This window comes from Pseudanabaena sp. CCNP1317 (assembly GCF_034931345.1).
GTDB classification, from domain to species: Bacteria; Cyanobacteriota; Cyanobacteriia; order Pseudanabaenales; family Pseudanabaenaceae; genus Pseudanabaena; species Pseudanabaena galeata.
The window spans coordinates 1-42,016 of record NZ_JAYGIF010000017.1 but is presented as its reverse complement, the minus strand read 5'-3'; the positions used below and the strand labels follow the sequence as shown (position 1 = coordinate 42,016).

46 protein-coding genes are annotated in these 42,016 nt (G+C 42.8%); 35 read left to right on the top strand and 11 right to left on the bottom strand.

The window, feature by feature from the left end:
- Positions 1 to 321: 321 nt before the first annotated feature.
- From VB775_RS07905 to VB775_RS07855, 11 genes are all read left to right on the top strand, one after another.
- Positions 322 to 774, top strand: a complete 453-nt coding sequence (locus tag VB775_RS07905; protein ID WP_281008395.1) for a hypothetical protein — start codon at positions 322 to 324, stop codon at positions 772 to 774.
- A gap of 289 nt (positions 775 to 1,063) precedes the next feature.
- Positions 1,064 to 1,309, top strand: coding sequence for a GlsB/YeaQ/YmgE family stress response membrane protein (locus VB775_RS07900; RefSeq protein WP_281008394.1), 246 nt, complete (start codon positions 1,064 to 1,066; stop codon positions 1,307 to 1,309).
- A gap of 102 nt (positions 1,310 to 1,411) precedes the next feature.
- The gene (locus VB775_RS07895) at positions 1,412 to 1,924 is read left to right on the top strand and encodes a hypothetical protein (RefSeq protein WP_281008393.1); all 513 of its coding nucleotides are present in this window, start codon (positions 1,412 to 1,414) and stop codon (positions 1,922 to 1,924) included.
- Positions 1,925 to 2,114: 190 nt separating this feature from the next.
- Positions 2,115 to 3,152, top strand: coding sequence for a hemerythrin domain-containing protein (locus tag VB775_RS07890; RefSeq protein ID WP_281008392.1), 1,038 nt, complete (start codon positions 2,115 to 2,117; stop codon positions 3,150 to 3,152).
- Positions 3,153 to 3,283: 131 nt separating this feature from the next.
- The gene (locus VB775_RS07885) at positions 3,284 to 4,009 is read left to right on the top strand and encodes a ferritin-like domain-containing protein (RefSeq protein ID WP_281008391.1); all 726 of its coding nucleotides are present in this window, start codon (positions 3,284 to 3,286) and stop codon (positions 4,007 to 4,009) included.
- 51 nt (positions 4,010 to 4,060) lie between these two features.
- Positions 4,061 to 4,960, top strand: coding sequence for a ferritin-like domain-containing protein (locus tag VB775_RS07880; protein WP_281008390.1), 900 nt, complete (start codon positions 4,061 to 4,063; stop codon positions 4,958 to 4,960).
- A 277-nt stretch (positions 4,961 to 5,237) separates the two neighbouring features.
- A complete protein-coding gene (locus VB775_RS07875) occupies positions 5,238 to 5,996 on the top strand; it encodes a hypothetical protein (RefSeq protein WP_281008389.1) in 759 nt (252 codons plus the stop codon).
- Between the two features lie 109 nt (positions 5,997 to 6,105).
- Positions 6,106 to 6,273, top strand: coding sequence for a YqaE/Pmp3 family membrane protein (locus VB775_RS07870; RefSeq protein ID WP_281008388.1), 168 nt, complete (start codon positions 6,106 to 6,108; stop codon positions 6,271 to 6,273).
- Between the two features lie 60 nt (positions 6,274 to 6,333).
- On the top strand, positions 6,334 to 6,690 hold the full coding sequence (locus tag VB775_RS07865) for a phage holin family protein (RefSeq protein ID WP_281008387.1): 357 nt from the start codon (positions 6,334 to 6,336) through the stop codon (positions 6,688 to 6,690).
- 294 nt (positions 6,691 to 6,984) lie between these two features.
- Positions 6,985 to 7,416, top strand: a complete 432-nt coding sequence (locus tag VB775_RS07860; protein ID WP_281008386.1) for a hypothetical protein — start codon at positions 6,985 to 6,987, stop codon at positions 7,414 to 7,416.
- Positions 7,417 to 7,453: 37 nt separating this feature from the next.
- Positions 7,454 to 7,744 carry a hypothetical protein gene (locus VB775_RS07855; protein ID WP_281008385.1) on the top strand — a complete coding sequence of 97 codons (291 nt, stop codon included), beginning with the start codon at positions 7,454 to 7,456 and terminating at the stop codon, positions 7,742 to 7,744.
- 207 nt (positions 7,745 to 7,951) lie between these two features.
- Here the strand turns inward: VB775_RS07855 and purE are convergent, their stop codons facing one another.
- The 3 genes from purE to VB775_RS07840 form a co-directional block, all read right to left on the bottom strand.
- Positions 7,952 to 8,473, bottom strand: a complete 522-nt coding sequence (purE, locus tag VB775_RS07850; RefSeq protein ID WP_281008384.1) for a 5-(carboxyamino)imidazole ribonucleotide mutase — start codon at positions 8,471 to 8,473, stop codon at positions 7,952 to 7,954.
- Between the two features lie 241 nt (positions 8,474 to 8,714).
- Positions 8,715 to 10,574, bottom strand: a complete 1,860-nt coding sequence (locus tag VB775_RS07845) for a serine/threonine protein kinase (RefSeq protein WP_281008383.1) — start codon at positions 10,572 to 10,574, stop codon at positions 8,715 to 8,717.
- Between the two features lie 92 nt (positions 10,575 to 10,666).
- The gene (locus tag VB775_RS07840; protein WP_281008382.1) at positions 10,667 to 11,743 is read right to left on the bottom strand and encodes a BLUF domain-containing protein; all 1,077 of its coding nucleotides are present in this window, start codon (positions 11,741 to 11,743) and stop codon (positions 10,667 to 10,669) included.
- A 424-nt stretch (positions 11,744 to 12,167) separates the two neighbouring features.
- Here VB775_RS07840 and rpiA point away from each other — a divergent pair, with 424 nt between their 5' ends.
- Positions 12,168 to 12,881: a ribose-5-phosphate isomerase RpiA gene (gene rpiA / locus VB775_RS07835; RefSeq protein ID WP_281008381.1), complete on the top strand. Its 714-nt coding sequence runs from the start codon at positions 12,168 to 12,170 to the stop codon at positions 12,879 to 12,881.
- Between the two features lie 199 nt (positions 12,882 to 13,080).
- On the opposite strand, the gene cbiT is transcribed toward rpiA, so the two are convergent.
- Positions 13,081 to 13,680, bottom strand: coding sequence for a precorrin-6Y C5,15-methyltransferase subunit CbiT (gene cbiT, locus VB775_RS07830; protein WP_281008380.1), 600 nt, complete (start codon positions 13,678 to 13,680; stop codon positions 13,081 to 13,083).
- 616 nt (positions 13,681 to 14,296) lie between these two features.
- Here cbiT and VB775_RS07825 point away from each other — a divergent pair.
- Positions 14,297 to 15,559, top strand: a complete 1,263-nt coding sequence (locus tag VB775_RS07825) for an OFA family MFS transporter (RefSeq protein ID WP_281008379.1) — start codon at positions 14,297 to 14,299, stop codon at positions 15,557 to 15,559.
- Between the two features lie 20 nt (positions 15,560 to 15,579).
- Here VB775_RS07825 and VB775_RS07820 read toward each other — a convergent pair whose 3' ends face one another.
- Positions 15,580 to 15,723, bottom strand: a complete 144-nt coding sequence (locus VB775_RS07820) for a hypothetical protein (RefSeq protein WP_281008378.1) — start codon at positions 15,721 to 15,723, stop codon at positions 15,580 to 15,582.
- Positions 15,724 to 16,022: 299 nt separating this feature from the next.
- On the opposite strand from VB775_RS07820, the gene VB775_RS07815 reads away from it, so the two are divergent.
- The 13 genes from VB775_RS07815 to VB775_RS07755 all read left to right on the top strand — a co-directional run bounded on the left by VB775_RS07815 (position 16,023) and on the right by VB775_RS07755 (position 27,795).
- A complete protein-coding gene (locus VB775_RS07815; protein WP_281008377.1) occupies positions 16,023 to 16,244 on the top strand; it encodes a DUF2892 domain-containing protein in 222 nt (73 codons plus the stop codon).
- Positions 16,234 to 16,770, top strand: coding sequence for a cytochrome b6-f complex iron-sulfur subunit (petC, locus tag VB775_RS07810; protein WP_281008376.1), 537 nt, complete (start codon positions 16,234 to 16,236; stop codon positions 16,768 to 16,770). The genes VB775_RS07815 and petC overlap by 11 nt, the downstream gene beginning before the upstream one ends.
- Before the next feature lie 101 nt (positions 16,771 to 16,871).
- Positions 16,872 to 17,945: a Photosystem Q(B) protein 1 gene (locus tag VB775_RS07805; protein ID WP_281008375.1), complete on the top strand. Its 1,074-nt coding sequence runs from the start codon at positions 16,872 to 16,874 to the stop codon at positions 17,943 to 17,945.
- Positions 17,946 to 18,202: 257 nt separating this feature from the next.
- Positions 18,203 to 18,535: a NifB/NifX family molybdenum-iron cluster-binding protein gene (locus tag VB775_RS07800; protein WP_281008374.1), complete on the top strand. Its 333-nt coding sequence runs from the start codon at positions 18,203 to 18,205 to the stop codon at positions 18,533 to 18,535.
- Positions 18,536 to 18,737: 202 nt separating this feature from the next.
- Positions 18,738 to 19,340: a cation transporter gene (locus VB775_RS07795; protein WP_281008373.1), complete on the top strand. Its 603-nt coding sequence runs from the start codon at positions 18,738 to 18,740 to the stop codon at positions 19,338 to 19,340.
- Between the two features lie 117 nt (positions 19,341 to 19,457).
- A complete protein-coding gene (locus VB775_RS07790; RefSeq protein WP_281008372.1) occupies positions 19,458 to 19,664 on the top strand; it encodes a DUF2892 domain-containing protein in 207 nt (68 codons plus the stop codon).
- An 88-nt stretch (positions 19,665 to 19,752) separates the two neighbouring features.
- Positions 19,753 to 21,057, top strand: coding sequence for an NAD(P)/FAD-dependent oxidoreductase (locus VB775_RS07785; protein ID WP_281008371.1), 1,305 nt, complete (start codon positions 19,753 to 19,755; stop codon positions 21,055 to 21,057).
- Between the two features lie 40 nt (positions 21,058 to 21,097).
- Complete coding sequence (locus VB775_RS07780; RefSeq protein ID WP_281008370.1) at positions 21,098 to 21,433, top strand: ArsR/SmtB family transcription factor; 336 nt, start codon at positions 21,098 to 21,100, stop codon at positions 21,431 to 21,433.
- Positions 21,434 to 21,470: 37 nt separating this feature from the next.
- Positions 21,471 to 21,998: a DUF3122 domain-containing protein gene (locus VB775_RS07775; RefSeq protein ID WP_281008369.1), complete on the top strand. Its 528-nt coding sequence runs from the start codon at positions 21,471 to 21,473 to the stop codon at positions 21,996 to 21,998.
- A gap of 209 nt (positions 21,999 to 22,207) precedes the next feature.
- Complete coding sequence (locus VB775_RS07770; protein ID WP_281008368.1) at positions 22,208 to 22,603, top strand: SCP-2 sterol transfer family protein; 396 nt, start codon at positions 22,208 to 22,210, stop codon at positions 22,601 to 22,603.
- Between the two features lie 187 nt (positions 22,604 to 22,790).
- Positions 22,791 to 23,147 (top strand): rhodanese-like domain-containing protein, encoded by a 357-nt coding sequence (locus VB775_RS07765; protein ID WP_281008367.1) that lies wholly within the window; start codon positions 22,791 to 22,793, stop codon positions 23,145 to 23,147.
- A 43-nt stretch (positions 23,148 to 23,190) separates the two neighbouring features.
- Positions 23,191 to 24,495, top strand: coding sequence for an efflux RND transporter periplasmic adaptor subunit (locus VB775_RS07760; RefSeq protein WP_281008366.1), 1,305 nt, complete (start codon positions 23,191 to 23,193; stop codon positions 24,493 to 24,495).
- A gap of 15 nt (positions 24,496 to 24,510) precedes the next feature.
- Complete coding sequence (locus VB775_RS07755) at positions 24,511 to 27,795, top strand: efflux RND transporter permease subunit (protein WP_281008365.1); 3,285 nt, start codon at positions 24,511 to 24,513, stop codon at positions 27,793 to 27,795.
- A gap of 257 nt (positions 27,796 to 28,052) precedes the next feature.
- On the opposite strand, the gene VB775_RS07750 is transcribed toward VB775_RS07755, so the two are convergent.
- The 5 genes from VB775_RS07750 to VB775_RS07730 form a co-directional block, all read right to left on the bottom strand.
- Positions 28,053 to 28,265 carry a FeoC-like transcriptional regulator gene (locus VB775_RS07750; protein WP_281008364.1) on the bottom strand — a complete coding sequence of 71 codons (213 nt, stop codon included), beginning with the start codon at positions 28,263 to 28,265 and terminating at the stop codon, positions 28,053 to 28,055.
- A gap of 36 nt (positions 28,266 to 28,301) precedes the next feature.
- Positions 28,302 to 30,647 carry a Fe(2+) transporter permease subunit FeoB gene (gene feoB / locus VB775_RS07745; protein ID WP_281008363.1) on the bottom strand — a complete coding sequence of 782 codons (2,346 nt, stop codon included), beginning with the start codon at positions 30,645 to 30,647 and terminating at the stop codon, positions 28,302 to 28,304.
- 2 nt (positions 30,648 to 30,649) lie between these two features.
- Positions 30,650 to 31,267 (bottom strand): FeoA family protein, encoded by a 618-nt coding sequence (locus tag VB775_RS07740; RefSeq protein WP_281008362.1) that lies wholly within the window; start codon positions 31,265 to 31,267, stop codon positions 30,650 to 30,652.
- A 363-nt stretch (positions 31,268 to 31,630) separates the two neighbouring features.
- Positions 31,631 to 32,215, bottom strand: coding sequence for an SAM-dependent methyltransferase (locus tag VB775_RS07735; protein ID WP_281008361.1), 585 nt, complete (start codon positions 32,213 to 32,215; stop codon positions 31,631 to 31,633).
- Between the two features lie 12 nt (positions 32,216 to 32,227).
- Positions 32,228 to 32,740, bottom strand: a complete 513-nt coding sequence (locus VB775_RS07730) for a methyltransferase family protein (RefSeq protein ID WP_281008360.1) — start codon at positions 32,738 to 32,740, stop codon at positions 32,228 to 32,230.
- A 356-nt stretch (positions 32,741 to 33,096) separates the two neighbouring features.
- Between VB775_RS07730 and VB775_RS07725 the strand changes: the two genes are divergently transcribed.
- The 6 genes from VB775_RS07725 to VB775_RS07700 are packed head-to-tail and all read left to right on the top strand — an operon-like array spanning position 33,097 to position 38,788.
- Positions 33,097 to 33,492 carry a hypothetical protein gene (locus VB775_RS07725; protein ID WP_281008359.1) on the top strand — a complete coding sequence of 132 codons (396 nt, stop codon included), beginning with the start codon at positions 33,097 to 33,099 and terminating at the stop codon, positions 33,490 to 33,492.
- 42 nt (positions 33,493 to 33,534) lie between these two features.
- Positions 33,535 to 33,855 carry a DUF433 domain-containing protein gene (locus tag VB775_RS07720; protein WP_281008358.1) on the top strand — a complete coding sequence of 107 codons (321 nt, stop codon included), beginning with the start codon at positions 33,535 to 33,537 and terminating at the stop codon, positions 33,853 to 33,855.
- Positions 33,839 to 34,057, top strand: a complete 219-nt coding sequence (locus VB775_RS07715) for a hypothetical protein (protein WP_281008357.1) — start codon at positions 33,839 to 33,841, stop codon at positions 34,055 to 34,057. Before VB775_RS07720 ends, VB775_RS07715 begins: the two co-directional genes overlap by 17 nt.
- Before the next feature lie 16 nt (positions 34,058 to 34,073).
- The gene (locus VB775_RS07710; protein ID WP_323216721.1) at positions 34,074 to 36,806 is read left to right on the top strand and encodes a COR domain-containing protein; all 2,733 of its coding nucleotides are present in this window, start codon (positions 34,074 to 34,076) and stop codon (positions 36,804 to 36,806) included.
- 5 nt (positions 36,807 to 36,811) lie between these two features.
- Positions 36,812 to 38,659, top strand: coding sequence for a COR domain-containing protein (locus VB775_RS07705; RefSeq protein WP_281008355.1), 1,848 nt, complete (start codon positions 36,812 to 36,814; stop codon positions 38,657 to 38,659).
- A gap of 3 nt (positions 38,660 to 38,662) precedes the next feature.
- On the top strand, positions 38,663 to 38,788 hold the full coding sequence (locus VB775_RS07700) for a hypothetical protein (RefSeq protein WP_281008354.1): 126 nt from the start codon (positions 38,663 to 38,665) through the stop codon (positions 38,786 to 38,788).
- A 177-nt stretch (positions 38,789 to 38,965) separates the two neighbouring features.
- Here VB775_RS07700 and VB775_RS07695 read toward each other — a convergent pair whose 3' ends face one another.
- Complete coding sequence (locus tag VB775_RS07695; protein WP_281008353.1) at positions 38,966 to 39,094, bottom strand: hypothetical protein; 129 nt, start codon at positions 39,092 to 39,094, stop codon at positions 38,966 to 38,968.
- 65 nt (positions 39,095 to 39,159) lie between these two features.
- Here VB775_RS07695 and VB775_RS07690 point away from each other — a divergent pair, with 65 nt between their 5' ends.
- The 3 genes from VB775_RS07690 (at position 39,160) to VB775_RS07680 (ending at position 41,731) form a co-directional block, all read left to right on the top strand.
- Positions 39,160 to 40,002 carry an IS5 family transposase gene (locus VB775_RS07690; protein WP_281008352.1) on the top strand — a complete coding sequence of 281 codons (843 nt, stop codon included), beginning with the start codon at positions 39,160 to 39,162 and terminating at the stop codon, positions 40,000 to 40,002.
- A gap of 128 nt (positions 40,003 to 40,130) precedes the next feature.
- Positions 40,131 to 40,967, top strand: a complete 837-nt coding sequence (locus VB775_RS07685; RefSeq protein ID WP_281008351.1) for a universal stress protein — start codon at positions 40,131 to 40,133, stop codon at positions 40,965 to 40,967.
- 302 nt (positions 40,968 to 41,269) lie between these two features.
- Positions 41,270 to 41,731 (top strand): response regulator transcription factor, encoded by a 462-nt coding sequence (locus tag VB775_RS07680; protein WP_281008350.1) that lies wholly within the window; start codon positions 41,270 to 41,272, stop codon positions 41,729 to 41,731.
- Positions 41,732 to 42,016: the final 285 nt, after the last annotated feature.

The window sequence follows — 42,016 nt, the reverse complement described above, 5'->3', positions numbered from 1 at the left end:
GTGTGAGAATATTAGCTACTTACATTGGTTTAGGAGGATAGTGATTTTAAGCTGAAATCACTATTTTGATAGGTGTAGTGTATCCATTTTTGGTGTTTCTTCACTTTTGGTTCAACACTTCTGGATCAAACAATTGCCTGTTAGCTTCAATATTGACTCAGGAACTAAACACAAAACGTTAGGTGAAACAAATGAATCATATCTTAGAAAAGAGCAAGGCTATTCATTTTAATAGTCCATAGTCCCGTCACTGCGATACTGAATGGTGTCAAGAAAGGACATCTTTTCGCTTGTGGTTTCGCGCTAGTTTTGATGTTACAAGTGACCTTTTTTAGTTCTGGGGCGATTGCAGCTCCCTTGGCTGGTTTCTTCGGCGACAAAGTTGAAGAAGTAACGCAAGGTGTGAAAACTGACATAGCGATCGACAAAGCCGCAGGTATCACTAAAGAAATCGGTCGCGATCTTCGTGATGGAAGAACTGACAAGGTGATTGACAAACTAGCTGACACCTCTAAAGACTTTGCTAAAGAAGCAGAAAAACGCGCTAAAGACTTAGCTAAAAATGTGAAAGAAGGTACCAAGGAAAATATTGGTAAAGCTCAGGATATGGCTAAGGATGCTAAAGGCAAAGTTGGCGAAGGTGTAGAGAAAACTAAGAATATGGTAGGCGATCGCGCTAATGAAGTTAAGGAAAACACCAAAGGTTTACCTGACGAAGCTGAGAACAATGTTGATGGTGTAATTGACTCTGTTAAAAACTTCTTAGGGCAGTAAGTACCTCGGTTTAATAAAACCAAGAACCCAAATAAGCGGAATCGCCCGCTTTGCGGGCGATTCCGCTTATTTGGGTTTTATATTTAATTATTCCTACCTACTTAACACCAATTCAAAGAATGGTAATGCCATTTTTGGAATTTTAAAAAATGACTGAGTTTATTTTCTAATTCCCTAAAGGATTTCACGTTTCAAGGAATTGCATAAATTCAAAAAAGATAGGTGACTGGAAACTTAGCCTATTCTCTTCATTCACAAATACTGGAAATGGATACACGGAGAAAATCTAATGGAATTTATTTGGTTTATTTTGATCGGACTAGTGGCCGGAGCCTTAGCTGGTCAGATAGTTCGCGGCGGTGGCTTCGGTGTGCTGGGCGATATTATTGTTGGTATTGTCGGCGCATTATTAGGTGGTTTCCTATTTAACACCTTTGGGGTCTCTACAGGCGGCGGATTGATTGGAAGCTTGATCGTGGCAACTATTGGCGCAGTAGTTTTACTATATGGAATTCGCCTTGTTAAAGCTTCTTAGAAGCTATTAAAAAGGAGTGGAAGACTACTCAGAGAGCAGCACTTCACTCCTTCAAACTCAAACAGATTAATTATTTACAAGTATTTACAAGGACAAGCTGAAATGACTAATAGAAATGTCAATAGAGATGTAAATCCTGCTGATCAAAGTGATGCCAATCTCGATCCAATTTCTGGAGAAGTGGGATCACATCCTTTAGGAACAGGTGTGGGAGCCGCAGGGGCTGGCACTGTAAGCACAGTTATCGGTGGTGCAGTTGGCGGCCCAGTTGGAGCTGTAGTTGGTGCTGTGATCGGTTCAGTCGTTGGCGGCTTAGCTGGTAAGGATGTCGCTGAGCAAGTTAATCCTACTTTTGAAGAAACTAATTGGCAGGAGACTTATACTTCTAGTACCTATGCTGATTCAGACAAAACCTACGAAGATTATCAACCAGCCTATCGCACTGGCTATGAAGGTTACGATCGCTATGGTCAAAGTGGTCGAACCTATAACGAAGTTGAGACAGATTTGCAGCGTGATTATCAAGCAAATCAAACTGGAAGTTTACCTTGGGAACAAGCTAAATATGCAGTGAAAGATGCGTGGGATCGTGCTGCTCAAGCATTTAAACGATAACTTCGTTTGTTGACTACTTGTTGATTACTTCTCAATCTAGAAATGAAGCGTAGTAGAGCATGAGTTCTATTACACTTTATTTCATAGTAAAGCAAGTTCATCAAGTCACTCAAGTAGTTGGACATTCCAACGTCATGATTTCTTTATAGAGAACTAATCGTCTCTTAACTATACATAAGGATTAACGTCAATGTCAGTAACACTCGAAGATAACAAACGTACAGCGATCGCTGTTAAATTGGCGGACATGAAAGCAACACAAAATTTGCTGATTGCCAATGAGAAAAGTTTAATCTCAGCTTGCCCAGATCGAGAAATCACTAACCGTTTAGAAGGATTTCTCAGAGATGATCAGAAGAATCTGGGTGTCATCGACACGGTGATTGTTCAGTATGGAATTAAAGCTGAGCCAAATCCATCAATTCAGAAAGAGTTTGAAGATCTTGGCAAGATGATGCAAGATACAGACCTCACTTTGTTTGAAAAGGTTGCCAAGCATGAGCTTCTCAAACACACTCAAGCAATGGCAGGAGTTCTTGTTCACAAGGCTGGGCAAGTCGTGGGAGCCGATATCGCCGTAGCGATCGCTCCTCTCAATGCGGTTAACTTTGAAAATCGTGGTCATGAGGAGCAACTCAAAGGGATTATGGAATCTCTCAGCACTATGGAGCTAACTGGCAAGCCTTCTGACAGTGGACTATGGTCAAGGGTACAGGATACGATCGCGGCTCTGAGTGGTCTTGCTGGCAGCATCATCACTCGTAATGATAGTGAGATAAATATTTGTGATCTGATTCGACTCGATCACGTCAAGATATACTCTCTGCTCTCTCAGATTAAAGCCACCGACGATCCTGACAAGCTAGAGGAATTTTTTGGTCAAGTCTACCAAGATTTGTGCGCCCACGCCGACGCTGAAGAGAAAGTTATCTATCCAATTGTTCGTCAATACTACAATAACATTCAGAAGTTGTATGACGAACAAGCGGAAATGAAGCAAATGCTTGAACGAATCAAAGCCATGGACTGTGACGATACGGTGGCTTTTAAAGCTGCGGTAGAGCTTCTAGCAACGGCTGTAAATGACCATGTGCTAGAAGAAGAGAAAGAACTATTTCCTCGTATTCGTAGTAGTTTTGGCGACGACCAACAGAAGCAACTCGCCACCGATTTTAAAACTGCTAAGAGTGAGATTCAAGATCAGCGACTAGTATCAGCTTCTCAATAGAGGCGCTAGAACTTGTGCCACCTCTTCAGGGTTTGGGTGCAAGTTCTTAAAAGCCTATGGCGTAAGCTGCGCCATAGGTTTTGGATTCAGATACTGCGATTATATCCGTCACTATTTAGGAGAGATTAACTATGATTAGCGAGAAGATGCCTTCTACCTCTCGACGTTCCCTGATCAAATGGGGAATTTATGGAATAGGTGGTATAGCGATTGGAGCTATGCCTCAAGCCATCTATGCCCAGTCAAACAGTCGTGGCAAAATGCTCACCTTTAATGCTAATGATATTGGCATTCTTAACTTTGCTTTGCTATTAGAAGAACTAGAATCTGTCTTTTATGCAGCCGTAGTTAGTTCGGGTAAAGTTACCAATAGTCGAGAACTTGAATATATGAAATATTTGGGCGCTCAAGAAACTGCCCATGTAAAATTCCTTCGTAATGTTCTAGCTAATCAAGTTCTATTTACGACTGAAGATTTAAGTTTTAATTCCTCTAGCCTCAATGATATTCTCGCTAATCGCGATCGCATTTTGAATGCCGCAGTTACACTAGAAGATCTGGGTGTTCACGCCTATAACGGTGCTGGTACAAGTATGACTAATCCCACATTTCTCCTTGCAGCGGGTTCAATTGTTTCAGTTGAAGCGCGTCACGCCGCAGGAGTGAGGGCGCTCATGAACAGACCAGTGACAGAACCAGACAGCGATCGCTTAATTAGTGATGCAAACTTGAATTCAACCCTAAATCCATTTAAAGGTAAGGCTTACGACGAGCTATATACCCCTAAACAGATTGTGGCAATCGTGAGTTCGCTAAATATACTCAACAACCCTATTGGCGGGACTCTTGTTAGCTAGAGGCGATACACCACACTTGCGAATACACTCATGCAAAAGGATGCAGCTAAGATGACCACCTACTCCCCTAATTTGAGAATGAAGCTTAAAATTATTGCCGATAGTTTTAAGCATATTGGTAGTAACGCATTACTTCCTTTAAAGCTTTGTTTTGCTTTTATCCCTTTTCTATTTGTGTTCTTATTCTTTAGGCCCTCTTCATCAGCATATGCTCAGAGTACAGTTTTGAGTCCTAGACAAGTAGTAGAATATGCGCTTACTTTAGAGAAACTTGAAGCTGACTTTTACCAACGAGCCGCAATGGCAACAAGGAATGGCGGATTAGCATCAGCACCTCAAATTGCCAAGGATGCGATCGCCTCTTATGGTGCAGATGAGAATCAACACGTAGTCGATCTGTCCGCCGTCCTGAGTTCTATTGGCGGCAATCCTGAAGCAATTACCCTTCCACAGAATCCCAACTATAGTGCAATCTTAGGTCGTGATCCCTTTGCTAACCCTGCGGATTTCCTATTGGCAGGGCAATATGTCGAAGATTTGGGCGTAGCTGCATACAAAGGACAAGTACAGAACTTACTTGCCGCAGGTGATACTGCTAAACCGATTTTAGCGGCGGCTTTGGCAATTCATAGTGTAGAAGCTCGACATGCTGCGGGTATAAGATTCTTACGGGAGACTTTGCTAGGCGAGGATGTCCGTCCTTGGATATCTACCAATGCCAGCAACAGAGAAGTTATCTACAATGAGAATCGAGAAGGTTCTCTGATCCCCTTTAATCTTGATGCTTTTGATGGCTATGCAACTAGTGACGAAGTACTTGCCCTAGTTACACCAATCTTAAATGGAACTCCGCCATCTAATGCTCAACCTGTTGAAGAAGTGGCTCCAACCACAACTACTGAACCAACAACAACGAGTGAACCATCAGCGCCAGTTCGCGGCTTATGGTAAGGGGCTGTTTCTAGATAGAACTGAAACGACAAGCAATATTAATACCAACTTTGCTTAGGACTTAATCTCTAAGCAAAGTTGAAACTAAATTTGTCCTAATTTGAGGCGTGATAAGTATCTAATCGCGTAGAAATCTATGGTCTTTCATTTGTTTAGACTTCTAAAAGCAAGCATTTTAAGTTTGAGTATAGCTTTAGCCTTATCTACCTGTTCTACCATTGCTCAAACTGAGATCAGAAAAAGCATCAATCCCACCCATAAATTGGAAGTATCAACTATGTCTAATCTGGTTAAAGAAAAGATTAAAACTAATCTTGAAAAGGCAAAGAGCCAAGGCAGTATTCGATCTGAACATATTCGCGAAATTGTCAAAGATGCAGTTGCCCAGACCATCGCTGAGCTAAAAGAAGGCTCAGGTGAAATTGGCTTAATTGTCAAAGATGCGGTCTCTACAGTAATTGCTGATTTTAAGGGAGGTGGCAAGGAAAAGACAGAAAACATCACTGCTTCTATCGAAGGCGCGATCGCAGGAAGTACCCATGAGCGTCAACAGGCGATCGCGGAGCGACGAGTGAGACTGTTGGCGATTCAAACTCAATTGGATCAACAGCAGGAAGAGTTAGATAGGGAAGCCAGCGCCATCATGATGGATATCAAGGCAGTGGAATTACCAGATACTAATCCTGAAGAAATTAGTCTAGCGGTCAATACCTATCAAGAACGTCAAGAAGTGGGGATTTTGCAGGAGCAGTACGTCAACCTCAAATCACAAATGACAAATCTAGATCGGAAATTAGCGGATCGTTATGGCGATCGCTATCAAGAGATTAAGCTGCAATGGGAAAAAGCAAAAACATGGTATGACCAGAAAAAAGTTGAAGCAGAAGCCAGTGGAGCTCTTCCTTTACAACAGAAACAGGCTGAAATTGAGACTAATGCGGGCGAACTTGGTTCCGTAGTAGCTCGTAAAGAGGAACAGATCAAACAGGGCTTAAAAGAAATTTGGAAAAGCAAAGATTCTGTCTCTAAGCGCTAATTCTCAAAGCGCTAATTTTCAAAACATACAGTTTGTTTCTTTGGGAATGTGGTGCAGGCTTTGACCGCACTACATTCCCAAAGAAACAGTAAATTTAAGAGTAATCAACATGAAACTAATTCTAGGCATTCTTCTTCCCCCCCTTGGTGTTTTTCTAACTTACGGATTTAGCACCACTCTATTAATCAATATTGGACTCACTCTATTAGGGTGGGTTCCTGGCATTATTCACGCTGTTTGGGCGATCTCTAAACAGGGCGAGCAGACAAATAATTAGATTTGCTCGATTTGCCTTCTTTCCTAACTATCAAATTACCATTACTCTAGGTTGAAAACTATGATTGGATACTTTCTGACTATACTAGCAACTGCTTTGGGACTTCTCATTGTCGATCTAATTGTTCCTGGTGTGGATATTTCTAACTTTCCTTCGGCGTTACTAGCTGCGATCGTAATTGGTTTGGTCAATGCCTTCATTAGACCAATTTTACAAGTCTTGTCACTACCCCTAACTTTCATTACTCTAGGATTGTTTTCCTTCGTTGTGAATGGAATATTGCTATGGCTTGCCTCAGTTATTGTTCCTGGATTTACGATGAATGGTCTCTTAGCCTTTATCCTAGCTCCCATCGTTCTATCTTTTTGCAGTACTTTCCTTAATAAATACTTTGCAGAGAGAAGAACTGGTAGTTAATTCCAAAGCATAAAATGGCTACGCTATTTTATGCTTTTAAAACCCTTACTGGGTTTGCTTTTTAATTCACAAAAGTATGGTAATACTTTTGTGAATTTGTATAGAAAGCTATTTCAGAATTAATTTCTGGTACGAAAAGCTTTAAGAGTTGCCCCTCAATTTCTTACCCCCCTCTGTCCCCCCTTGAAAGGGGAGAAGTCTAAGTTCTCCCCCTTTCAAGGGGGAGTTAGAGGGGGTTCTAAATTCTTATATCACTACAGGAATAAACAGCGTGAAAAACGAAGGAAAAGCCAGATGAACATTTTTCGCAATGCTCGAACCGCAATAGTAGCGATCGCTCTAATGTTGGTTTTAACTTTCACAACTGCTTGCGGATCTCCTCAGGCTGCTAATCCAGTAAAACTCAATCAGAGTTCAGATTACAGTCAAATAGCCCGAGGTAATTCAGCCGCAGGGAAAGATTATGGTAATTGGGTGATGCAGACTAGTAAAGGCTTAATTAAAGATGCCTATGTCCGCGACGGTAATAAATTAGGGGTCGTAATTTCACCTCAAGTTCTACCCTCAGATGTAAAGCCCTTAACTCAATCGCTAACCCAAGGATTTCGGAACACCTTCCCAAATCAAGATTTAACCGTTTTGATTTATGCGCCTGACAAAAAATTGATTTTAACAGTTCGCTATGACTATCAATCTAGACAAATTGATTATCAGCAAGCAAGTTAATCCTGCATGATTCATCTATATTTTTATCGAGATAACCATGAGTAATCAAACCCTAACCATTACCAACTTCGATGATAATTACTGGCGACAGAATTACAATTCTCGTCACTATATTGAGAAAGGAGCTACCTATGAAGGCTATCAATTAGCCTATCAGATAGGACATGAAGGTTGCGATCGCTATTTTGGCAAAAGCTTTGATGAAGCAGAACCCGAACTCAAGCGTGATTATGAAGCTCTCTTAGCCCAAAAGAGTGGCACAGGAATGGCTTGGGATAAAGTCAAAGATGCAGTTCGGGATGCTTGGGATCAGGCTGGAACTACGTAACAACAGTTAAGAAATGGCTACGCCATTTCTTAACTGTTGTTACGTGGAACTCAGATGATGAACCTCTTGCTGCTAGCGTAACAGGGCAACCACGGGGGGATTGCCCCTACCTGAATAATTCCTGTTTCGTAGGGGCTGTGCCACAGGGCAAGCCTCAAACCTTTGAGATCGCAGGAATTCTATCTGCGAAAGGTGCGTTACATCACACTACATTTGATGCAAATATTTTTCACTTCCTAGTTCATCTAGCTTATCTTGCTTTTCCATCACGATATCTTTTAGCGATTGACGATAAGCAATTACTTGTTCAAGAAGTTGAGGGTCATGGCTAGCGAGAATCTGAACTGCTAAAAGTCCTGCATTATCAGCATTACCGATCGCCACAGTTGCCACAGGAATTCCCTTGGGCATTTGCACAATCGAATAGAGAGAATCAACGCCGCTAAGTTGTCTAGTAGAGACTGGCACGCCAATTACAGGCAAAGGCGAAAGCGCCGCTACCATTCCTGGTAAGTGAGCAGCCCCGCCCGCTCCTGCAATAATTACTTTAATTCCTCGCATATGGGCATTCTTCGCAAATTCCACCATTCTTTCAGGAGTGCGATGAGCAGAAATAATCGCGACTTCGTGGGGAATATTGAACTGCTGACAAATTGCGATCGCGCCTTGCATGGTTGGTAGGTCAGAATCACTACCCATAATGATGCTGACTTGTGGTTGATTTTGCATATTCTCGGCTTTTATATAAATGGAATTATAGTAGGGGCTTAGCATTTGCGCCACAATTTTAAAACTCATCACAGAAATATCGATCCGCAAATGCTAAGCCCTCTGTGCTTTTACAGACAATCTATCCCTGCGTTGCGAGGTTTTGGGCAGAGCATTCCCAAAGGAAGGTTATCTAAAAATTTATAGATTGTGACAGGAATGCTTTGCCCCTACAGTTCTATTCTATATATTTATACGCGGATTACTGTCTCTGTGTTTCACTGATTTGCCATTGTTTAGTAGATTCATTCCAGACTAGAGACATACGAAGAGTCTCAGGAAAAATAGCTTTGTCTTTGCGGTAGGTGAGATCAATATCGATGATCGCTGACTTCTCATTAATTTCAACAAGACGCGATCCATTAACTGAGACTTGATCAACAGTTCGCCACCAGTCCGTAAAAGTGTTAAAGCCACCAGCCCGATCGCGTTGAAACTTGGGTGTGAGATTTTGCCATGCGTTTTGAAATTGGCGATCGTTAATGAGACTGTAATAGTCTCTGATTGCTTGTTCTGGAGAGGGTCTAGTTGGTGTAGGAGTTGCGGTTGGCGTTTTTGATGGAGTTGCGGTTGGCGTAGGTGTAGGCGAAGCAGTAGGTTGCGGTAAATCGTTTTTAGAAATTCTCTGGACAGGATCTTTGGCGTTAGGACTAGCAAAAGCGCAATAGGCATCATCTACAAATTTGATATGTTCATTGAGTTTAGTCTTGCAGCTTTCAAGATCTTGAAACTGTCCTGTATAGACTTGCTGAAATTTATTGCTTCCTAGATTGGGATAGTCAGGTATCCAGAACAAGCCTGCATCTGTATATCCTAAAGACTTTAATTTTTCCACTCTGAGATTGGCTTTTTCTTTATCCTCAAAAGCAGAATCGGCAAGAAAATAAAATGGTGTTTTGGTAACAGGCTGATTAGCAGGAAAGATTTTATTCCATAAGGCCACTATGCCGCCATTTTGCGAAACAACTACGCCTAAAGCGATCGCTGCCCCAACTGCTCCACCGATAATTACCGTTACTAATAACTGACCAAAGATCTTTTTCTTGGGATTTTGTTGGGGTTGATAGACATAGACAGATTGATCGGGAACCGTTGGTGGTGTATAGCCTCTAGGTGTTACGGCGACGGTCTGCATATTCGACAGGGCTGGAGATTTGGGAACTGGTTTAGGAGGAGATTGATTGAGTATTTGCGTTGGGCGCAATGCTTCTAGCATCTCTCTCGCTGAGCTATAGCGATCGCGTGGATCAAACTGCAACACCTTCGCAAATATGGCTTTTAAATCTGTACTAATTCCCTGCACAAGCGGCTGCCAAAGAACTTCGCCTGTTTGTGGATCAGTGCCGAGTTCCTGTGGATATTTCCCCGTCAGCGCGAAAATTGCTGTCATGGCAAGACTATAAAGATCACTAGCAAAAAAGGGTCTACCAGCCGCTTGCTCTGAAGCCATGAATCCTGGTGTCCCGATCACAATCGAATGTACTTGCTGCACTGAACTACGAATTGTGCTGACATTGAGAGTTTCTTTAACTGCGCCAAAGTCAATTAGAACTGGCTCACCCGAACGCAAAATAATATTGTCAGGCTTGATATCTCGATGAATAATGCCGCGATCGTGCACATAGATTAGCGTTTGCAGAATGCTCATTAATAATTGTCTGACTGCATCTTCATTCCATTTGCCACCGCGTTCAATTGTTTCGGTTAAAGTTAGTCCATCAATCCATTCTTGGACTAAATAGAATAGTCCATTTTCCGTAAAGTTTGCATAGAGTTTGGGAATATAGCGACTCTCTTCTCCCAATGTTTCAAGAACGGCTGCTTCACGATGAAATCGTTGTTGCAATAATTCGTACATTTGCGGATTGTCAGCAACAGGTTTAAGTTGCTTAATTACGCATCGACGGTTGGAGGGCACTTTGGTGTCTTCAGCCAAATAGGTTTCCCCAAAGCCGCCACTGCCTAGGACACTAGTGACGCGATAGCGGTTATCTAAAAGGTTTGACATCATGGGGTTATATTCATCGCTACTAGCGATCGTACAGCATACAGCGCTTTGCATTGTAGTAAAACCTAATATATTTTCTAAACCCGTTGCAAAGCAACGCTTTCAAAAAATGTATAGCAGGTGGCGCGAAGCGCCACCTGCATTTACTACACTAACTCTGGGGTTTGACTGCCAATTAATTCAAGATGTTGCTTAATTTCTTGTTTTAGCTTCTGAAAGTCTGACTTTTGGAAAGTTAAGACATCATCAATCGAATAAACTTCGACGATCGCCTCTTTCCCTTTTGCTTTAAAATCTCCTAGTCTTACAGGTCGCCAGCGATCGCTTAGTCCCTCACGTACAGATGCCGAAAACACCAAAAATCGATTTAACTGTCTGGTCAGTGCTTCAATCCTTGAGGCAACATTAACCGCATCACCAATAACTGCATATTCTTTTTTAGTTTGAGAACCAATATTTCCTTCTAATACGGTTCCTTTCGATAATCCAATGCCAATATAGAGAACTCGTAATGGACTATGAGCAGATGCCTGACTGCGTAATATTTCTAGTTCGGCTAGTACCTCTAAACTCGCTTGGATCGCTTCATCGGCACGATCGCCATCAAAATACGCCATTACACAATCACCAATAAATTTCGTGACTTCGCCACCTTTAGCTGCGATCGCTTTAGTACAGATTGTAAAAAATTGATTGAGTAAATCCACAACGTCAGTTACTTCTAGTTTTTCAGTGATGCTAGTAAAACTAATGATATCGGCAAAGAAAATTATTTTTTCTGTATATCGCGGTGTAAGTGTGAGTGGATTAATTCCATTCTCAATGGCTTGCAAAACTCCTGATTGTGTATAGCTGGCTAAAATTGTTTGTGATTCGCCTAAAGTTTGCAGCAAAATCTTGATTGGTTGTAATAAAATATCGTTATTTTCATCAAGAACGATTACTTCCATTGACCAATCGGGAAAGCGTCGTTGCGATACATTTAGCTCGGATTTGAGGCAGAGAATCTGATTATGACGATCGTCTTCTAAGATTTTTTTATAAAGTCTGTCAATTCTATCTTCTTCCCCTTCTAAGATCTGAAAAAATATGCCGCCACAGCATAGTAAAACTCCCGTAATACCTTCTCTAGAGTTATTTGTCTGCGAAATAGTACTAATGCTTTCAATCTCTTTCTTGGTAAGCGATCGCGCAAACTTACTGATATAGGTTAGCCTTTTCATAAAACTACGATATTAGGGATAGCGAAAGAATGCAATTTCTGTAACTCTAAATAAAAAGTCATCTTCTAAGTCCCGCCCACGTTATTTGTAACTCAAATGACGATAGCAGTGTAATCAGCCATACGGCGTAACTGCTTTGATGCTTCCCCACCCTATAGCGATCGTGTAATTAAATGATTTGAGAGAGTGCGTCCCTTCAGAATGCAATCTCTCAAATCATTTAGGATTGTATCATATAACACATTTCATTTAGACAGTTTCTCAGTCGCTGCTCACAGGTTGCGATAGGATTAAAATTAGGGACACGCAGTAAAGTAAAGAACCGATTTTTAGTAGCGAGACTTTGCCCCGCTACTAAAAATCGGATTCTTTATGAAATCGCAGAACCTTTACTACTTTTAAGTTTATAAATAAGTATTTCCCCATGAGTATTTCTGCTGAAGATATTAAAAAGTTAAAACAAGAAGTTGGCATTGCGGCAGCGCAACGCGTCAAGTCAGGTATGGTAGTTGGTTTAGGTACTGGTTCCACAACTGCTTTTGCGATCGAGGAGCTAGGACGACGCATTTCCGCAGGCGAGCTAACCGATATTGTCGGTATCCCCACTTCTTTCCAAGCTTCAGTTTTGGGCAAAAAATATGGGATTCCTATCCGTAGTCTTGATGATGTCGATCGCGTGGATGTAGCGATCGATGGTGCTGATGAAGTTGACCCCAATAAAACCTTGATTAAGGGAGGTGGTGCTGCTCACACCCGTGAGAAAGTTGTCGATTCCCTTGCCGCATTATTTATCGTCGTTGTCGATGAATCGAAGTTAGTAGATAAGCTTGGCTCTACTTTTGCAGTACCTATTGAAGTTTTGCCGATGGCAGTTGCCCCCGTCACTAGAGCCGTAGAAAAGCTAGGTGGTAAAACCGATCTACGCATGGGTGTCAAAAAAGATGGTCCCGTAATTACCGATCAAGGCAACATGGTTTTAGATGTCACCTTTGAGGCGATCGCAGATGCTGCTGAACTTGAGAAAACCTTGAACAACATCCCTGGTGTAGTCGAGAATGGTCTATTTGTCGGTGTTACCGATCTGATTTTAGTTGGTGAATTCAAGGACGGAAAACCTCAAATTCGCGAAATCTCCTAACCACTCCCTAACCCTCCCCTTGCAAAGGGGAGGGAACCAAATTTCTAGTTTCCCCCCTTTGCAAGGGGGAATTAAAGGGACGTGAGTTCGATATAGCCATTTGCGGCGTGCAAAGCACGCCGCAAATGGCTAAAAATGGTAAGAATCGCTTAGCGATTCTTACCATTTTTAGCTTTCGTCGAACTGACGTTAAAGGGGGTTACAGTTTTTCGCCGCTAATAATAAACATCGGGCTAACGGCGGCGAAAACTTGACGGTTGCCGCGAGTTTCTAAGCGGTTTACTGAAGATTGCACTACTTCTACATTTCGCGCTTGTAGTTTGGCAAAACTTTCAGAAATTGCATACAAACCCTCAAGACTATTCGTAGTTGCGATCGCCCTGCCATCAATCTGCAAACGATCCCAACAATATTCCAGAATTTCCGATACCGATCGCCCACCTTCGATACAAATGCGATCGGGATTTGTCGTCAAACTAGTCAAGCACTCTGGCGCACTACCGATTTTAATTTCAACATTATTCACCGCAAATTTCTGGCAATTCTTAGCAATCAATCCCGCCACATCTTCATCACGCTCGATCGCCACAATTTTCCCCTTAGGACATAGCAAACCCGTCTCAATGGGAATTGTCCCAGTACCTGCGCCAATATCCCATAGTACCGAGTCAACCTTGAGCCGCAATTGTCCGATAATTAACAACCTTGTTTCACATTTGCTCATCGGGATTCCTGGCAAGCGATCAAATAATTCGTCAGGAATGCCAGGGGTGACATAGGACCAAATAGGTTCAGACATGAGCTTTCCGCACGGGATGATTAAACATGATAAATAATAGCGTTTTTCTAACCTAAAAATTAAGGATGAATTTAGCTGTTATGGATTAAGTAAGGCAGATTCATCAAAAAATTTCTATTGATTTGTCTAAGATAGCGTGAATTCGATATATCCATTTGCGGCGTGCTTTCGTCGAACTGACGTTAAGATAAGTAGCTCACTATAATTAAAACCTAAAACCAGAAGCTGTCCCGCCCGCGTAGCAGACTGGACAGCTTTCTAGGGTTTTAGTTTACTTATGCCTAGCTACTTAGTTATCCCAAACACAAAATCGCATAGTCATTTTGTGTCTTTAAAAACCTTGCTGGTTTTGATTTTCAATCTATAAAAGTGTTGTCCCACTTTTGTGAATTGGTATTTAGAGGGAGTAAAAGACTTCTTAGAAACTATTTAAGAATTACTTTTTAGTATAAAAAAACTAAAAGATCCCCCTCAATCCCCCTTAAAAAGGGGGAAGAAGATAATTCTCCCCCCTTTTTAAGGGGGGCTGGGGGGGGATCTAGACAATTCTTAAATGGCTTCTTAAGCTCACTCTTATATTTTTCTTTTGCTACTCCAACTTATTTACAAATACTTTATGCTTGACAACAATCATTCAAATGTAACCGTATTGGGAATACCCGCCGAAACAGGGCGATGGCTACTGATTCCCCTGGGGATGATGATTTTACTCTGTTTGGGGAATATATACACTTGGAGCATATTTAGAAAGCCATTGGAAGCAGAATTGGGAATTACCGCTACTCAAAGCCTATTACCCTACACTGTGGCGCTAGTTTTTTACGCTCTCCTGATGCCGATTGCAGGTTTTTATATTCCGCGTCTAGGTATGCGCCCGATCGCTACCATCGGTGGAATTATTGTTGGTTTAGGATACATTCTCTCTAGCTTAGTTGGTAGTATTGAGATGATGATTCTTACCTATGGCGTATTTGTGGGGTCAGGAGTGGGGATCGCCTATGGTGTTCCGATGGCAGTGGTAGCAAAATGGTTCCCTGACAAACGTGGCTTAGCGGTTGGTTTGACAATTATCGGTTTTGGACTTTCTCCATTAATCACAGCTCCCTTAGCAAATCAATTAATTACTGTGTATGGTATCAAGCCAACATTGAGGATATTGGGAATTGTTTTTATGGTAATTATTTTGGCGATCGCTACGATGCTCAAACCACCACCAAAGGACTGGCATCCTCGGCAAGCTTCAACTAGTTCTGCCTCTACTCAAGCAATCAACTATCCCGCGCAAATTTTAAAAAGTCGCTCATTTTATGGGTTGTGGATTTGCTATGCGATCGCCAGTTTAGTGGGATTGAGTGCGATCGGGATTTCCAGTTCTGTCGGAGAAGAGGTGATTCAAATCAATCCTGCTTTAGCCGCTAGCAGCGTGTCTTTATTTGCACTATTCAATGGTCTTAGTCGTCCTCTGTTTGGCTGGCTATGCGATCGCATTAAACCGCATTATGTAGCGATCTCTTCCTATACCTTGATTTTGATTGCTTCATTGATGATGATCGGCGCTCAAAAGGGACAGGTCGCCACTTACCTGATCGCATTTTGTCTGTTTTGGTTCAATCTTGGCGGTTGGTTAGCTATGGCTCCTACGATTACTTTGCAATTTTTCAATCCCAATCAATATGCTCAAAATTACGGGCTAGTGTTTACCGCCTATGGAGTTGGCGCTCTGATCGGTACTTTAATAGCTGGACAAATTCGTGATTTGTTTGGTAATTACACCTATGTTTTTTATCCCATGGCGGTACTGGCAATTATTGGTATTCTGGCGGCAAATTTAATGCTTAAGCGATCGCCCCACCAGCTTGTTTCCAACCAGCAAGACTAGGTGGAAAACCCTTTACATTGTCATAATTGAGCAAATGGTGCATTCATCGAAGCTAAAATATTCTGGACAGTTTGGATGCCAGTCAGGGCTTGCCAACCAAACAGACCCATTACCACCATATTGATCGCGACATGGATAAGGTAGTTCCGAACCAAAATCAGCATGACATCCTGATGTATAACCTCCCGTGTGAGTTAGATGACTTGTACTGAAATCATATAGTTCTTTACGATGAATCATCTGATTGCGATGGACGGCTAAAAGACTGGAGCCTATAGCTAGTAAAAGGTTCGAGCCTTGTAGAGCTTAAATTTAACATAGTCTTAAGACTAATCTTGTTTAATTATATTACTAATAAGTTATATTGAAGTAGATTACAAAAAATATTGCAATACTTCAAGAATTAAGTCTTCCAATATTGCTGCAAGTTTTTGCAATTTGTTTAAAATTGGAGATTACCTTTATGAACACAAATGTTGGCACAGTTGATCGCCTGATTCGTTTGTTATTGGCTGCTGGATTGTTCTATTTAGGCTTTTTCCTTTATGGCGGTACTGGATTAGGAATTGGTCTAGTTGTGATGAGTAGCGTAATGCTGGTAACTGCTCTAATGGGCTTTTGTGGGCTTTATCAACTTCTAGGAATTCGTACCAATAAAGCTACCGAGTCTCTTCATGGAAAATAGTCTTCCCTTAGAAAGTCCGTCCCTGTCGCGGCGGCAATTACTAAACTTCATCACAGGATCAGCGATCGCTGTGACCACAGGATCGGCACTCTATCCCTTTGGTAATTTCTTCGTTCCACCATCGGAAGCTGTTGGCGAAGGTGGTGCTATTCTTGCTAAGGATATCTTAGGCAAAGTTATTCCTGCTACACAACTCTTGGCTGAGCCACCAGAAACTCGCGCTCTAGTTGCGGGATTGGCAGGTGAACCCACCTATCTGATTGTCACCGCCGATCGCACTCTCGATAACATCGGCATTGTCGATAACTGCACCCATCTCGGTTGCACCTTTCCTTGGAACCCTCTGGATCAACAGTTCCAATGCCCTTGTCACGGTTCTCTCTATGCGCCTGATGGAACCGTGGTGCGTGGTCCCGCTCCTCTACCGCTTAAGATTGTCAAAGTTGCAGTAACTGACAACAAAATTTTGATCTCGCCATGGACAGACACCGATCCTCGAACTGGTAAGCAGCCTTGGTGGGTATAGGACATCTCCACATTTAGTATCACTAATTGCAGTCTTTTTAAACTTCTCAGTTCAGTTACATTCTATTCACTATTGAATTGTATTGACAAAGAGTAATAATTATGACAACTTATATCTTTCCGAAACAGTCAAAGCTTGACCCAGTAAATTCTTGGCAAGTCTTTTCTGACTGGATTACAAGTACCAGCAACCGTCTATATATAGGCTGGTTCGGTATTCTTGCAATTCCCACATTGCTCGTGGCAGCGATCGTGTTTGTACTAGCGATCGCCAATGCTCCATCTGTCGATATGGAGGGTATTCGCGTTCCCATCGCTGGATCGCTGATGGCGCATAACAACATGATCACTGCTGCTGTCGTGCCAACTTCGGCAGCGATCGGGCTGCATTTTTATCCATTATGGGAAGCCGACTCCATTGATGAATGGCTCTATAATGGTGGTCCTTATCAGATGATCGTGTTTCATTTTCTGATTGGCATTTGGGCTTATCTTGGTCGGCAATGGGAATTGAGCTATCGCTTAGGAATGCGTCCTTGGATTGCCGTAGCCTTTTCTGCTCCCGTTGCTGCCGCCACCGCCGTACTGTTCATCTACCCCATCGGGCAAGGAAGCTTTTCTGAAGGAATGCCTTTGGGAATTTCGGGGACATTCTACTTCATGCTCTCGCTCCAAGCCAAGCATAACGTCTTGATGCATCCGTTCCATATGCTTGGAGTAGCGGGAATTTTGGGTGGTGCGCTTTTGAGTTCGCTCCACGGCTCTCTCGTTACTTCGAGCCTAATTCGCGAAACTACAGAGATTGAATCAGCTAACCTCGGCTATAAATTTGGTCAAGAAGAAACTACCTATAATCTGCTTGCTAGCCACAGTGGTTATTTAGGTAGATTACTGATTCCCACACTATCTCTGCGGAATAGTCGGACTACCCACTTTCTATTAGCCGCATTACCCACTATTGGAATTTGGTTTGCCGCTTTAGGTATCGGCGCAATCAGCTTTAATCTCAATGGTTTTAATTTCCAACAATCGATTTTAGATGATTCTGGTCGTCCAATTCGCACTCATGCCGATCTGCTTAATCGGGCAGATATTGGAATTGAAGTCATGCGATCGCCCAATGGACATAACTTCCCAGTTCCATTGGCTCTGACATCTCCTGATATTTCTGCCTAAACAACTGATGTTACATAGAACGAAGATTGCCCTCACCCCCCAGCCCCCTCTCCCATGAAGGGCGAAGTAAGACCAACTCTTGTTCCTCTCGCCCCTTTTGGGAGAGGGGCGAGGGGTGAGGGTCTTAGAAACTTTCACATAACATCAACTAACAAACAAAGAATAGGAACTATTTAATGAAAATTGCCGTATCTAGCCAAAACCAAACCAACGTAACAGGACATCTCGGACATTGCCAGAAATTCTGAATCTACGATGTGGATGACATATTTATTCAAAATAAACAGCTTTTACAACTTACTAAAGCCCAAAGCTTCCATGAAAGCTCTCCTAAAGAATCACATCCCTTGGACGATGTACAGGTACTGATTAGTGGCAGTATGGGCAATGGCTTGTCTCGCCGTATAGAATCCAAAGGTATCAAGCCCATTGTCACCCCTGAAATCGATCCCGATGCTGCCATAACAGCCTATCTTGCGGGTTCACTAATTGTGAAAACTCAAGAGGAACGCGATCGCGACCATGAGGCGGAACATGCTCTTGGTGGAGAAGATGACCACAAAGGTAATTGCGGGTGCAAAGGAAATTAATGCGTTATAAGTAGCTAGGCATAAGTAAACGCAAAACCTAGAAAGCTGTCCTGCCCGCATAGCGGGCGGGACAGCTTCTGGTTTTAGGTTTTAATTATGGTGAGCTATGTATTGTGCGATAAAGCACTACAATTTTTTGCGAGGCAAAGGCTACAAATTGCCATAATTATTTAAGAAAGCTAAAACAACAAGCGAGGCAACAATGTCGGACTGTGGATGTCACATGGAGGCAAAGAATAAAGCGGAGCGTAAAACTCTGCGGATTTTATTACTGCTTAATAGCATAATGTTTGTACTTGGAATTGTGGCAGGGACTATATCGCATTCTACTGCCCTGATTGCAGACGCATTAGATATGTTTGCCGATGCTTCGGTTTACACAATTTCACTTTACGCAGTTGGTAAATCAGCGCATTACAAGAATCGAGCCGCGACTCTAAGTGGCATTTTTCAAATCACATTAGCGGTGATGGTTGTCCTTGATGTAATTCGACGGTTTGTCTGGGGAAGCTCTCCAGAATCAGGCTGGATGATGGCAATTGCTCTCTTGTCACTTATTGTGAACAGTTATTGTTTGTACCTACTCTCAAAGCATCGTCAAGGTGAAGTACATATGCGAGCAAGCTGGATATTTACTCAGAATGATGTCATCGCAAATTTTAGTGTGATTATCGCAGGTTTGCTAGTAAATCTATTAAATTCCCGATTTCCTGATTTGATTATTGGATTGAGCATCGCAAGTCTCGTTGTTTGGGGTGGAATCAGTATTATTCGAGATTCGCAAAGAGATCAAATAACGCAATAACTGGTGTTTTCATAAAATGCTGCGAGAGTATGTTTCAAAATATTTCAATTTATCAACTAAATTACTGTATAGTGATATAATCATTTTATTAATGTCAAAAGCTCAATGCAGAAACCGATGATTAGTAGTAACCGATCTTGGAATCAATCGCAGTGGTTGCGCTTAGTCGCAGGCAGTATGGTTTTGCTCAGCTTGTCTCTATCGCTGATTAATGTCAATTGGCTGTTTTTGACTGCATTTGTCGGACTAAACTTGCTGCAATCGGCTTTTACCAACTGGTGTCCGTTGATTGTGGTACTGCAAAAATTAGGAGTGAGAGAGTGAAGGTATGAGGATAGTGCTTTGCACCATCCTCACACTAGGAGCATTTATTAAAAATTTTTATAAATTTATTTTTTTAGGAGTCGAGATTATGGCTCGCGTTGTTGTGATTGGCGCTGGATTAGGAGGTTTACCTGCTGCTTACGAGTTGAGGCATGTATTACCCCGTGAACATAAGATCACGCTTATTTCCAATCAACCAAAGTTTACCTTTGTGCCTTCTCTACCTTGGGTGGCGCTAGGATTAAAATCCCTTGATAGTATTCAATTGGATTTAGCAAAAACTGTTGCTAAGCATGACATTGAGTTTATTCATGCAGCAGTCACGGCGATCGATCCAAAGTTGCGTCAGATCAAGATGGGCGACGATCGCACATTGGACTATGACTATGCAGTAATTGCCACGGGACCTGAACTTGCCTTGGATGCTCTGAAGGGATTAGGACCCGAAGGTGGCTATACCCAATCAATTTGTAATCCACATCATGCAGTGTTAGCTGGTGAAGCATGGGAGCAATTCTTAGAGAATCCAGGACCGATCGTGGTGGGTGCGTCCCCAGGAGCGAGTTGTTTTGGTCCCGCCTATGAGTTTGCTTTTTTGATCCATGATCAATTGAAGAAAAAAGGACTGCGATCGCAAGTTCCAATCACTTTCATTACTTCTGAACCCTATGCAGGACATCTAGGCATCGGCGGTATGGCAAGCTCACGCTGGCTGATGCGTAAATTTATGGCAGATCGGGAAATCGAGCTGATGGAAAATACGGCTATTTCCCATTTTGAATCTGATGCTGTGCATTTGGTTGATGGGAGCGTGATTCCTTCTAAATTTACAATGGTGTTACCGCCTTTCCGAGGACCCAAGTTTCTCCGTGAAGCGGTCGGATTAACTGATGTCAAAGGTTTTGTGCCTGTCTTGCCGACCTATCGCCATCCAGAATTTACTTCAATTTATTCTGTCGGCGTAGTCACCCAACTTAAAGCCGTGGAGCAAACGCCAATTCCTACGGGTGCGCCCAAGGTGGGATTGATGTCGGAAGAAATGGCTTTGGCGATCGCCCAGAATATTGCCCTAGAGTTAGGAGTCTCTACTGGTAATCAGTGCAGACCAACCTTACAAGCGATTTGCTTTGCCGATTTTGGGAATACAGGAGCGCTATTTTTAGCCGATCCGCTTTTGCCTAATGCGTCAGGCGATCGCAAACGCGCTTTGATCTATCACGGGATCTGGGTGTCTTGGATGAAAGCTGGATTTGAGAAATATTTTCTCACGAAAATGCGCTTTGGTTGGACGATTCCTTGGTTTGAGAAGCTTGGTTTTAAGGCGATCGGGTTGCCATTAGTGGAGCCAATTATTCCGATCCCAGAACCTGAAGCAGTTCAAATTAGAGCATGAATAGGAATGGGTTTTACTCTAATTTTGAATAGGAGCAGACATGGATATCACCCTCAATCCTAGTGAATTGGAAACTCTGGCAAATCGATTCCGTGCTTTGTCAGATCCAACCCGTTTGCAAATTCTGATGGCAATTTGTAATCAAGAGCGCAGTGTTCAGGATATCTGCGATCGCACTGGACTCCATCAAGGCAATGTATCAAAGCATTTGCGATTGATGAAGGATGCGGGAGTGGTAGCCTGTCGGCGTGAGAGTGTGTGGCGATTTTATCGAGTCATTGATACAGAGTTGCTGATGCTATGCAGTTCTACTCGTGGATCGACAGACAGTTCAAAAAACAGTTCAAAAAACAGTTCAAATCTTTGCCAGAGTTAATTTTTAGCAATTTCAAAAACAATAGGATCTAGATTTAATGAGCTGCCAAATTCGTCAATTTTTTTCTTGGTTATTGCTGATAGGTGCGATCGCAATTTTTACCTTAATCGGATTTGGTGTACTTGATACGCCTAGTGCTTCAGCAGCGATTCGCCAATTAGAAGAAGCGCCAAATCAAATGGTCTATCAATCGCGTCAATCCCTCAAGGATCAGCATGGCAATACATGGCAGACGATCGCTTTCAAGCGATCGCGTCCTGATGGCAATAGTAGTTTTGAGTTGCGCTTGGTGGGATTTCCTAATTTGGTGGCGATCGATCATGCTCAGCCTTTAACTTTAAGCAATTCCTTGGGTAAAACCCTCACGGCTATTGATACCTCTAGCAACATTTTCAAAGAGGGAGCGCAGGGGAATGTCGGGCAGTACGATCTGCAACCTTTGTTAGCAGAATTGCAAGCGGAGATTCCTTTAAAGATTTCTTTGCCTACGCTCAATGGTGATGCAATTAGTCTATCGGTTCCCCCTGCGCTGGTGGCGGAATGGCAGACTGTGGCTAATTATTAAAGCCCTCACTCTTTCACAAAAGCTACGGTGTAAACACAAATTGTCAGATATATCGTTAGTTGCTAAAGATCCCCCTCAATCCCCCTTGTAAAGGGGGAAGAAGAAAATTCTCCCCTTTACAAGGGGGGCTGGGGGGGATCTACACCCCGAAACGAAGACAGAGAGAAGCTAAGGCTTTATCAAAATTTAAATTAACTTAGGAGAGAACAATGGCAGATTTATTTTCCCCTGAATGGATGAAAGCTTTTGGTGAACTATGGAATGCTGATGCAGAGATTGTCAATGGACTTGCGAAGATACATTTTAATTCTGTAATTGGCTATGGCTTTGAATCTCAAGACAAACCCAGTGGAATACTGGTGGTTCAGGAAGGTAAGGTGGTTTTTGCAGGAGCCTATGATGGTCAGTCATTGAACTGGGATTTACGCGCCGATCGTCCCCATTGGCTAAAGTGGACGACGAGAGGCTTAGATATGTTGGGTTTGAGTATGGCGTATATGAGCCGTAAACTGCAATTCCGCGTTGGCGACTACACAGCCATGATTAAAGATCCGCGCATGGCTTCGCCATTTATCAAATCATTTGCCATGATGAGCAGAGTTTAAAGAGATCCCCCTCAATCCCCCTTGTGAAGGGGGAAGAAGAAGGTTATCGGCTATATCGTGAGTTACTAATGATCCCCCTCAATCCCCCTTAATAAGGGGGAAGAATAAATTAAGTTGTCTTCTCCCCCCTTTTTAAGGGGGGCTGGGGGGATCTTCCAAATTCCCAAAACACCAAATCCCTAAAACAATGAATAGTAAACAAAATAAACAGAAATCAGCTAAAAAGCCAGCATTAAAATCGGTGAGCCTTTCGCCAACACAATTGAATTCGCGCCAAGAGCAATTACTCGTAATTGATGTGCGGGGCTGGTTTGAGTATTTTATGGGGCATATCGCAGGGGCAAAGCGCATGAGTCGCGATCGCATTCTTAAAGAAGTTCCCCAAGATCAAGCGATCGCTGTCACTTGCCTATCAGGACATCGCAGCGATATGGCGGCACAATGGCTAGTCTCTGAGGGCTATAGCAAAGTCCATAGTTTGCAAGGTGGTTTACTGGCTTGGCAGGGTGCGGGTTATTCTGTGCATCGTGGCAACCAACCTTAATTTTTTTAAGAACTGGCGTTAAATCGCAGGAGTGGAGATGGCTATGATCACAAATAAAATCACAAATAGTAAAACTCAGCATTTTTGGCAGTCGCTATTACAGAATAAACTGCTGTTGATTGGCTCAATTTCGGGCTTGGTTTTACTTTCGGGCGGCACGATCTGGTGGTTGACTCAAAGCAGTAAAAATGGACAGTCAGCCGCAAATTTGGCAGCGGCAAGTTCTAATGCTAATCCCATACAGGTAAAAACCGCGATCGCCCGTCAACAGGGTGTGAATAATCAACGCGTGCTTACGGGCAGTGTCGAACCCTTAGAAACGGTGACGCTGACCAGTCGCGTCATGGGACAAATTCGCCAGTTAAATGTGCAGGAAGGCGATCGGGTCACGGCTGGACAAGTCTTGATTGATATTGATGTGGCGGACATTCAGGCACAGGGCAATCAAGCTCTGGCTGGGGTGAGCATGGCGCAGTCCAATTTTCAAAATGCGGAAGCGAGATTACAGCAATCGATCGGACAACTGATTGAAATTGAGTCGGACTTAGCTGAAGCAAAGCTTGAGCAAGGTCGGATGGCAAGGCTGCAAGCTGAAGGTGCGGTTAGTCAACAACTGCTCGATCAGGCAAATACGCGGGTAAAAATGAGTCAGGCGCGACTGCAACAAACCCAAGCGATGATTGGTCAATCCCAAGCCACCATGAATCAAGCCCAAGCACAGGTCAGTCAAGCCCAATCGCAAGTATCACAGGTCGTGGCGAATCTCGACTATGGCACGATCGCCGCTCCCTTTGATGGGGTGGTGACACGCAAGCATAGTGAGGTTGGGGCAATGGCTGGACCTGCACAACCTTTGTTAACCATTGAAAGTAGCGATCGCCTGCGGTTTAGCACCCAAGTCCCCGAATCGATGATCTCTCAGATTCGTTCAGGGCAGAATGTCTCCGTATATATTGATGCCCTCAATCGCGAGGTGACGGGCAAGGTCAGCCATATTATTCCTGCGGCCGATCCCACCACGCGCAATTTCACGGTCAAGGTGACTTTGAATGGCACGGCGGGTGTGATTTCGGGAATGTTTGGCAGATTGCAGTTAACCAATCCTGCCGTAGCTCAAAAAACAGGCGATCGCCAAGCATTGGTAATTCCCCAAGCGGCGGTCGTCAACCAGTTTGGCATTAAGGGCGTGTATAAGGTAGCCGAAGGCAAAGCTAACTTCCAGCCAATCACCACAGGGCGCGTCACTGGTGAAGATATTGAAGTGTTTTCAGGTTTAGCCAATGGCGATCGCGTTGTTGTCCAGCCCTCTACGGATCTCAAAAATGGCAATGCTGTTCAAGTAAACTAAGCTCCCCTTTTCACCATGACTAATTCCCCTCAAAACCCTCCTAAATACAGCATCATTGGGCAGATTACCAATTACTTCATCAACTCACAGTTGACGATTTTATTAATTGCAGTGCTGGTAATTTTTGGCATCGGTGCGGTTGTGCTTACGCCCAAAGAAGAGAACCCCCAGATCATCGTTCCTGCGGCTGAAGTCTATCTACCCTATCCTGGAGCATCCGCTTCCGTTGTCGAAAAGACCCTCACCAATCCCATTGAAGCCAAACTGAGGGAATTATCGGGGGTTGAGCATATTTACTCCGCCTCGCAAGATTCGGGCGCAAAGGTGACGGTGCAGTTTATCGTGGGACAGAATTGGGAAGACTCCCTCTTTAAATTGCAGAACCATATGTTTAGCAATCAGGACTTACTGCCCAAGGGCGCAAGTTATCTGGTGAAGCCTGTAATTATCGATGATGTGCCGATTGTGACCCTGACGATTACAGGTAAAGACTACAGCGACAATCAATTGCGCCGCATCGGTGAACGTCTCTTAGAAGACCTTCGCAGCATTCCTAATACCGCCAATCTCGCGATTACTGGCGGACAACCCCGTGCGATTCGAGTAGATCTTGACCCTGACAAACTCGCCAGCTACAAACTCTCAGCTCCGCAAATTGCTCAACGCCTCCAGAATGAAAATGTGCGTTTGCCTGCGGGGGATGTGTCCATTGGCAAAACTCGTTTATTTATTGATGGCGGTAATCTCTTTCAGTCCGTTAATGATGTGGGGGAGGTAATTGTCGGCTTTGGACAGGGTTCCACTTCACCAATTTATTTACGGGATGTGGCGAATGTAATTGATGATTTTAGCGATCGCACGACAATCTCACGGATTAATTTTCGCCAAGATTGGGATATTAGCATTCCCTATCCCGACACCAAAGCCCAGCCCAAGGGCGAATTTGTAGCACAACCTGCGATCACCATCGGCATTGCCAAGCAAAAAGGAACCAATGCTGTTACCGTTGCCCAACAGATTTTCCAACGGGTTGAAGAACTGAAACCGCAGTTGCCATCGGGCATTGCGATCGCCGTGACCCGTAATGATGGACAGACCGCCGATCGCGCTGTGGGCGATCTCTATCAAAGTTTAGGCATCGCTATTTTCACGGTTGTGGCTTTGTTGGTCATCTTTTTAGGTTGGCGCGAATCTTCGATTGTTGCCTTTGTGATTCCCTTGACTCTTGCGGGCACTCTCGCAGTGGGATTTGTTTCTGGACAAACGATCAATCGGATTACCCTATTTGCCTTGATTTTAGCTTTGGGAACGCTGGTGGATGATGCGATCGCCGTTACCGAAAACATTCATCGCTATTTTGAAGAAACGCCCAACATGAACTGGCGGCAGAAAACCCAAGCGGCGGTAATGGCGGTTAATGAATTGGGAACACCCGTCATTCTTTCCACAATTACGGTCATTCTCGCCTTTGTGCCGATGGCCTTTGTGACGGGCATGATGGGACCCTATATGCAGCCCATTCCCTTTAACGTCCCCGTAGCCATGATCGTCAGTACCACCCTAGCGCTGACAATCACGCCATTTTTAGCATTACGGATGATTAAAATCAAAAAAGGAGCAAATGGGGAAGACGCACATCAAGTAACAAAGGTTGAAGATGGAGCGATCTATCGCTTCTATTCCAAACTAATGTTACCGCTTCTCAATTCGTCAAGCCGTCGCCGTTTTGTGTTGTTTTTCATTACAGGCTTGATGTTAGCTTCATTCTTGCTGCCCCTCACCCAAACCGTCAAGTTTAGAATGCTACCCAAGGCGAATAAAGACACCTTCCTTGTGCAGCTAGATACACCCTTGGGAACCGAACTGGCAGAAACCGATCGCATTGTGCAGGATCTCGAAGCAATTTTGCGGCAAAATCCTGAAACCACTAATTTTGAAACCTATGTGGGCATGGGCGCACCGATTGACTTTAACGGAATGTTGCGTGGGGCAACCGATCGCTTTGGCGAACATTACGCCGATATTCGCGTCCATCTCACCAACAAAGATGCCCGTTCCATTCAATCGGAAGGTATCGTGTTAAGTCTGCGTCCGAAATTAACTGAAGTTGCTCAAAAATATAATGCGATCGTCAAATTAGTGGAAGATCCACCAGGTCCACCCGTGCGATCGACTCTCCTAGCCGAAATCTATGGTTCTGACTATGGTAAATTGCGCCAACTCACGAAAGAAGTACGCGCAGTATTTGCCCAAACCGCGCAAGTGGTGGATATTGATGATTCCGTTAAAAATCAAATCCCGCAGATGCGTCTGGTGGTCGATCGCGAAAAGGTCAACCGCGCAGGGCTAACCACACAGGATGTTGCCCAGACGATCAATATGGCGATCGCAGGTTCGCAAGTTTCGATCATGAAGGTATCGGGTGAACTCGCACCCGTGGGCATTCAAGTGCGTTTTGCCGATGCCAATCGCCAGAGCATTGACGATCTCAGTCGGATTCAATTACCAACCAGCCAAGGTTCCCTAGTGCCGCTAACGGAATTAGTCACCTTTACGCCTAGCACCGTCGATGAGCCGATCCTGCATAAGGATCAACGCCCCGTCACCTATGTCATGGGTGAAATGGGCGATCGCTCCTCCGTCTATGCTGTCATCGAACAAATCATTTACTTCTTTCAGAATCCCTTGCCCAAAGGTTATTACATTCAATGGGATGGGGAATGGAAACTCACCCTCGATGTATTCCGTGATTTGGGGCTAGCGATGATGGTAGCGGTGGTACTGATTTATCTGATTCTCGTGGGGCAGTTCCGTAGTTTCAAAGTCCCGATGATCATTCTTGGTTCAATTCCCCTAGCCTTGATTGGGATTCTCTTAGTATTTGCGGTCAATGGTGTCTATTTCAGTGCCACCGCCATGATCGGCGTAATTGCCCTTGCGGGGATTGTGGTCAGAAATGCGATCGTGCTGCTAGAATTCATCGGCGATAAACTCAAGGAAGGCAGTGAATTAAAAGCCGCAATTCTCGAAGCAGGAGCGGTCCGCTTTCGCCCAATTTTGTTAACTAGCGTTACGACAATGTTAGGAACACTCTCAATTCTCAGCGATCCTGTTTGGTCTGGACTTGCTTGGGCGTTACTAGGCGGGATGTTAACCTCTTCTTTCCTGACTCTATTTATCATTCCGATTCTCTACTATGGCGATCGCATTACCCATAAACTCACAGAAGACGAGCAGGAAGATTTAGATGCTCCCGAATCTCCCAATTTCCCTCCCGATCAAAGTCCCATGCTTAGCTAGTTTTTGGTATAGCAATGTAGGTTTTGCTTAGGATCTAAAACCCAAAAGATGAGTGGCGGCGCTTCGCGCCGCCACTCATCTTTTGGGTTTTGATTTGTCCAATCTATCTCTTGCGTTGCTATAATTCGTAATTTATAAGTAGCTCACCAAACCCAAACCAAGAAAAAATGTAAAAGCGTTGCTTTGCAACGCTTTTACATTTTTTCTTGGTTTGGGTTTGAGCTATAAATGCTTTAGTATTAAAAGACTAGCCGACTCTATACCCATTCGTATAGCTCTAGGCTTTCGGGTTTGCAACTATGGCAACCACCACAATTTTTACCGTCCAATTTCTGAATGCGACCTTTGCGAATTAGTTGGGCTAACATTCCGCGCAGTGCATCAGGCTCACATTGGAAGTGGTTGGCGATTTCTTCTAGGGAAGTTGGCGATCGCACGCGAAAATACTCTTGAAGTTTTTGCAGAATCATAATTTTAAAAATAGGTTGATAGAGATAGATGATCGTTTAATTAAGCTGGGTTGCCTGTTGACTTTTGGCTTGAATACGACGATGGGCGCTAAATCTTCTTAGTCCCACTAATGTGCCTAGCATAAATAGAGATAAGCCTGTTAACCAAGCGATCGCCGTAGCAGGATGTTGATTCATTGTCATCAATTGGTAATAGAAGACCGCCACCCAATAGCCGAGTCCCGTTGTCCAACAGACGACAAAAATTGTCCAGCCGAGGTTTGTTTCGCGATAAATCGCGGCGGTTGCGGAAACGCAGGGAAAGTAAAGCAACACAAATAGGAGATAGGCGATCGCTGCCGCAGGACTACCAAAGCGGGAAGCCATCTGCCCAAAGGTGGTGGAATTTACTTCCTGTTCCGCAGCAGCAGTTTCGAGATTGTCTGTACTTCCCAAAATGCTTAATCCCAAGGGATCAACAGCTTGATCTGCTAATTTGACAAGGTTTTCAGGAATACTATTCACCGCTTTCCCCATACCCGCCCAAAAATCAAATTCTGCGGGTGGTTTATCCGCAGCACCAGCCGACTGTTCGCCTAAAGCCGTGTAAAGGGAATCCATGGTTCCCACCATCACCTCCTTGGCAAATATACCTGTAAATAGCCCAACCGTGGCGGGCCAGTTGTCCTGCTCGATACCCATGGGACTGAATACGGGCGTAATGGCACGGCTAAAGTGACTGAGGATTGAATCTTGACTATCTTTTTTACCAAAGGAACCATCGATACCAACGGAGTTAATTAATCCGAGAATAATCACTACGATCACAATCATTTTCCCTGCTTTGGTGATAAAGGCTCTGAGCCTTTCCCAAGCCCGAATCGTAATACCTCTGAGGGTGGGGATATGGTACGGGGGCAGTTCCATCACAAAAGGAGCCGCTTCGCCGCGAAATAGAGTTCTCTTCATCACTAGTCCCGTGAAGATGGCGGCGAGAATACCGACAATGTAAAGTAGAAAGACAATATTTTGTCCATTGGTGGGAAAAAAGGCGGCACAGAAGAGGGCATAGACTGGCAAACGCGCCCCACAGGACATAAAGGGATTCATGAGAATGGTCATCAGGCGATCGCGGCGATTTTCTAAAGTGCGCGTTGCCATAATGCCTGGGATATTGCAACCAAAGCCCACCATCATCGGCACAAAGGATTTACCAGGCAGTCCCACAAACCGCATCAGCCGATCCATCACAAAGGCGGCGCGAGCGAGATAACCTGAGTCTTCGAGAATGGCAAGAAATAGAAATAGAAAACCAATTTGGGGAATAAATGTGGAAGTGGTCTGAATGCCACCGCCGACCCCGTTAGCCAATAGCCCAATCAACCAACCAGAAGCATTGATTTTGGTTAACAGATGTTCGGTTCCATCGACAAAGATCGTGCCTACGCTAATGTCAAAGAAATCAATAAAAGCGCCGCCGATGTTAATCGACACCATAAACATCAGATACATTACCGCTAAAAAAATGGGAATGCCCAACCAACGATTGAGGACTATGCGATCGAGGCGATCGGAAATCGTTTTCTGCAAGAGGTCATTCCGTTCCACTGCGCCCTGCATGATCTGCCGAATCCATGTATAGCGGCTGTCGGCAATCAATAGATCGATATCTTCACCCAAGTCTTCCTGAATATGCTGACGATGTTCGCCAATTTTTTGTAATAGTTCCTGTCCTAAGCTCGCTAAATGGCGATCGTCGTACTGCAAGAGATTGAGTCCAAACCAACGCACATTGGCAGGATTTGCCAACGCCTGATTTTCTAATAATGGCGTTAAATCCCCTAAAGCCTGCTCAATTTCAGGGGGATAGATCACATAGTTATGGGGAATCTCTGGATTGCTTAAGGCAAGATCCACCGCCTCTTGCAATTGAGCAATGCCCTTCCCTGCATATGCACAGAGGGAGATCACGGGACATCCTAGCCTTTGCGATAACTGCTCCACATCAATGCGAATATTACGCTTCTCCGCTAAGTCAATCATATTTAAAGCAATCAACATCGGCACGCCCATTTCCAAAATCTGCGTAGAGAGGTACAGATTCCGTTCCAGATTTGAGGCATCGACAATATTAACGATCGCATTTGCCTCCCCAGATAGCAAATAATCTCTAGCCACCAGTTCATCTAGTCCCGTGGTGGTGTCTTCAGCATCCACAGAATACACCCCTGGCAAATCCACGACCGTAATTTGTTGTCCCTGCGATCGATATTCGCCTTCCTTGCGCTCGACCGTGACCCCAGCCCAGTTGCCAACGTGCTGATTGCTCCCTGTTAAGGCGTTAAATAATGTGGTTTTGCCACAGTTGGGATTACCGACTAATCCGATGATGGGTTGGCTCATGGCTATGCTCCTTGGATTAGTTCGACCAATAGCGCATCAGCTTCAGCTTTGCGTAAACTCAGACGAAAACCTCGCACTTCAATTTCGGTGGGATCGCCCAATGGCGCATGACGCTTTACTACCAATTCTGTAGCAGGCGTTAATCCCATCGCGAGTAATTTGCGTTTGTAATCACGGGCTGTCGGTTCGTAACCCACGACCTTTAAATGTGAGCCGATCGCTACATCTTGGAGTTTGGTAGTAGGAGTTTTCGAGTTGTTTGGCATTGTCTTCTTCACGTTAAAAATATGCTGATTTGCGTCTGAATCTTCGGATACGACCTGAATACATTGAGCCATGTCCATTCCCAATCCCAATCGATGATCTTGGAGTGCCACAATTACTGAACCCGTCGCCGCGCTACTAACCACCTCCAATACCACCCCAGGCATAAATCCCATACCCATGAGCCGACCATTGGATTCATCACAATTTAGGGAGACAATCCGCACGCGATCGCCTACCTTGATTTCAGATAAGGCAAGAGTCTTCGCCTTTGGCGATCGCTCCAGTAAGTTATCTATTGTTGCCAAGCCATAGTTTCCTGAATTATGGTCAACACTTGTAATTTTGTTGTTCATCAAGGTTATACTCGTATATAATCTTATTAAGATTAATTAGCAGTAAGAAAATAAGTTAGTACTAATTAATTCATCATTATTTATATTGGTCAAAGTCTTAATAGAATTATTAAGCAGCTCACTAACTATAGTTAAAAACTAAAATCAGAAGCTATCCCGCACGCATAGTGGGCGAGTCAGTTTTCTAGATTTTAATTTACTTATACCTAGCTACTTAAGTAAATCTAGATCAGTTAAATTATCGTAGCATAACCGCAAATTTACTGCGAGTATATTGCAATAATGATTAACGAGAATGAGATAAAAATGACTGCAGCGCTCGCCTTTAGGAAATGGATTGTTAATGCGATCGCCTTCTACAGCTTATTTTCTGCCTAGAATTTGGATGACTGCGGCTTTGCCATTGTGATATTGACCTTCATTTAAGTCCCTTTCTAGCGATCGCGCAATTTCCCAATTTAGACCAGTTAGTTCCTGCTGTAATGTGGATAGATTGGGAAGCATCTCTATATTCTTGGGGCCGCCCGTACTGTACTGCAATTGTTCGGGAGCAAAGGCTTCGAGAATAAAAACTCCATTGGGTTTTAATCCTTGCACAGCTTGGCGATGCACCTTAAGTCGCAACTCTGGCGGCAGGTGACAAAAGATGGAAACAACTCCATCCCATGCTTGAGAATCAATTATAAAGTCAGTAAGATCGGCATGGATTGTGGTGATTCTTACCTGCTTTTCTTGTGCCAATTTCTGCGCCTTCTCAAGCCCCACAATTGATTGATCTACCGCAAAAACTTCATAGCCCAAAGATGCTAAGTAAGTGCCATTACGCCCTTCGCCATCGGCTAGACAGAGAACCTTTCCTTGGGGGATTTGAGAAGCAATGGCAACCAAAAAATCATTGGGTTCTCTACCATAAACATATTCCAAACCGCTAAAACGTTCATCCCACATAATTTCTCAACCTTAATAAATCCAAGGAATCAACTTTTTAACCTGCGATCGATATTGATCGTAGTCAGCAAATTTAGTACTCAACCATGATTCCTCTTTTCGCGCCTTGATGTCAAAAAATAGTAACAGAACTATTGCGCCGATCGCATGGCTGAGACTTATTTTCCAACAACTATAGGCGATCGCTAGAAAAATCACACCGCTATAAATGGGATGTCTGACCAACGCATACACGCCACCAGTTACCAATTCGCCGTCATCCTTGGGGTGAGGCAATGGTGTCAGATTCGTTCCTAATTTAATGCTGCCCGAGAGTAATAACAGCAAGGCAACCAGTCCAAAAATTCCTGTGATTCCCCAATCTGCATATTTCCAGATCGGTGACAAATTATCTAAAGCGATCGCAGGATAAACGGGTAGCAGCATAAATCCAACGAAAAGAATCACTTGAGCGAATACCCAATACTCGCCTTTCTCTCCACGCCACCATTGTGCTGAAAATCCCCATTCTTTAAATTGGTTCATATTTTTAGATCGTTTTTCTAGCAATACTGTGGATGTTTTTAGAAATTTGTGTTTTGTTGCTTTGTACTAATCTGTTATTGTACTTGACAAAATTATGAGGGGTCGAAACCCATGACCATGGTTTTTGACTAAAAGATTGCAGATTTGGCGGCGGAAATAGATGTTCAGTTATTGGAGTTGCGATCGACTAATATTACAAATTTCTCCAAAAAGCCCAGATCCCCGACTTTTTTGATGAATTTGCAAATCCCTTTTGCTTGAGTAGAAAAAGTCGGGGATCTCAATCTCCCACCACTAGCCCATTTTTACCTTTTACCTTTTACCTTTTACCTTTTACCTTTTTCCTTGTTAAGAGTATGAGCATCAAAAGTTTGCTGTCTGCATTACATGATTTATCACTTGAGGAAAAGCTACAAGCGATGCAATTTCTTTGTGAAGATGTTGAACGGGCTTTGGTAAATGGAAGCGATTTATCGAGTGCCAATATAGTCTTGACGAAGGTGCATGATAGTTTAAGAGTGAGTCTGAGGCTATATCAACAAAGAAGTGATGAAGTTAAAATCTCTGAGGCTAGATTGGCTACAGGTGGGCATGGGTTGTCTTTGCGAGAGTTGGTGAAGCTGCCTTTGACTGAGCGCCATCGTTTGTTATCGCCTTTTGTGGCTGAGATGGCTGAAGATTTTGCTAACGATCCTGAGTTGACAGAGTTTGCGGTGTTGGATGGCGAGGATTGTCAAAATCAAGAGAAATAATGTTATTTTTAAGCCAGCATACTTGTTGAGGGTGCGTTAAATATGACGGCAGTAATTAATAACCATATTGAGATTACTCAAGGTGTTTGCGGTGGTAAACCTCGGATTGCTGGACATCGGATTAGGGTTGAGGACATTGCGATCTGGCATGAACGGATGGGTTTGTCTGCTGATGAAATAGTCTCTCAATATCCAACTATCACGTTGTCGGATGTTTATTCTGCGTTGGCTTATTATCACGATCATTTTCGAGAAATTAGACAACAGATTGCCGAAGATGAAGCTTTTGCCTTGGAAATGAAGGCTAAGCATCCCTCTCTTTTGCAACAAAAGCTGAAGGAGCGTTATGGTGGAATCAATTAGGTTTCATTTAGACGAGAATGCAAATAATGCGATCGCTGATGGATTGAGAAGGCGTGGTATCGATGTAACTATTGATGAGCTAAATGAATACCTAAAAGCCCAGATCCCCGACTTTTTTTGTAAATTTGCGAATCTCTTTTGCTTGAGTAGAAAAAGTCGGGGATCTCAATCTCCCACCACCAAACTAAATTTCACCTTTTAACCTTTTCCTTGAAATCATGTTGCCATCGGAATTAGAAGAAATTATTGAACAGGCTGCGCGGGAGGAGTGGGAAGAACTCAATCTGGCGGGAAAGGGGATTGAAGTATTGCCATCGACAATTGCTAAGTGCAAAAGTTTAAAGAGGTTGATTTTAATCAACAACCGTCTCAGCGAGATTCCCGACTCGATCACCCGACTCACCAATCTCCAATCCCTTGACCTAAGCAACAACCGTCTCTTCGAGATTCCCTACTCGATCACCCAACTCACCAATCTCCAATCCCTTAACCTAAGAAACACCTTTCTCAGCGAGATTCCCTACTCGATCACCCGACTCACCAATCTCCAATCCCTTAACCTAAGCTCCAACATTCTCAGAGAGATTCCCGTCTTGATCACAAGGTTAACCAATCTCCAATCCCTTGACCTAAGAAACACCCGTCTCAGAGAGATTCCCGCCTTGATCACAAGGTTAATCAATCTCCAATCCCTTGACCTTAGCTCCAACAGTCTCAGCGAGATTCCAGACTCGATCACAAGGTTAATCAATCTCCAATCCCTTTATCTTCACTCCAACAGCCTCAGCGAGATTCCAGACTCGATTACAAGGTTAACCAATCTCCAATCCCTTTACCTTAGCTCCAACAGTCTCAGAGAGATTCCAGACTCGATTACAAGGTTAACCAATCTCCAATCCCTTGACCTTCGCTCCAACAGTCTCAGCGTGATTCCAGACTCGATTACAAGGTTACCAAAACTGACTCACTTAGCTCTTGATGAAAATCCAATCATAAAACCACCATTAGAAGTAGTAAAAGAAGGTCTTGAAGCCATTCGTCAATACTTCAAACAAATAGAAGTCGAAGGCATAGACTATCTTTACGAAGCAAAACTCCTGATTGTCGGTGAGGGCGGCGCAGGCAAAACTACCCTTGCTAATAAAATCATCAATCCCAATTATCAACTCTGCGAAGAAGACAGCACCAAAGGCATCGAAGTCTTACATTGGTCATTTCTCCGCACCGATGGCAATCAATTCAATGTCAATATCTGGGACTTCGGCGGACAAGAAATCTATCACTCCACCCATCAATACTTTCTCACCAAGCGTTCTCTCTATCTCCTCGTTGCCGACACCCGCAAAGAAGACACTGACTTTTACTATTGGCTCAACGTCATCGAACTTCTCAGCGACAACAGCCCGATCCTAATTGTCAAAAACGAAAACCAAGACCGTCAGAGAGAAATAAACGTCAACCAATTGCGCGGCGAATTTGAGAACCTTAAAGATGTCTTTGCTACCAATCTCGCAAATAACCGCAATTTAGAAAAAATCCTCACCGCAGCCCAACATCAACTCAGCCAACTCCCCCACATCGGTCAAACCCTACCCAAAACATGGGTAAAAGTCCGCCATGCCCTAGAGAGCGATCAGCGCAACCACATCAGCCTCAATGAATATCTGCAAATCTGCAAGGACAAAGGCTTTAAAGAACGTAAAGACGCATTGCAACTGAGCGAATATCTCCATGACCTCGGCATCTGTCTGCACTTCCAAGACGATCAAATGTCTCCCCTCTATCAGATCGTGATCCTCAAACCCAAATGGGGAACCGATGCTGCCTATGCCGTTCTCGACAACCCCCAAGTAATCCGCAACTTTGGGCGTTTCAGCAACAAAGAACTTGCTCAAATCTGGAGTGCAGACGAATATTCAGGAATGCATAGCGGCTTATTGGAACTCATGAAAAAGTTTCAACTCTGCTATGAAATTCCTCAAGCTAAAAGGAACTACATCGCCCCCCAACTCCTCACCGAAAACCAACCCGAATATGCTTGGGATGAATCCGAAAACCTGATCCTCCGCTATACCTATGACTTTATGCCCAAAGGGCTTGTACGTCAGTTCATCGTTGCCATGCACGAAAGCATCAAATCCCAAATCGTCTGGCGTAGTGGCGTAATCATCAACTACAAAAATATCAGCAGCACCCTCGCTGAAGTCACCGAAAACTATGGCAAACGCGAAATCAAGATCCGTGTCTCTGGTAAAAACAAACGTGACCTGTTAACCGTAGTCACTCACGAACTCGACAAAATCCATACCTCCTACAAACGCCTCGCCAATAAATATCAAAAGCTCATCCCCTGCAACTGCCACACCTGCAAAGGCAGCCAAAGCCCTCATTTTTACGAATTCGCTAACCTCAAACGTCGCTACGAAAAGCGTGTATTTACAGTTCAATGCGAAATCAGCTATGAACCTGTCGATGTATTAGGCTTAATTGATGACATTGGAGCCAGAGCGCAACTTCAAGATTCAAGAACAAATCCCGATCTAGAATACTCAACGGAATATGCTCTAAAAGATGGCTTTAAAATCCCACCAATAATCATCAATAACAATTTCTCCCCAACTAATACTAACCATATGGAAACACCGCCACAAACACCAAACCAATCACCTAAAATTAAAAGTGCATGGGCAAATGGTTCATTTTATCTATTTCTCTTTGTTGTTGTCATCCTATCCATAGGCTATCTAGCAGGCAATCTCCCCATTCAAAACCTCATTGCCGTTATCATTGCAGGCATAATATTTATTCCCTTGATCGGTACATTGCAACTTCGCCAAGATGATCGCCTCTCCGAGAAAAACTTTATGGATTTAATCAAACTGGTTATTGCTCAACTTCCGATGGTTAAAACTATTTCTAGAAGATTGTTTCGTAACAGGGAGATTGATTAGTTGATATGAATTATTCTTTTAGAGCAAGAGTAAATGTTTTAGGAGCTATAAATGCAGGTAAAAGTGAGCTTATACGACAATTAGTAGGAGAGCAAAATTTTACTGTAACTCAAAAAAAAATAAATATTGTAAAATATCATTTAGAAACATCCCAGAAAAATATTAATGTCGAATTATGGGATTTCCAGAGTGACGTAATTAATAATGATGCATATAAAATTTTTTGTGCGTCAAGCTGCCTATATGTATTAGTTATAAATATTAGAGAGCATAATGAAGATTTAGATGATTGGTTATATTTAATTACAAAGTATAGCAGTAATCCATCTATTTTAATAGTTAGAAATATAACTCAAGTAAAACATGGAGCTTATCAAAAAACACCATTTAAAAATAACAAGTATAAGGTCGAGATTATTTCTGTTGATTTTCAGAATAGTTTGGATATAGATAATTTCAAGATAAAACTCCATACTTATCTTGAACAAAAATATTTTACTCTTTCAACGAATGAAGACAATATAATTGACTACTTTAAAAGTAGTTATGACAAGAATTATATTGACTGGGGCGATTTTAAAAGAATTTGCCAAGAAAATCATATTGAAGAGAAAGAACATAAGAACTTTCTTCAAAAGTTAATTCATTTAGGTGTCTGCATAAATTTTTCAAGCAGTTATCAGACAAGCCTAAGTAGAATAATATTTATCAACTATGAATGGCTTGTTTTTATGATTAATCAAATCTTTGACTCAAAATCAAATCATTCATTAAATAGCATATATTCTGAAGATAACTTTAGGAGGATATGGAATACTCAAGATGAAGATTTAGAATTATTATTAGAGCTACTGATACATTTTAATTTTTGCTTTGAATTCAAACAGTACAAAATGCACAATAAATCTTATATTATGCCTAGATTTTTGCCGTTTTTTAACCATTCTATTTATAGACAAACTAATCCTAATGAAGTATATTCACTTGTTTATTCTTATGATTTAGATGATATTACTAATACTCAACTTGATGATATTTTTATTGAACTAATAACGGAATTACATCGAAGAATTAGAGATTACAATGAGATTTATCGAGACAGATTTGTATTATATAATGAAGATAGCAATACTATTTCTGAACTGACTAAATTCAATAATCCAAATCAACATCTTATTTGTGCTTTAGTAATTGGCAATCAACTTTCTGAATTAAGCGTAGTTGAACATGAACTTGATGAAATTAATCAAGTATATGGTTTGTCTCCAAAGAAACAGGTTCCTTGTAAGTGCAAGGAATGTATTGATAAGGATATAAATGATAATCGTAGACATTTCTTTAATTTAGCCTCTCTTAGAAATCGTAGTTATGAAAAGCCTGTCGAATGTGAGATCAGTGATGAAAAAATACCTGTGAGTAGCTTGATTGTTGATGTTAGAATGAATAAAACTTATCCAGATCGACAACAAAGTAGCACAATGGATAATCCACCAAATAAGCCACAATTGGAAAAATCTCAAGAACAACATCAGCAGTTGAATAAAGGTCAAAAGCCTGAAAGCAGACATAATATTGAGGCAGTTTCCCCAATCCTATCGCAAATAATTAATACTATTAGGATAGTATCTGTCCTGTTAGTCATCGGTGGAATTGTTGCAATTATCTATGACTCAAAATCGCCTTCCGAAATATCGATGTTAGGACAGAAAATCTCCACAGGGCATGTTGGCGTAGCCTTTGTCTTTATTGGCATTATCGGTATGATTTTCTCCTTTAGAAAGCTATTGAACACTCTCTCTAATATTGCCAATCCCAACAGTAATCGCTCTAAGAAGAGAAAAAAGCGTAAGTAAATATTGATTGTTCAACAAAAAATCGTCAATGCCCTCAAAAAAGGTAGTGTTACCGCACTAGAAGAAGCGATCAATCATCCCGTCGCCAAAATTGTAATTGCTGCAACCAAAGGCTTTCTAGAAGGTTAGAGATTGAGATCCCCAATTTTTTTGTGATTTCTGATGTTACGCAGAACGCAGATGATGAATCTTTTGCTGCTAGCCAAGCAGGGCAACCACGGGGGGATTGCCCCTACCTGCAATCATTCATGTTCTGTAGGGGCTGCGCCCCCGTGCCAGCCCCAAGCCTCAGCTATTACAGTAATTCTAAAAGTTAGATATCTGGACATTTACAGGTTTGTTGGGCGATCGCCTCTCCGAGAAAACCTGTATGGAATTAATTAAACCTGTTATTACCCAACTTCCATTAATCGCTAATAGGAGTAGCCAACTCAAGGATGCTTATAGCTAGGTATAGAACCCATTTGGTATCTTAGGAAGAGAAGAAAAAGGAGTCAAATATGGGATATAGCAGCAACCTAAGCGATCAAGAGTGGGAGATTATCGAACCTCTGTTACCCAAAAAGAAGAAAACCAGACCACCAATATGGACAAAACGGCAAATATTAGATGGAGTATTTTACCAACTCAAGAATGGATGTAATTGGGCAGACTTACCCAAAGATTTACCCCCATACTCAACAGTGTATTGGCACTACAAGCAATGGCGAGAGTCAGGAGTACTGAGAGAAATCATGACTATATTACATGAACAGGTGAGAGAACAAGCCGAAAAAAAGCCTAAGTGGACAACCTTAATCATCGTCGATTCCCAAGCCACCAAAAACACCTGTAATGCCAGCGTTGAGTCCAAAGGTTTCTGCACCTACAAAGCCACGAACGGCATCAAGAAAAATCTCGGTGTGGATTCTCTTGGTTTGCCATTCTTTACCCTTTGTACGAAGGCAAGTCTTTCCGATGACAAGGCTTTGATTGAAATGTTTGCTCAAAATATCGACTACTTTAAATCTAAACCTGTGAATATTCCCAAAATAACAGTCATGGTTGATCATGGCTACCATCCTGATAAGTTAATCCCTGCCTTAGAGGAGATTTATCCGCAGATTATGACCAAGATTAGGTTTAAGGTCGCACCGAAAATGTCTAAGCAGGAAAAAGCCTCACTGGGCATATCTGGGTTTGTGGTCATTCCTATGCGTTGGATTGTGGAACGTTCCAATGCTTGGATGGAGCGTTGTAAAAGTCTGGTCAAAAACTTTGACAGAACTTTAGACAACGCTAATGCGAGAATTCATCTTTGCTTTATCAGGCTTATGCTTAAGCGCCTTGCTAAAACTTCCTAAGATACCAAATGGGTTCTATAGGCATGGAGGATGAAATATTTAATTTTTAAGAATCTCAACGTTTTGCAGCGATCGCCTTGTAATTAAGCTTTACTCAAGATATAGCAAATTTTTAAAGATCCAAGATTATGTTCCAACAAGTTTTATTAGCCGTCGATGGTTCAGGGCGATCGCGCGAAATGATGAACATGCTACTAGCCCTGCCTAGTATGCAAAATTTGCAAGTTAACGTACTGCATGTCATCCCCAATTCAACTAACTCCGAAGCGATTACTGAATATCGTCTTGCGGGTGAAAAGATTGTCGAAAGAGAAGTCAAAAATTTGCGCTTGTCTTCAGGTAATACCACCGTAGCAATGCTCAAAGAAGGTGAACCCAAAGATGTTGTCTGCAAAATTGCTGAAGATCTAAAGCCAGACCTAATGATCATGGGATCTCGTGGGATGGGACGCTTGCAAGCAATTTTGGCAAACTCGGTCAGTCAGTACGTTTTCCAATTATCAGACGCACCCATGTTGCTGATCAAGGATGACGTATACATCAAAACCATTCGTAGCGTCATGGTTTCTGTAGATGGCTCTGCCTCAGCAAATAATTGCCTAGATCTCGCCATTAAACTTGTTAGTGGCGCAAAGGATGTAGAGATTTTCTTAGCAAGGGTGGTCAAACGCAAGGAAGATGCCAATGCTAACACCGATCCTGTTTTAGTTGAAGCAAGCGCTAAACTGAAGCGGATGAATATTCCAACTCGCTCCTTCATCAGTTCTGGTGATGTGGGCAAAGAAATGTGTAAACTCGCCGATGATTCTAATGCTAGCCTGCTGATGATTGGTTCTCCCGATCGCCGCCCCTCGATCGCCCGTAGTTTGCCCGACCTTGATCGCTTGTTGGGTTCCTCAGTATCTGACTATGTACGTGTCAATGCCACAGTTCCAGTATTGCTAACACGCACCATTGAAAATTAAACTTCAGCGAAGCGATCAGAGTTTTCATTTTGTCTACGACAAAATGAAAACTCAAAAACTTTACTGGGATTAATTTTCAGTTTTTCAAATGAGTACATAGTCTGGAGTAATACCAAAGCACAAAATGGCATAGCCATTTTGTGCTTTTAAAACCCTTACAGGGTTTTATGTCCTAAGTAAATCTTTGATTGCTATAGTAAATAACTGTAGTTATCAAAGACAAAGAAAAATCTGAGGAAATATGGTGATCCCGAGCAGATCACTCTACGTTTATAGGCTCTATTAAAAACCTCAGTACAATAATGGCTCCATTTACATCCGAGAAGCTAAGACTTACAAGCCGACAGCATCGAATTTTACAATTAGTCAACCAAGGTAAGCCGTTAAATGAGTTGGCATACGAGCTTGGGACTAGTCGTGATGCCGCCGAGCTTTTGGAAGATATTGCCGTCAGGCTAAATCATCGCCTCAATTTAAACTACCAACCAGAAGAACAACCACCAGATAAACAGCAACCTAAACCGCTACAAAAGAGAGAAACTCACAATTCTATAGATAACGAACTCCTAACTCCTCGTCAATGTGAGATCTTGCGCTTAGTAGCGAATGGATTGACGACCAAAGAAATTGCAAAATCCTTATTTATAAGTGTCAAAACTGTTGAAACCCATCGTGGGCAGGTAATGCAGCGATTAAATATTCACGATTTGGCTGGATTAATTCGTTATGCCCTACGTGTGGGATTGATCAGTTTAGATGAGTAAGAGACTCGCAGCTAGGCATAAAGAACCAATTTTTTTGTGGCGCGGCGAAGCCGCGCCACAAAAAAATTGGTTCTTTATGCCTAGCTACTTATCAATATCAGGGTTATACCTGATATTGATAAAAAAGAAACTTCGATAATATATAAACACGAACATCTAATTGGGTGCGACCTCAATACAATACAATTATTAGACAGCAGCAGGAAACCCATACTGATTGAGATTGTCCCAGAATTGCTCCCAACGAGTAGAAGTTAAAACTAAAGCTCTTAAACTCAAAATTAT

Excerpts from the sequence above, each read along its gene's own strand:
- VB775_RS07725 (WP_281008359.1), top strand. The coding sequence starts at position 33,097 with ATGAGCATCAAAAGTTTGCTGTCTGCATTACATGATTTATCACTTGAG.
- rpiA (WP_281008381.1), top strand. The coding sequence starts at position 12,168 with ATGAGTATTTCTGCTGAAGATATTAAAAAGTTAAAACAAGAAGTTGGC.
- VB775_RS07715 (WP_281008357.1), top strand. The coding sequence starts at position 33,839 with ATGGTGGAATCAATTAGGTTTCATTTAGACGAGAATGCAAATAATGCG.
- VB775_RS07790 (WP_281008372.1), top strand. The coding sequence starts at position 19,458 with ATGATTAGTAGTAACCGATCTTGGAATCAATCGCAGTGGTTGCGCTTA.
- VB775_RS07820 (WP_281008378.1), bottom strand. The coding sequence starts at position 15,723 with ATGCTGATTTTGGTTCGGAACTACCTTATCCATGTCGCGATCAATATG.
- VB775_RS07805 (WP_281008375.1), top strand. The coding sequence starts at position 16,872 with ATGACAACTTATATCTTTCCGAAACAGTCAAAGCTTGACCCAGTAAAT.
- VB775_RS07865 (WP_281008387.1), top strand. The coding sequence starts at position 6,334 with ATGATTGGATACTTTCTGACTATACTAGCAACTGCTTTGGGACTTCTC.
- VB775_RS07880 (WP_281008390.1), top strand. The coding sequence starts at position 4,061 with ATGACCACCTACTCCCCTAATTTGAGAATGAAGCTTAAAATTATTGCC.
- VB775_RS07870 (WP_281008388.1), top strand. The coding sequence starts at position 6,106 with ATGAAACTAATTCTAGGCATTCTTCTTCCCCCCCTTGGTGTTTTTCTA.
- VB775_RS07755 (WP_281008365.1), top strand. The coding sequence starts at position 24,511 with ATGACTAATTCCCCTCAAAACCCTCCTAAATACAGCATCATTGGGCAG.
- VB775_RS07855 (WP_281008385.1), top strand. The coding sequence starts at position 7,454 with ATGAGTAATCAAACCCTAACCATTACCAACTTCGATGATAATTACTGG.
- VB775_RS07845 (WP_281008383.1), bottom strand. The coding sequence starts at position 10,574 with ATGCAAAGCGCTGTATGCTGTACGATCGCTAGTAGCGATGAATATAAC.
- VB775_RS07680 (WP_281008350.1), top strand. The coding sequence starts at position 41,270 with ATGGCTCCATTTACATCCGAGAAGCTAAGACTTACAAGCCGACAGCAT.
- feoB (WP_281008363.1), bottom strand. The coding sequence starts at position 30,647 with ATGAGCCAACCCATCATCGGATTAGTCGGTAATCCCAACTGTGGCAAA.
- VB775_RS07775 (WP_281008369.1), top strand. The coding sequence starts at position 21,471 with ATGAGCTGCCAAATTCGTCAATTTTTTTCTTGGTTATTGCTGATAGGT.
- VB775_RS07825 (WP_281008379.1), top strand. The coding sequence starts at position 14,297 with ATGCTTGACAACAATCATTCAAATGTAACCGTATTGGGAATACCCGCC.
- VB775_RS07750 (WP_281008364.1), bottom strand. The coding sequence starts at position 28,265 with ATGATTCTGCAAAAACTTCAAGAGTATTTTCGCGTGCGATCGCCAACT.
- VB775_RS07875 (WP_281008389.1), top strand. The coding sequence starts at position 5,238 with ATGTCTAATCTGGTTAAAGAAAAGATTAAAACTAATCTTGAAAAGGCA.
- purE (WP_281008384.1), bottom strand. The coding sequence starts at position 8,473 with ATGCAAAATCAACCACAAGTCAGCATCATTATGGGTAGTGATTCTGAC.
- VB775_RS07885 (WP_281008391.1), top strand. The coding sequence starts at position 3,284 with ATGATTAGCGAGAAGATGCCTTCTACCTCTCGACGTTCCCTGATCAAA.
- VB775_RS07860 (WP_281008386.1), top strand. The coding sequence starts at position 6,985 with ATGAACATTTTTCGCAATGCTCGAACCGCAATAGTAGCGATCGCTCTA.
- VB775_RS07780 (WP_281008370.1), top strand. The coding sequence starts at position 21,098 with ATGGATATCACCCTCAATCCTAGTGAATTGGAAACTCTGGCAAATCGA.
- VB775_RS07760 (WP_281008366.1), top strand. The coding sequence starts at position 23,191 with ATGATCACAAATAAAATCACAAATAGTAAAACTCAGCATTTTTGGCAG.
- VB775_RS07735 (WP_281008361.1), bottom strand. The coding sequence starts at position 32,215 with ATGTGGGATGAACGTTTTAGCGGTTTGGAATATGTTTATGGTAGAGAA.
- VB775_RS07690 (WP_281008352.1), top strand. The coding sequence starts at position 39,160 with ATGGGATATAGCAGCAACCTAAGCGATCAAGAGTGGGAGATTATCGAA.
- VB775_RS07900 (WP_281008394.1), top strand. The coding sequence starts at position 1,064 with ATGGAATTTATTTGGTTTATTTTGATCGGACTAGTGGCCGGAGCCTTA.
- VB775_RS07795 (WP_281008373.1), top strand. The coding sequence starts at position 18,738 with ATGTCGGACTGTGGATGTCACATGGAGGCAAAGAATAAAGCGGAGCGT.
- VB775_RS07720 (WP_281008358.1), top strand. The coding sequence starts at position 33,535 with ATGACGGCAGTAATTAATAACCATATTGAGATTACTCAAGGTGTTTGC.
- VB775_RS07740 (WP_281008362.1), bottom strand. The coding sequence starts at position 31,267 with ATGAACAACAAAATTACAAGTGTTGACCATAATTCAGGAAACTATGGC.
- VB775_RS07890 (WP_281008392.1), top strand. The coding sequence starts at position 2,115 with ATGTCAGTAACACTCGAAGATAACAAACGTACAGCGATCGCTGTTAAA.
- VB775_RS07730 (WP_281008360.1), bottom strand. The coding sequence starts at position 32,740 with ATGAACCAATTTAAAGAATGGGGATTTTCAGCACAATGGTGGCGTGGA.
- VB775_RS07705 (WP_281008355.1), top strand. The coding sequence starts at position 36,812 with ATGAATTATTCTTTTAGAGCAAGAGTAAATGTTTTAGGAGCTATAAAT.
- VB775_RS07815 (WP_281008377.1), top strand. The coding sequence starts at position 16,023 with ATGAACACAAATGTTGGCACAGTTGATCGCCTGATTCGTTTGTTATTG.
- VB775_RS07765 (WP_281008367.1), top strand. The coding sequence starts at position 22,791 with ATGAATAGTAAACAAAATAAACAGAAATCAGCTAAAAAGCCAGCATTA.
- VB775_RS07710 (WP_323216721.1), top strand. The coding sequence starts at position 34,074 with ATGTTGCCATCGGAATTAGAAGAAATTATTGAACAGGCTGCGCGGGAG.
- VB775_RS07895 (WP_281008393.1), top strand. The coding sequence starts at position 1,412 with ATGACTAATAGAAATGTCAATAGAGATGTAAATCCTGCTGATCAAAGT.
- VB775_RS07770 (WP_281008368.1), top strand. The coding sequence starts at position 22,208 with ATGGCAGATTTATTTTCCCCTGAATGGATGAAAGCTTTTGGTGAACTA.
- cbiT (WP_281008380.1), bottom strand. The coding sequence starts at position 13,680 with ATGTCTGAACCTATTTGGTCCTATGTCACCCCTGGCATTCCTGACGAA.
- petC (WP_281008376.1), top strand. The coding sequence starts at position 16,234 with ATGGAAAATAGTCTTCCCTTAGAAAGTCCGTCCCTGTCGCGGCGGCAA.
- VB775_RS07685 (WP_281008351.1), top strand. The coding sequence starts at position 40,131 with ATGTTCCAACAAGTTTTATTAGCCGTCGATGGTTCAGGGCGATCGCGC.
- VB775_RS07840 (WP_281008382.1), bottom strand. The coding sequence starts at position 11,743 with ATGAAAAGGCTAACCTATATCAGTAAGTTTGCGCGATCGCTTACCAAG.
- VB775_RS07785 (WP_281008371.1), top strand. The coding sequence starts at position 19,753 with ATGGCTCGCGTTGTTGTGATTGGCGCTGGATTAGGAGGTTTACCTGCT.